At 67.2% G+C, this 56,231-nt stretch carries 54 protein-coding genes and 2 tRNA genes (1 of these 56 running past the window's edge); 15 read left to right on the top strand and 41 right to left on the bottom strand.

Going from position 1 to position 56,231, the window contains the following annotated elements:
- Together tsf and rpsB are read right to left on the bottom strand one after the other, a co-directional pair.
- A protein-coding gene (tsf, locus tag EV640_RS10685; RefSeq protein WP_133726412.1) for a translation elongation factor Ts crosses the window boundary here: on the bottom strand, nt 1–290 show its 5' end (the start). It extends 550 nt beyond the left edge of the window; only the first 290 of its 840 coding nucleotides appear in the window; the start codon lies at nt 288–290; its stop codon lies beyond the left edge, outside the window.
- 19 nt (nt 291–309) lie between these two features.
- Entirely contained in the window at nt 310–1,206 is an 897-nt protein-coding gene (gene rpsB, locus EV640_RS10680; protein ID WP_036474023.1) for a 30S ribosomal protein S2, read from the bottom strand.
- Between the two features lie 384 nt (nt 1,207–1,590).
- Between rpsB and EV640_RS10675 the strand changes: the two genes are divergently transcribed.
- Nucleotides 1,591–2,127 carry a murein hydrolase activator EnvC family protein gene (locus EV640_RS10675; RefSeq protein ID WP_084479369.1) on the top strand — a complete coding sequence of 179 codons (537 nt, stop codon included), beginning with the start codon at nt 1,591–1,593 and terminating at the stop codon, nt 2,125–2,127.
- 78 nt (nt 2,128–2,205) lie between these two features.
- Complete coding sequence (locus EV640_RS10670) at nt 2,206–3,402, top strand: FUSC family protein (protein ID WP_235180941.1); 1,197 nt, start codon at nt 2,206–2,208, stop codon at nt 3,400–3,402.
- Between the two features lie 31 nt (nt 3,403–3,433).
- On the opposite strand, the gene EV640_RS10665 is transcribed toward EV640_RS10670, so the two are convergent.
- Nucleotides 3,434–4,537: a glycosyltransferase gene (locus EV640_RS10665; protein ID WP_036474242.1), complete on the bottom strand. Its 1,104-nt coding sequence runs from the start codon at nt 4,535–4,537 to the stop codon at nt 3,434–3,436.
- 67 nt (nt 4,538–4,604) lie between these two features.
- On the opposite strand from EV640_RS10665, the gene EV640_RS10660 reads away from it, so the two are divergent.
- The 4 genes from EV640_RS10660 to EV640_RS10645 all read left to right on the top strand — a co-directional run bounded on the left by EV640_RS10660 (nt 4,605) and on the right by EV640_RS10645 (nt 7,636).
- The gene (locus EV640_RS10660; RefSeq protein ID WP_051500894.1) at nt 4,605–5,663 is read left to right on the top strand and encodes a zinc-dependent alcohol dehydrogenase; all 1,059 of its coding nucleotides are present in this window, start codon (nt 4,605–4,607) and stop codon (nt 5,661–5,663) included.
- A 46-nt stretch (nt 5,664–5,709) separates the two neighbouring features.
- Nucleotides 5,710–6,096 carry a 6-pyruvoyl trahydropterin synthase family protein gene (locus EV640_RS10655; protein WP_036474028.1) on the top strand — a complete coding sequence of 129 codons (387 nt, stop codon included), beginning with the start codon at nt 5,710–5,712 and terminating at the stop codon, nt 6,094–6,096.
- Between the two features lie 68 nt (nt 6,097–6,164).
- Nucleotides 6,165–6,238 (top strand) — tRNA-Ile (locus tag EV640_RS10650).
- 117 nt (nt 6,239–6,355) lie between these two features.
- Nucleotides 6,356–7,636, top strand: coding sequence for a PQQ-dependent sugar dehydrogenase (locus tag EV640_RS10645; protein ID WP_208292197.1), 1,281 nt, complete (start codon nt 6,356–6,358; stop codon nt 7,634–7,636).
- Nucleotides 7,637–7,670: 34 nt separating this feature from the next.
- Here EV640_RS10645 and EV640_RS10640 read toward each other — a convergent pair whose 3' ends face one another.
- From EV640_RS10640 to EV640_RS10630, 3 genes are read right to left on the bottom strand one after another with little or no spacing between them, the layout of a single operon-like run.
- Entirely contained in the window at nt 7,671–8,933 is a 1,263-nt protein-coding gene (locus EV640_RS10640) for a glycosyltransferase (protein ID WP_051500897.1), read from the bottom strand.
- Complete coding sequence (locus EV640_RS10635) at nt 8,933–9,574, bottom strand: CDP-alcohol phosphatidyltransferase family protein (protein ID WP_036474031.1); 642 nt, start codon at nt 9,572–9,574, stop codon at nt 8,933–8,935. The genes EV640_RS10640 and EV640_RS10635 overlap by 1 nt, the downstream gene beginning before the upstream one ends.
- Nucleotides 9,575–9,583: 9 nt before the next feature.
- Entirely contained in the window at nt 9,584–10,597 is a 1,014-nt protein-coding gene (locus tag EV640_RS10630) for a phage holin family protein (RefSeq protein WP_133726411.1), read from the bottom strand.
- Nucleotides 10,598–10,677: 80 nt separating this feature from the next.
- Between EV640_RS10630 and EV640_RS10625 the strand changes: the two genes are divergently transcribed.
- Complete coding sequence (locus EV640_RS10625) at nt 10,678–11,124, top strand: NINE protein (RefSeq protein WP_036474033.1); 447 nt, start codon at nt 10,678–10,680, stop codon at nt 11,122–11,124.
- Between the two features lie 21 nt (nt 11,125–11,145).
- Here the strand turns inward: EV640_RS10625 and EV640_RS10620 are convergent, their stop codons facing one another.
- From EV640_RS10620 to EV640_RS10610, 3 genes are all read right to left on the bottom strand, one after another.
- Nucleotides 11,146–12,012, bottom strand: a complete 867-nt coding sequence (locus EV640_RS10620; RefSeq protein WP_036474041.1) for a siderophore-interacting protein — start codon at nt 12,010–12,012, stop codon at nt 11,146–11,148.
- 332 nt (nt 12,013–12,344) lie between these two features.
- On the bottom strand, nt 12,345–13,220 hold the full coding sequence (gene purU / locus EV640_RS10615) for a formyltetrahydrofolate deformylase (protein WP_036474043.1): 876 nt from the start codon (nt 13,218–13,220) through the stop codon (nt 12,345–12,347).
- Nucleotides 13,221–13,326: 106 nt separating this feature from the next.
- Nucleotides 13,327–13,398: transfer RNA gene (locus tag EV640_RS10610), tRNA-Asn, on the bottom strand.
- A 65-nt stretch (nt 13,399–13,463) separates the two neighbouring features.
- On the opposite strand from EV640_RS10610, the gene EV640_RS10605 reads away from it, so the two are divergent.
- The gene (locus tag EV640_RS10605) at nt 13,464–14,069 is read left to right on the top strand and encodes an LOG family protein (protein WP_235180942.1); all 606 of its coding nucleotides are present in this window, start codon (nt 13,464–13,466) and stop codon (nt 14,067–14,069) included.
- 65 nt (nt 14,070–14,134) lie between these two features.
- On the opposite strand, the gene EV640_RS10600 is transcribed toward EV640_RS10605, so the two are convergent.
- The 3 genes from EV640_RS10600 to dapE all read right to left on the bottom strand — a co-directional run bounded on the left by EV640_RS10600 (nt 14,135) and on the right by dapE (nt 16,511).
- Nucleotides 14,135–14,569, bottom strand: a complete 435-nt coding sequence (locus tag EV640_RS10600; protein WP_341802713.1) for a GNAT family acetyltransferase — start codon at nt 14,567–14,569, stop codon at nt 14,135–14,137.
- 10 nt (nt 14,570–14,579) lie between these two features.
- Nucleotides 14,580–15,293 carry an SDR family oxidoreductase gene (locus tag EV640_RS10595; RefSeq protein ID WP_036474045.1) on the bottom strand — a complete coding sequence of 238 codons (714 nt, stop codon included), beginning with the start codon at nt 15,291–15,293 and terminating at the stop codon, nt 14,580–14,582.
- Between the two features lie 84 nt (nt 15,294–15,377).
- Nucleotides 15,378–16,511, bottom strand: coding sequence for a succinyl-diaminopimelate desuccinylase (dapE, locus tag EV640_RS10590; protein WP_036474048.1), 1,134 nt, complete (start codon nt 16,509–16,511; stop codon nt 15,378–15,380).
- Nucleotides 16,512–16,597: 86 nt separating this feature from the next.
- Between dapE and dapD the strand changes: the two genes are divergently transcribed.
- Nucleotides 16,598–17,551 (top strand): 2,3,4,5-tetrahydropyridine-2,6-dicarboxylate N-succinyltransferase, encoded by a 954-nt coding sequence (gene dapD / locus EV640_RS10585; RefSeq protein ID WP_036474050.1) that lies wholly within the window; start codon nt 16,598–16,600, stop codon nt 17,549–17,551.
- A gap of 84 nt (nt 17,552–17,635) precedes the next feature.
- Nucleotides 17,636–18,700 (top strand): hypothetical protein, encoded by a 1,065-nt coding sequence (locus EV640_RS10580; RefSeq protein ID WP_036474052.1) that lies wholly within the window; start codon nt 17,636–17,638, stop codon nt 18,698–18,700.
- Between the two features lie 105 nt (nt 18,701–18,805).
- Here EV640_RS10580 and EV640_RS10575 read toward each other — a convergent pair whose 3' ends face one another.
- From EV640_RS10575 to EV640_RS10465, 23 genes are all read right to left on the bottom strand, one after another.
- Entirely contained in the window at nt 18,806–20,089 is a 1,284-nt protein-coding gene (locus EV640_RS10575; RefSeq protein ID WP_036474054.1) for a citrate synthase, read from the bottom strand.
- 140 nt (nt 20,090–20,229) lie between these two features.
- Entirely contained in the window at nt 20,230–21,399 is a 1,170-nt protein-coding gene (dapC, locus tag EV640_RS10570) for a succinyldiaminopimelate transaminase (protein WP_036474055.1), read from the bottom strand.
- A gap of 24 nt (nt 21,400–21,423) precedes the next feature.
- On the bottom strand, nt 21,424–21,744 hold the full coding sequence (fdxA, locus tag EV640_RS10565; RefSeq protein ID WP_036474056.1) for a ferredoxin: 321 nt from the start codon (nt 21,742–21,744) through the stop codon (nt 21,424–21,426).
- A 38-nt stretch (nt 21,745–21,782) separates the two neighbouring features.
- Nucleotides 21,783–22,247 carry a hypothetical protein gene (locus tag EV640_RS10560; RefSeq protein WP_036474057.1) on the bottom strand — a complete coding sequence of 155 codons (465 nt, stop codon included), beginning with the start codon at nt 22,245–22,247 and terminating at the stop codon, nt 21,783–21,785.
- A complete protein-coding gene (gene typA, locus EV640_RS10555) occupies nt 22,247–24,193 on the bottom strand; it encodes a translational GTPase TypA (protein ID WP_036474061.1) in 1,947 nt (648 codons plus the stop codon). The genes EV640_RS10560 and typA overlap by 1 nt, the downstream gene beginning before the upstream one ends.
- Before the next feature lie 232 nt (nt 24,194–24,425).
- Nucleotides 24,426–25,478 carry an ABC transporter ATP-binding protein gene (locus tag EV640_RS10550; protein ID WP_051500900.1) on the bottom strand — a complete coding sequence of 351 codons (1,053 nt, stop codon included), beginning with the start codon at nt 25,476–25,478 and terminating at the stop codon, nt 24,426–24,428.
- Nucleotides 25,475–26,578: an ABC transporter ATP-binding protein gene (locus EV640_RS10545; RefSeq protein WP_051500915.1), complete on the bottom strand. Its 1,104-nt coding sequence runs from the start codon at nt 26,576–26,578 to the stop codon at nt 25,475–25,477. Before EV640_RS10545 ends, EV640_RS10550 begins: the two co-directional genes overlap by 4 nt.
- 13 nt (nt 26,579–26,591) lie before the next feature.
- A complete protein-coding gene (locus tag EV640_RS10540; protein WP_243832299.1) occupies nt 26,592–27,530 on the bottom strand; it encodes an ABC transporter permease in 939 nt (312 codons plus the stop codon).
- Nucleotides 27,523–28,449: an ABC transporter permease gene (locus tag EV640_RS10535; protein ID WP_036474065.1), complete on the bottom strand. Its 927-nt coding sequence runs from the start codon at nt 28,447–28,449 to the stop codon at nt 27,523–27,525. The genes EV640_RS10540 and EV640_RS10535 overlap by 8 nt, the downstream gene beginning before the upstream one ends.
- A 204-nt stretch (nt 28,450–28,653) precedes the next feature.
- Nucleotides 28,654–30,285: a peptide ABC transporter substrate-binding protein gene (locus EV640_RS10530; RefSeq protein ID WP_036474068.1), complete on the bottom strand. Its 1,632-nt coding sequence runs from the start codon at nt 30,283–30,285 to the stop codon at nt 28,654–28,656.
- Between the two features lie 177 nt (nt 30,286–30,462).
- Complete coding sequence (locus EV640_RS10525) at nt 30,463–32,196, bottom strand: ABC transporter ATP-binding protein (RefSeq protein ID WP_133726409.1); 1,734 nt, start codon at nt 32,194–32,196, stop codon at nt 30,463–30,465.
- Nucleotides 32,196–33,362, bottom strand: a complete 1,167-nt coding sequence (locus tag EV640_RS10520; RefSeq protein ID WP_084479371.1) for an ABC transporter permease — start codon at nt 33,360–33,362, stop codon at nt 32,196–32,198. The genes EV640_RS10525 and EV640_RS10520 overlap by 1 nt, the downstream gene beginning before the upstream one ends.
- The gene (locus tag EV640_RS10515) at nt 33,359–34,882 is read right to left on the bottom strand and encodes an ABC transporter permease (RefSeq protein ID WP_036474070.1); all 1,524 of its coding nucleotides are present in this window, start codon (nt 34,880–34,882) and stop codon (nt 33,359–33,361) included. Before EV640_RS10515 ends, EV640_RS10520 begins: the two co-directional genes overlap by 4 nt.
- 140 nt (nt 34,883–35,022) lie before the next feature.
- A complete protein-coding gene (locus EV640_RS10510; RefSeq protein ID WP_036474072.1) occupies nt 35,023–36,873 on the bottom strand; it encodes an ABC transporter substrate-binding protein in 1,851 nt (616 codons plus the stop codon).
- 456 nt (nt 36,874–37,329) lie between these two features.
- Nucleotides 37,330–38,601 carry a YihY/virulence factor BrkB family protein gene (locus EV640_RS10505; RefSeq protein ID WP_200869286.1) on the bottom strand — a complete coding sequence of 424 codons (1,272 nt, stop codon included), beginning with the start codon at nt 38,599–38,601 and terminating at the stop codon, nt 37,330–37,332.
- A gap of 39 nt (nt 38,602–38,640) precedes the next feature.
- Nucleotides 38,641–39,000 (bottom strand): cation:proton antiporter, encoded by a 360-nt coding sequence (locus tag EV640_RS10500; protein ID WP_036474075.1) that lies wholly within the window; start codon nt 38,998–39,000, stop codon nt 38,641–38,643.
- Entirely contained in the window at nt 39,000–39,266 is a 267-nt protein-coding gene (locus EV640_RS10495) for an MrpF/PhaF family protein (RefSeq protein ID WP_036474080.1), read from the bottom strand. Before EV640_RS10495 ends, EV640_RS10500 begins: the two co-directional genes overlap by 1 nt.
- A complete protein-coding gene (locus tag EV640_RS10490; protein WP_084479372.1) occupies nt 39,263–39,670 on the bottom strand; it encodes a Na+/H+ antiporter subunit E in 408 nt (135 codons plus the stop codon). Before EV640_RS10490 ends, EV640_RS10495 begins: the two co-directional genes overlap by 4 nt.
- Entirely contained in the window at nt 39,667–41,271 is a 1,605-nt protein-coding gene (locus EV640_RS10485; RefSeq protein ID WP_036474083.1) for a monovalent cation/H+ antiporter subunit D family protein, read from the bottom strand. The genes EV640_RS10490 and EV640_RS10485 overlap by 4 nt, the downstream gene beginning before the upstream one ends.
- A complete protein-coding gene (locus EV640_RS13740; protein ID WP_084479373.1) occupies nt 41,268–41,813 on the bottom strand; it encodes a sodium:proton antiporter in 546 nt (181 codons plus the stop codon). Before EV640_RS13740 ends, EV640_RS10485 begins: the two co-directional genes overlap by 4 nt.
- A complete protein-coding gene (locus EV640_RS10475) occupies nt 41,810–44,794 on the bottom strand; it encodes a DUF4040 family protein (protein ID WP_084479374.1) in 2,985 nt (994 codons plus the stop codon). The genes EV640_RS13740 and EV640_RS10475 overlap by 4 nt, the downstream gene beginning before the upstream one ends.
- Before the next feature lie 220 nt (nt 44,795–45,014).
- A complete protein-coding gene (locus tag EV640_RS10470) occupies nt 45,015–45,884 on the bottom strand; it encodes a superoxide dismutase family protein (protein WP_133726408.1) in 870 nt (289 codons plus the stop codon).
- Nucleotides 45,885–46,011: 127 nt separating this feature from the next.
- Nucleotides 46,012–46,950 (bottom strand): cation diffusion facilitator family transporter, encoded by a 939-nt coding sequence (locus EV640_RS10465; protein ID WP_036474085.1) that lies wholly within the window; start codon nt 46,948–46,950, stop codon nt 46,012–46,014.
- Nucleotides 46,951–47,045: 95 nt separating this feature from the next.
- Here EV640_RS10465 and EV640_RS10460 point away from each other — a divergent pair, with 95 nt between their 5' ends.
- Together EV640_RS10460 and EV640_RS10455 are read left to right on the top strand one after the other, a co-directional pair.
- A complete protein-coding gene (locus EV640_RS10460; protein WP_133726407.1) occupies nt 47,046–48,215 on the top strand; it encodes an amidohydrolase in 1,170 nt (389 codons plus the stop codon).
- A gap of 139 nt (nt 48,216–48,354) precedes the next feature.
- On the top strand, nt 48,355–48,696 hold the full coding sequence (locus tag EV640_RS10455) for an acylphosphatase (protein WP_084479375.1): 342 nt from the start codon (nt 48,355–48,357) through the stop codon (nt 48,694–48,696).
- Between the two features lie 233 nt (nt 48,697–48,929).
- On the opposite strand, the gene EV640_RS10450 is transcribed toward EV640_RS10455, so the two are convergent.
- Entirely contained in the window at nt 48,930–51,035 is a 2,106-nt protein-coding gene (locus EV640_RS10450) for a S9 family peptidase (protein ID WP_036474090.1), read from the bottom strand.
- 269 nt (nt 51,036–51,304) lie between these two features.
- Between EV640_RS10450 and EV640_RS10445 the strand changes: the two genes are divergently transcribed.
- The gene (locus EV640_RS10445) at nt 51,305–51,880 is read left to right on the top strand and encodes a DNA-3-methyladenine glycosylase I (protein WP_036474255.1); all 576 of its coding nucleotides are present in this window, start codon (nt 51,305–51,307) and stop codon (nt 51,878–51,880) included.
- A 22-nt stretch (nt 51,881–51,902) separates the two neighbouring features.
- Here EV640_RS10445 and EV640_RS10440 read toward each other — a convergent pair whose 3' ends face one another.
- The 5 genes from EV640_RS10440 to infC form a co-directional block, all read right to left on the bottom strand.
- Nucleotides 51,903–52,208, bottom strand: coding sequence for an RNHCP domain-containing protein (locus EV640_RS10440; protein WP_133726406.1), 306 nt, complete (start codon nt 52,206–52,208; stop codon nt 51,903–51,905).
- Entirely contained in the window at nt 52,205–53,179 is a 975-nt protein-coding gene (locus EV640_RS10435) for a TrmH family RNA methyltransferase (protein ID WP_133726405.1), read from the bottom strand. The genes EV640_RS10440 and EV640_RS10435 overlap by 4 nt, the downstream gene beginning before the upstream one ends.
- A 138-nt stretch (nt 53,180–53,317) precedes the next feature.
- Nucleotides 53,318–53,698, bottom strand: a complete 381-nt coding sequence (rplT, locus tag EV640_RS10430; RefSeq protein WP_036474094.1) for a 50S ribosomal protein L20 — start codon at nt 53,696–53,698, stop codon at nt 53,318–53,320.
- Nucleotides 53,699–53,747: 49 nt separating this feature from the next.
- On the bottom strand, nt 53,748–53,942 hold the full coding sequence (gene rpmI, locus EV640_RS10425; protein ID WP_036474096.1) for a 50S ribosomal protein L35: 195 nt from the start codon (nt 53,940–53,942) through the stop codon (nt 53,748–53,750).
- Between the two features lie 256 nt (nt 53,943–54,198).
- Nucleotides 54,199–54,882 (bottom strand): translation initiation factor IF-3, encoded by a 684-nt coding sequence (infC, locus tag EV640_RS10420; RefSeq protein WP_235180946.1) that lies wholly within the window; start codon nt 54,880–54,882, stop codon nt 54,199–54,201.
- Between the two features lie 163 nt (nt 54,883–55,045).
- Between infC and EV640_RS10415 the strand changes: the two genes are divergently transcribed.
- Both EV640_RS10415 and EV640_RS10410 read left to right on the top strand, forming a co-directional pair.
- Nucleotides 55,046–55,426, top strand: coding sequence for a DUF1844 domain-containing protein (locus EV640_RS10415; RefSeq protein ID WP_036474098.1), 381 nt, complete (start codon nt 55,046–55,048; stop codon nt 55,424–55,426).
- Between the two features lie 123 nt (nt 55,427–55,549).
- Nucleotides 55,550–56,140 carry a hypothetical protein gene (locus tag EV640_RS10410; protein ID WP_133726404.1) on the top strand — a complete coding sequence of 197 codons (591 nt, stop codon included), beginning with the start codon at nt 55,550–55,552 and terminating at the stop codon, nt 56,138–56,140.
- Nucleotides 56,141–56,231 lie beyond the last annotated feature (91 nt).

Genomic DNA, 56,231 nt, shown 5'->3' with positions numbered 1-56,231 from the left:
ACCTTGTCGGCCAGCGCGACGAACTTCGCGGACTTGGCCACGAAGTCGGTCTCGGCATTGATCTCGATCAGGAAGCCCTTGGTGCCGTTGACGACCTTGGCGGTGACCAGGCCCTCAGCGGCGGAGCGGCCTTCGCGCTTGGCAGCACCCTTGAGTCCGCGGATCCGGATGGCCTCGAGGGCCTTCTCGGTATCGCCGTCGGTCTCGTCGAGAGCCTTCTTCACGTCCATCATGCCGGCGCCGGTGCGCTCACGCAGGGCCTTGATGTCTGCAGCGGTGTAGTTCGCCATAGAAAAGCAGTTCCTCTCTCTACTTGGCTTCTTCAGCGGGAGCTTCGGTGGACTCTGCAGCGGGTGCCTCTGCGGCCTGCTCGGACTTGGCGGGCTCTTCGGCCTGCTCGGTCTTTGCGGACTTCTCAGCCTCGGCAGACTTCTCAGTGGCGTGCTGCTCGAGCAGCTCGCGCTCCCACTCGGCCATCGGCTCAGCAGCCGTGCCGGAGCCGCCGCCGCGCTTGTTCTCGCGAGCCATGAGGCCATCGGCCACGGCGTCGGCGATCACGCGGGTCAGCAGGTCCACGGACCGGATGGCGTCGTCGTTGCCCGGGATCGGGTAGTGGACGTCATCGGGATCGCAGTTGGTGTCGAGGATGGCGATCACGGGGATGCCCAGCTTCTTGGCCTCATCGACGGCCAGGTGCTCCTTGTTGGTATCGACGATCCAGACCGCGGAAGGGGTCTTGGTCAGGTTGCGGATACCACCGAGGTTCGACTGCAGCTTGGTGAGCTCGCGGCGCATCAGCAGCAGTTCCTTCTTGGTGTGACCGGAGCCTGCGACGTCGTCGAAGTCGATCTCCTCGAGCTCCTTCATGCGCTGGACGCGCTTGGAGACCGTCTGGAAGTTGGTCAGCATGCCGCCGAGCCAGCGGTGGTTGACGTAGGGCTGACCGACGCGGGTGGCCTGCTCGGCGATGGCTTCCTGGCCCTGCTTCTTGGTGCCGACGAAGAGGACGGAGCCGCCGTGGGCGACGGTCTGCTTGACGAACTCGTAAGCAGTGTCGATGTAGGTCAGGGACTGCTGGAGGTCAACGATGTAGATACCGTTGCGCTCGGTGAAGATGAAGCGCTTCATCTTCGGGTTCCAGCGGCGAGTCTGGTGACCGAAGTGGACACCGGAGTCGAGCAGCTGGCGCATGGTGACGACAGGCATGGTATTTCCTTTCAATGCCGGGCTTGGAACATGGAGGACATGCCTCATGCAGCTCCGGCTGGATTTCTCGGTTGGACAGTGGCCCGGTTCTCTCGGGCTCCTGGCAGAAGAAGGAGGGGTCTCGCGTTCTCGCCGCACGGCTGTTCCAAAGTGAGAGACAGCTGGATGTGGACCGATGAGAAACGCCCCGATCACTCGGGCAGCTCCTGCGCGTAGTCAGCTGATCCAGGCACGCCTAGGCACACACAGGTCAACTGCTGGGGTTCAGCTTAGCGGTTCGACGGCGTTTTCCCCAACCGCCTCGGGGATCCGGCAGCGGCCTGGATGCTCCACACATCGGCGGATTGGCGGGGATCCCGGATCGCAGTGGTCCAGGCTGGGTCCATGGGCGCGGGCGGGCGAGGGATCACCGGGGCAAAAGTCACCGCGCTGGGTGTTGTGCTGCTGCTTGGTCTGGGCGGTCTCCCGAGGGCGACACCGGAGGATTCTGCCTCCGCGCCGGCCCGGGCACTGTGGCAGCTGCCGGTGGTCGCCGACGAGCTGCGCCCCTTTGCCAGACCCCCCGCTCCCTGGGGCGCAGGCCACCGCGGAGTGGACCTGGGACCTCTCAACGTTGGAGCGAACATCAGAGCTCCCGCTGAGGGCGAGATCAGCTTCGCCGGCGTGGTGGTGGACCGCCCGGTGCTCTCCATCCGTCACGGCAACGGCTACCTCAGCTCCTTCGAACCGGTGGAGGCCGCCTTGGAGGTCGGGGATCGGGTCAGTGCCGGGGATCCCGTGGGTATCCTCGCGACCGGTGCGGGCCACTGCGAGGCACCCTGCGTGCACTGGGGAGTGCGGCTTGACGGGGAGTACATCAACCCGCTGCTGCTCACAGGTGACGCGGAGCCCTCGGTCCTGCTGCCGTTGGGTGGGGATTGAGGCCGCCGGTACAGTTGCCGCCGCGACAATGGCACAATATTGTCACCTCGCAGGCAGATCACTACCCGAGGAGGACCCGTGGCCCGACCGTCCGAGGACGCGAGGCAACAGAGCCAGCCCCAAGCTCGGAAGAACCGTGAGCGCGAACCCGCCGCGGAGGGCCGCACCAGAAAGCTCCGGAACCTGCTGCAGCGCCCCGAGTTTCTCACCGATGTGCTGCAGATCCTCAAGACCGTGATCGCGGGCACCGCCGCCTGGTGGGTCTCCATCTCGGTGCTGGAATCTGAGCTGGCGTTCCTCGCTCCCTGGACGGCGCTGCTGACGGTGCACGCCACGGTGCACCGTTCGCTCTCCCGAGGCGTGCAGACCACCATCGCCTCCACGATCGGCGTCGGACTCTCCTTCCTGATCGGGCATCTGCTAGGCGTCAGCCTGTGGACCTTCGCCCTGGCCCTGCTGGTAGGGGTGACCGCCGCCCGGATCTCCTGGATCCGAGACGAGGGGATCGCGATCGCCACCACCGCGATCTTCGTGCTGGCCAGCGGCTTCGATGATCAGGCACCACTGCTGGATGATCGCATCCTCGAAGTCGCCGTCGGCGTGGCCGCCGGGCTGCTGGTGAATCTGCTGATCGTTCCGCCGCTGCGTGACAAACAGGCCGGACGGTACGTGGACAGCATCAACGAGCGGATGGGCAGCGTACTGGTGAGCATCTCCCAGGAGTTCTCCGACTCCTGGGACACCGACAAGGCCGAGGCCTGGTTCGAGGAGACCGAGGCGATGACCCAGGAGCTGAATTCGGCCTGGACCGTGGTCCGCTTCGCTCGCGAGTCTCGCCGCGCCAACCCGCGGGCACGCCAGGGCATGCAGAGTCTGAAGGTGAGCAGCTGGAACGCCGAAGAGGCCAGCTACGAGGAGATCCTGGAACGCGCCGACGAGGGCATCTCGCACCTGCGTCACCTGGCGCGCACCCTGCGCGAGGCCACCCACACCGACGGCGAGTGGGACCACAGGTTCCGTGGACAGTGGGCGCAGATCGTCGGCGATACCGGCCGGGCGATCGCCGACCCGGATGCGGAGGTCGCCCCGCTGCACGAGAACCTGAGCTCGCTCTCCGCGGAGATGTCACAGGGGCAGGGGCTTCCGGGAGATTCCTGGCCGCTCTATGGGTCCTTGATCTCCAGCGTGCGCCATATCGTGGTCGTGGTCGACGATGTCGCCTCCGCGCGCGAGGCCCGCGAGGGAACCTCCGAGAACCCGATCGTCTCCCACTAGAGGGCCGTCGGCGCCCGGGGCTGGTCCTGAGTCAGCTCTTCCGGGCTGCCTGCCCGTGGGAGGCCAGCCGCTCGCCCAGGTCCACGAGCGCGGCGGCGGAGTCACTCCAGGCGAACTCGAGGCTTCGATCCCGGGCCGCACGGGAGGCGCGGGCGAAGGTGCCAGGCTCCTCCAGTCGGCGGACCGCCCGGGCAAACGCTTCAGGGTCGTTCCCGGGGACCACCTGGGCGCCTGCCTCCGCGACCGCCGCTCCGCCGATCTCGTGGAATATCGGCAGGTCAGAGAGCACCACGGGGGTGCCGTGGGCCATCGCCTCCACCACGGGCAGCCCATAGCCCTCCGCCGCCGAAAGCGTCACCAGAGCGCTGCCTCCCCGCAGGAGCGCGCGGTAGTCGGCATCGGAGATTCCGTGGTGGAAGACCAGCTGCTCCGGATCTCTCGCCAACGCCCGAAGCTGGGCCTCGCGGGGCGCCTGGATCGGGCTGCACAGATGCAACGTATAGCCGGGCAGCCGGTTCAGGCCCGCGATCACTGACTCGACGTTCTTATATCCCATGAAGGAGCCCATGTAGATGAGCTCCCTCCGCGGCGCCTCGGCGGGATCCCGGGGGCGCTGCACCGATGGCGGGGCGTTGGAGATCAGCTCCACCGGTCTGCGGGTCAGCCGGTGCTCACGGATCAGCCCACGGGTGGTCTCGGAGACGGTCGCGACGGCGTCGGCCTGGTTCAGCACAAGCCGCTGCGGCAGGTAGGAGAGGTGGTAGGCCCGCCAGCCCAGGCGCACCAGGGCAGGAAGATCCTGCGGCGGGGTCCGGTGGGCGTAGTAGATCAGGTCATGCAGGGTGAGGATCAACGGGTAGTTCCGGCCCCGGCCGCCCATGGTCTGCATCGGAGAGAACACCACATCGGGGCGGTGCGGATTGATCTGCCGGGCCACCCAGGGCTCCCGGGCCGAGGTGGGCGAGGAGATCTGCAGATGCGCAAGGTCCGGGAGCAGGTTCAGCTGCTCGGGGTCGCTGATCAGCATGGTGACATCGGCCTGTTCGGCGGCGGCCTCCACCAGAGAGGCCGTGAACCTGGAGATGCCGTCGTGGACCTGGGTCCGGGTGTACCGGCAGTCGAAGAAGAGCTTCAGCACATGCCGATTCTGGCACAGCCGTCTGCGGGGCACCGGAGTGGACACCTCTGGCATGATGAGGGTCATGAGCGAGTTGAGTTTCACAGGTGTCAGTGCGGATGTCCCGGGCCATGGCCCGGCACCGGAAACCTCCCGTCAGTACTGGACCGAGGCCGCCGAGACCGGAGAGCTGCGCGAGGTTCCACTCCCGGAGCCCCGCCCCGGCGAGCTGCTGATCGAGACCCTGCACAGCGGGATCTCACGCGGCACCGAATCGCTGGTGCACCGCGGCGAGGTGCCGAGCAACATCACCGAGATCATGCAGGCCCCCTTCCAGCTCGGCGAGCTGCCCTTCCCGGTCTCCCACGGTTACCTCAACGTCGGGGTGGTTCGGCAGGGCAGCGAGGCCCTGATCGGGCAGACGGTCTTCACCCTGGCCGGGCACCGCGAGCATGTCGTCGTCCCCGAGTCCGCCGCCCATGTGCTGCCCGAGGGCTGTCCTCCGCAGCGGGCGCTGCTCGCCGGAATCGGCGAGGTCGGACTGAACGGCCTCTGGGAGGGCCCCGTGATGGTCGGTGACCGGGTCGCCGTCGTCGGCGGTGGACTGATCGGGCTGACCACCGCGCTGCTGGCCTCGAAGCTGGCGCTGCAGCGGCTGCAGGTCGTGGAGATCGACGCCGAGCGGCGCGCCTTCATCGAATCCCTGGGGCTGGACGCAGTCACCCCGGATGCGGCTGGCCTGGACAACGATGTGGTGCTGCACAGCTCGGCCAGCTCCGCCGGGCTGGCGACCGCGCTGCGCCTGGCCGGCGAGGACGCCGTGGTGGTGGAACAGTCCTGGTACGGCACCGGAGACCAGCAGGTCCCGCTGGGAGCCGACTTCCACGCCCGTCGACTCCGGATCGTCGCGACCCAGGTCGGTCAGGTGCCCGGGCCTCGCCGGATGCGGCGGACCCGCGGCCAGCGACTCGCCACGGCGCTGGATCTGCTCGACTCCCGCTTCGACCTGCTGATCAGCGGGCACTCACCGCTGGCCGAGCTGCCGAGCGTGATGCAGGACGTCGCCGCCGGGGCCCCCTGGACCCGGGACCAGATCCTGCACGTGATCGATCACCCGCTCGCCGCGCATCACGCCGTCGGGTGATCCCCGCGCAGCGCCTACTCTCATCCACCACCCTCCAAGGAGAACCATGAGCCGCTTCCGCCTGACCGTCGATGACCACATCATGATCGCGCACAGCCTGCAGGACCCGTTCTTCGGACCGGCGCAGAACCTGCACGGGGCCACGCTGAGCATCCAGGCCAGCTTCTTCCGGGATGGTCTGAACGAGTACGGAGTGGTCCTGGACATCGGCGCCGCCACCGAGCTGCTGGCCGCCACTCTGGAGCCGCTGCGCTATAAGAACCTGGACGAGCTGGAGGCGCTGGCCGGGAAGTTCACCACCACCGAGGTGATCATCGAACACATCGCCGAGACGCTGGCCGCAGAGCTGCCCGCCGACCACGGGCTCACAGCACTGGAGGTGCAGGCCGAGGAGCACCCCCGGGCTCGTGCCTCCGTCTGGGTTCAGCTCTAGACCGGCAGGCTCGGTAGTATGTCCGAGTGTCCTGGCGAGTCGACCCGTCGTCGCCCGCGAGGACCCGAGGGGCGTTAGCTCAGTTGGTTAGAGCAGAGGACTCATAATCCTTTTGTCCTGGGTTCAAGTCCCAGACGCCCTACCCCCGCAGGCAGCACCCTGCACGTGCCGGACCGAGCAAGATCCGGTCCGGCCTGCAGGCCCTGGACGGCTCCGTCATACGCGCCGGCCGCACATCGGTGTGAATTAGGGTCAGGTCATGGGACGTCTACCAGCGATATCTGCCGGAATCCTCACCTCGATGCTGCTCATCGGCTGCGCCGAGCCCGCTGCAGAGCAGCCCGAGAGCGGCGGCGAGGCCGACACCGAGACCAGCCCCGAGACGGAGACGGACACCGGGACCGACGCGGCAGATCTGGACGACGCGGACGACGGCGCAGAGGCGGCCGACGCGGCCGCACCGGAGGCCGATGACCCCGACTCGGATGCGCCGCCGTTCGGCACCGAATCCCGGGGCAGCTATGACGCCCCCTGGGCGCTGGAGTTCCTGCCCGGTGGCGAGCAGATGCTGATCACCAGCCGCTCCGGCGAGCTCTTCCTGCGCGGCACAGCCGAGACAGACGCCTCCGAGGACCTCAGCGTGGCCGGCCTGCCGGAGGACATCGTCGTCGACGGCCAGGGCGGGCTGGGCGACGTCGTCGCGGCCCCCGACTTCGAAGAGAGCCAGCGAGTCTATCTGAGCTGGATAAACTCCTCCGAGGCCGGCACCGGCGCCGTGGTCGGACACGCAACGCTGGCGGACTCCGGAGACAGCGCGGAGCTTCAGGACCTCACGATCATCTGGGAACAGGACCCTAAGGCCTCCGGCTCGGGTCACTTCTCGCACCGGCTGGCGTTCAGCCCGGACGGCGAGCAGCTCTTCGTGACCTCCGGGGACCGCCAACAGCTGGACCCGGCGCAGGATCTGGACAGCGGCCTGGGCAAGGTGATGCGGCTGACCCCAGAGGGTGACCCGTTCCCGGAGAATCCCTTCGCCGAGGACGGTGAGGTCACCGAGGAGGTCTTCACCTACGGTCACCGCAATCCGCTGGGCATCGACTTCGACGCCGAGGAGCAGCTCTGGGTCTCCGAGATGGGACCCGAGGGCGGCGATGAGCTGAACCTGCTGGAGGCGGGCGAGAACTACGGCTGGCCCGAAGCCTCCAACGGCTCGCAATACGGCGGTGCCGAGATCCCCGACCACACCGAGGGTGACGGATTCGCACCCCCGGCCGCATGGTGGACCCCCTCCATCTCCCCCGGCAGCCTGATGATCTACCAGGGCGAGATGTTCCCGGACTGGGCCGGCAGCGCCTTCATGGGCGCCCTCTCCGGCGAAGCGCTGGTCCGCGTGGAGCTCGACGGGGATCAGGCCGGGGAGGAAGAGCTCTGGGAGATGGGTGCGCGGATCCGCGATGTGGAACAGGCACCGGACGGAAGCATCTGGATCATCGAAGACGGCGACGGCGCGGAGCTGCTGCGCCTGACCCCAGCAGAATAGCCTCAGAGGAATGACCCCAGAAGAATGACCGCAGCTAAGGCGTGTGCCGGCTCTCGATCCAGTCGGCACCGCGGTAGAGCTTCTCGAAGGCGTCCATCGTGGTGTTGAGACTGTGCCGGCCGGCCCGCTCGCGGCTGCGCTCCCCCATCGCGGTGCGCTGCTCGGGGCTGATCGCGAACAGCTGCTCCAGCCGGGCCGCCAGATGTGCGGAGTTGCCGGGCTCGAAGAGGTAGCCGTTGACGCCTTCCTCCACCAGGTGCGGCAGTGCCAGGGCGTCGGCGAGCACCACGGGAAGCCCGGAGGACATGGCTTCCAGGGAGACCAGCGACTGCAGCTCCGCGGTCCCGGGCTGGCAGAAGACATCGGCCTCGAGATAGGCCCGGCGCAGCGCATCCTCCCCCACATGGCCGCGCATCCGCACCCGGTCACCCAGACCCAGCTCCTGGATCTGGGCGGCGAGCAGGTCGCGCTGCTCGCCGTCACCGACGATGTCCAGCCCGATCCCCAGGGCCGGATCGGTCTTGCCGATCGCCTCGATGAGCACGTCCACGTTCTTCTCCACGGCGAGACGACCCACAAAGAGCACCGTTGGCCTCTCGGGCAGGCTCAGCACCTCCTCGGGCCGCAGACGGTAGTACTCGACGTCGATCCCGTTGGAGAGCGGGAGCACCTTCTCGAATCCGGCCCGCTCCATCATGGTCCGCGCCGCGAGCGGGGTCGGGGTGGTCACCACGGCCGCCTTGCCCATCAGCCGGCCCATGTCTCGCCAGGAGTTCTTCGCCACGATCCGGCGGAACCAGCCGGGGAACGGCAGGAACGGATCCAGGTTCTCGGGCATGAAGTGGTTGGTCGCGATGGTGCGCAGTCCGCGTTCGGCGGCGGCGTCGATCGCGGCCTTGCCGATCATGTAGTGGCACTGCACGTGGACGACGTCGGGCTGCAGCTCGTCCATCAGCCGTCCCATCGCGGGCTCCACCAGCCAGGGCAGGCAGAGCCGGATGTACTCATGGGTCGGGGCCTTGAAGGACCGGAACCGGTGCACGGTGGCCTCGTCGGTTTCTTCAACCAGGTCGGGGCCGCGACTGGTCCGGGCGGCGGCGATATGGACCTCGTGACCGCGTGCCGCCATGTTCTTCGCCAACCGGTGGCTGAACACCGCGGCACCGTTGACGTCGGGCGGGTAGGTGTCGGCGGCGATCAGGATTCGGAGCTTCGCCGGGGGCTGCTCTGCGGGCTCCCCTGGGGGGTTCTCGGCGACATCTTCTCGGGGAGCCTCAGGGGGCACAGCGTTCACCATCAGCCAGTCGAATCCTCCTCGATGCCCGGTCGGGCCTGTTCACGGCGCAGCCGCTCCGCCTCGCGGCGCGCTTTGATGAAGTAGTCGATGGACGCAACGATATGCATCCCCGCGCCGAGCGCCAGCAGCCCGAAGGCGATGTCGGGCACGAGGCTCTCGCGCAGCATCCCGGTGGAACCCAGCAGCGCCATCGGCAGCCCGATCAGCAGGCAGGCTGTCCGCAGCTTGCCCAGCACGGTGACCTTCAGCGGCGGGGGTCCCTTGAAGAGCAGGTAGGTGTTGACCGAGAGGACCAGGTCCGGGATGACCACGGCGAGCACCACCCAGATCGGCACGATGCCGAAGCTGGCCAGGGTGGAGCTGACGATGATCAGCGCGAGCCGGTCGGCCAACGGGTCCAGCCACTGCCCCACGGTGGACATCTGATCGAAGCGTCGAGCGATGTACCCGTCGATCCAATCAGTGCCGGAGAGGACGACCAGCACCCAGAAGGCCGCCATGTACTCGTCGCGCGCCACGAGCACCACGAACACCGGGATCAGCAGTGCGCGCAGCACCGTCACGATGTTCGGCGCGGTCCAGAACGTCTCGCGCATGGTGTACTCGAAACCATCCTGGGTCCCGGCACCGATCAGTCTCACCGGGGCAGTTTATTTCTTCACAAGCTCGCGGAGGAAGACTGCACCCGCGGCGGCAGAACCTGCCACGACGGCGAGCGGCTTCCACCGAGCGGCCACAAACTCACCGGCGACGTGCGCGCCGGACTCCTGGCCTGCGGAGCCGGTTCCCTTCGCGGCGGGGACGCCCTCGATCTTGGGCTCGGCGGCCGGGACGCTCACCGGTGCACCGGCGGCGCCGCGGGTCTTCGCCGAGGAGTCGGTCCGGGCTGTCTTGGGCTTGCTGCCGCCGCGGGTCTTCGCCGAGGAGTCGGTCTGGGCGGTCTTGGGCTTGTTGCCGCCGCGGACCTTTGAACCGATGTTCTCGGCCTTGTCCTGGAGGCTCTGCGCCCGACCCTTGGCACCCTCGGCGATGTTGCGGGTGCCGGAGGTGATCTGGTCCTGCAGCGAGGCCAGGTGGTCGCGGCGTAGACCGGTGCGGCGCAGCAGCTCGCTGTAGGTGGGAGGTGTCGGGGACCCGGCGCCGGGGGTCTTCGCGTCCTTCTTGGCCTGTTCGGCGGCCTGGCGCTTGGACTCTTCCTTCTGGCGGCGCTTCTCGGAGTCAGCTTGGTCCAGGCTCTGCGGATCGAAGCGGGTGCCTTCGCGGGCCACCCCGAGATCGAGCCGGAAGCCACGGATGGCGTCCTCGGGCAGCAGCGGGAACGTCTTCTTGAGCTTGAGCAGCCCGATGAGCGCGAAGATCAGCGCGATCACCAGGAAGACCCCGGCCACGATCAGCGCGGCGGCCCAGAGCTCGAAGATCAGTGAAAGCGCAGCGACGGCGGCGACGATGAGCGCGACCACGAGGAAGGTCAGGAAGACCACGCCCACCACCATGAGGGCCACGGCGATGCCTGCGGCCACGCCCTTGGTCTTCATCTGGGCGATGGCCAGCTGGATCTCGTCGTTGATCTGCTTGGGGCCGAGTCGCAGTGCGACCTTGATCACATCGAGCAACGACGTCCGGGGCGCCGTGCCCTTCGTGCGGCCGATTCCTGGCTGAGACAAGACTGCGCCTCCGTAGTGTTCATGGTGCTCAGGGGTGGGTGTTCAGTTCACTACAAACTACCACCTATACGATTGGAGACATGGCTGACCAGTACGATTTCGAAGAGCTCTATGCCAACACCTACACCGAGGCTGATCAGCGGGCGTACGAGACCCAGCCGACCTCGCAGAAACGTTTTGTGACCGCCTGGCTCCTGACACTTCTCCTCGGCCCCACGGGGGCGCATCGGTGGTATCTGAGCCGCCCGGGATCTGCCGTGATCATGGTCCTGGTGAGTGTCGCCGCCGTCGTGCTGATGGTCGCGGGGCAGGCGAACCTCGGCCTGCTCTGCATCACGATCGTCTTCGCCTGGACCCTGATCGACCTGATCATGATCCTCACCGGGTCGATGCGTGACCGTGATGACCTGCGACTGGCCGGGCATCGCGAGCGGGCCGGCCTGTGTTCGGCGATCACGATGCTGCTGCTGGCGATCGGGCTGGTCTTCGCCCTGGTGCTGGGCACCAGCTCCGGGGTGGCCGGCTGAGCTGAACCCGGCCCGCCGGGTTCAGTCCTCGATCTGTCCCACCGGGGTGCGCTTCTCGGCCTGGAACTGATCCTCGATCCGACCATGCGCCCAGTAGGCCGAAAGCGACATCGCCTTGCGATCCAACCCCTTCTGATCCACCAGCATCCGTCGGATCCGCTTCATCTGGGCACGTTCGCCGTGCACGAAGACCTGCACGTCACCGTCCGGGATGCTCAGCTCCTCCAGGTACTCCGTGAGCATCGTGGCCTCCGGGCTGAAGTCCGCCTCGCGGTGCAGCCACACCAGGTCCATCCCTGCGGGCACGTCCAAGGGCTGACGCTCCGCAGCGTCGCGGACCTCGACGACGGCGACGCCGCGCGCATCCTCAGCCATCGATTCCAGCGCGGAGGCGATCGCGGGCAGCGCGGCCTCATCTCCGGCCAGCAGGTGCCATGCGGCCTCCTCACGCGGGGCGTAGCCGCTGCCGGGTCCGAAGAAGCTGATCTGGTCCCCGATCTGCGCGTGCTTCGCCCAGACTCCGGCGCGACCCTCCTCGCCATGGACCACGAAGTCCACCCAGATCTGTGAGTTAGCATGGTCGACGTGCCGGATCGTATAGGTGCGGGTCGCCGGCATCTGCTCGGTGCTCAGCTGCTCGCGCAGCGCGTCCATGTCATAGGGACGACTGAGGTCGACGCCCTCGGGCAGGCGGGCCGCCTCGAGGTCCTGCGGCAGGAAGAGCAGCTTGATGTATTGATCGGTGGCGGGCGACTCCCCCACAGACTTGAACTCGATCGCCTCGAATCCGGGACCGCCCAGGATCAGCCGGATCATGTGCGGGCTGAGCTGCTTCTTCGCATCAACCGTGAGGACGTGCTGGACGCGCTTCTTCTTTGACTTAGACACCCCGGCACTCTAATCGAACCCGACGCTCCGGCGCAGGGGAACCTCAGTCAAGCGGCACTGTATTGCGACAGAAGTCCATGCCCAAATCCGACTCACAGCCCCTGGGAAAATTGAGTGCATCGCGCTCAATTTAGGCAGGTTTGATCCGGACAAGGACGTCGCCGTCGAGCTGACCGGACGCACGATCACCCTGCCGGGTGAGATCTCCGGTGACGCACTCCCCCCCTCCCCACGTTGAGGGGCGGATTCTCCGCGCAGTTTGAGCCGCCCGACCCATGAAATACCCGCGAAATCAGCCACTCAACGAGGACGGGGAATGGGGGTGGGTGGGATCAGAAGACGATCGTGGTGCTGCCGTTGCGGATGACCCGGTCCTCGCAGTGCCATTTGACCGCGCGGGAGAGCACGGCGCGTTCGACGTCGGCGCCGAAGCGGGTGAGCTGGGCGACGTCGTCGCTGTGTGAGACCCGGATGACGTCCTGTTCGATGATGGGGCCCTCGTCGAGGTCCTTGGTCACGTAGTGCGCGGTGGCGCCGATGAGCTTCACCCCGCGGTCCGCGGCCTTCTGGTAGGGGCCTGCCCCGATGAAGGCGGGCAGGAAGCTGTGGTGAATGTTGATCACCGGAGCCCCGACCTTTTCGAGGAAGTCCTCGGAGATGATCTGCATGTACCGGGCCAGCACGATCATGTCGACGTTGCCTCGCAGCAGCTCCAGATGCCGGGCCTCCGCCGCGGCCTTGTCCCCGTTGGCCACCGGCACGTGGAAGTACGGGATCCCGAAGGGCCGCACGTCCTCGGCGAGGTCGGCGTGGTTGGAGATGACCATGACGATGTCCATCGGGATCTCGCCGCGCCGGTGCCGCCAGAGCAGGTCCAGCAGGCAGTGGTCGGTCTTGGAGGCGAAGATCGCCACCCGCTTGGGCTGATCGGCTGCGGAGAGTGAGTAGTCCATGGAGAACCGGTCGGCCAGCTTGGTCTGGATCGCCTGCTCCACCGCGGGCTTGGCCGCGGCGAGGCCCGGCAGGTGGAACACCGTGCGCTGGAAGAACCGGCCGTCCTCCACGCCCGTGGAGTACTGGTCGAGGCTGATGATGTTGCCGCCGACCTCGGCGATGAGCTCCGAGACGGCCGCCACGATCCCTGGCTGATCCGGGCAGGAGATGATCAGCCGGGCAATGTCATGGGTCTTCGTCTCAGGGGCGCTCATCAAGTCTCCGAATCGGGTTCACCAGGTCAGTGCGGCGCAGCAGCGTCGCAGGAAAAACACTATGGCATGAAAAACGCCCCCGCCCGTGAGGGCGAGGGCGGATCTGCTCCCCCAGTTGGATTCGAACCAACAACCGCTCGATTAACAGTCGAGTGCTCTGCCGTTGAGCTATGGAGGATTGCGACTGGAAAAGTCTAACAGGGGTTCCCGGCCGCTGGGAAATCGCTGTGGAATCATGGATCCGTGACGCCTATCTCTCCCGACACCCCTGCGACGGCCCCTGCCCCGAGGTTCAATGCTCTCACGGTCTTCACCGGCTCCGCCTCGGGATCCGACCTGGACTATACCGAGGAGGTCCGCAGGCTCGGCACCGCGCTGGCCGGAGCCGGCATCGCCGTGGTCTACGGCGGAGGCAAGGTCGGTCTGATGGGGCAGATCGCCGATGCCGCCCTGGAGGCCGGCGGCGAGGTCCACGGAATCATCCCAGAGGTGCTGATCGGCCGCGAGGTGGGGCACCATGGGCTGACCTCGCTGGAGATCGTGCCTGACATGCATTCTCGGAAGTCCCGGATGGCGGACCTCGGTCACGGCTTCATCGCGCTGCCCGGCGGCATGGGCACGCTCGAGGAGTTCTTCGAGGTGTGGACCTGGCAGTACCTGGGGCTGCACGCCAAGCCCGTGGGGCTCTATAGCGTCAAGGGGTTCTGGGATCCGCTGCTGGACATGGTCGACCATATGGTCGACGAGGGCTTCATGTCTGCCTGGCGCCGCGAGGCCCTGGTGATCAGCAGCGACCCGCAGGACCTGATCTCCCAGCTGCGCGCCTGGACGCCTCCCGAAGGGCGCTGACGCCCGGCGTCAGCTTCAGCTCCGCGTCAGCTCAGCCCAGCCCAGCCGTCAGCTCAGCCCGGCCGTCAGTCGAGCTCGCGGTCCAGCCAGCGGCCCAGCACCACGGTGTCCTGGTCGGTGTAGCCCAACGCCCGGTAGAAGTCCTGCACGGCCGCGTTCTCCTGCCGCACCATGAGCATCAGCTTGGGCACCCCGCGCCGGCGCAGCCAGTCCTCCGCCCCGGCCAGGAGCTGCTTGCCGAGCCCCTGACCCTGGAGCCGTTCATCCACGGCGAGGTAGTAGATCCAGCCGCGGTGACCGTCCTGACCGACCATCACGGTGCCCACCAGCTCCCCCGCGGCGTCTTGAGTGACGAGCACCGTGGACTCCTCCCCGGTCAGGGCGCGCAGGCAGTCCTGGTGCGGGTCGTTCCAGGGTCGGGTGAGCCCGGCCTGCCGCCACAGGGCGACGGCGGCGTCCACCAGTTCCAGCGGCAGCTCGGTGAGGCGCAGGTCGGTCACCTCGCGGCGGCTACTTCTGCACCGGCCGGATGGAGATGCTCTCCACCATCGAGGCGTCCTCCATGTCCACCACGGTGCGCGCCGCCTCGGCGATCGCCTGCGGGGAGATGTAGATGCCGCCGTCGTAGTCCTTGTTGCCCATGGACTCCTGCAGGGCGACCTGCATGTCGGTGTCCACCCGGCCAGGGTGGATCGAGGTGACCTTGACCTGGCCGCGCTCCTCCTCGCGCAGCGCATCGGTGAGCGCGCGCAGTGCGAACTTGGTACCGGAGTACATCGAGCTTCCGGGGCCTGCGGTGAATCCTGCCCCGGAGTTGATGCTCAGCACCGCTCCGGCGGAGGCGCGCAGCAGCGGAAGCGCGGCGCGGGTCAGCTCGGCGACGGCGAAGACGTTGACGGTGAACATCCCCTGGAACTGGGCCGGGGTGGTCTCTGCGACCGGGTTCATCCAGGCCAGCCCGGCGGAGTGGACCAGCACGTCAAGCCGGGAAGGTTCGGCCGCCTGCAGCGCGGGGGCGATGGCGTCGAGGTCGGTCAGATCCACCAGAAAGGGTTCGGCGCTGGGCAGGGCCTTCACCACGGCATCCACGGTCTCCGGGTTCGTCCCGCCGACCAGGATGTGGTGATCGCGGCCGAGCTCGACGGCGATGGCCTTGCCGATCCCGCGGGAGGCGCCGGTGATCAGCGCGACGGGACGGGTGCTGGGGGTCTGCTCTTCGGTCATGAGTTCAGCCTAGAGGATTCCGCCCAGCGGCTCAGCCGTCCATCCGCCCAGCAGCCGGCAGCCAGCGGTCTCCCGCCCAGCGGCTCAGCCGTCCAGCAGCCAGCGATGCAGCGCGGTGTGGCAGTCCCGCAGCGCCTGCGCGGTGACGTGTTCGTCGTCGGAGTGCGCCAGCAGCGGGTCCCCGGGGCCGAAGTTCACCGCCGGGACTCCCCTGGCCGAGAACCGCGCCACATCGGTCCAGCCGTATTTGGGCATCGGCACTCCGCCCACCGCGTCGATGAACGCCTGGGCCGCGGGATGCTCCAGCCCGGGGCGCGCCGCAGCCGAGCTGTCGGTGACTCGCTGCTGGTCCTCGCTGATCCCGGCCTCGGCCAGGACCTCTCGGACATGGGCGTGGGCCTGCTCCACGGTCTTGTCCGGGGCGAAGCGGTAGTTGATCTCCACCACGGTGGAGTCGGGGATGACGTTGCCGGCCACCCCGCCGCGGATCCGCACCGCGTTGAGCCCCTCGCGGTAGTCCAGGCCCTCCACCGTGATGGTCTTCGGCGTGTAGTCGCTGAGCACCCGGAGCAGCCCAGCGGTGCCGTGGATCGCGTTCTCCCCCATCCAGGCCCGTCCGGAGTGTGCGGCGACCCCGGGGATCGTGACCTCGAACCGGCAGGTGCCGTTGCAGCCGCCCTCGACCACCCCGTGGGTGGGTTCCAGCAGCACCGCGAAGTCACCGTCGAGCAGCTCCGGGACTTTGGAGAGCACCCGGCCGAGCCCGGACTTGCTGGCCTCGACCTCTTCGTGGTCGTAGAAGACCCAGGTGATGTCACGATCCAGGGAACCGCCTGCGGAGAGGTGCGTCGCGACGTCCTCGGCCAGCTTCAGCTGCACCGCCACGCCGCCCTTCATATCGGTGGCGCCGCGGCCGTAGAGCACCTCGGCACCCTCGGCCTGCTCCCAGCGCGGCGGCACGGTGCCGCGGGATCCCGGGGTGCTCGGCAGCGGGACCGTGTCCAGGTGCCCGGCGAGGATGATCCGCTGCGCCGCACTGGTCTCGGTGCGCGCGATCACGGTGTCGCCGTCGCGGTGCAGGCTCAGTCCCGGCAGGTCCTGCAGCGCCGCTTCCACGGCGTCGGCCAGGGTCTTCTCGTTGCCGGAGACGGATTCGCAGCCGATGATCGCCTCGGTGAGCGCGGCGACGTCGCCGGAGAGCAGTGCACGGATATCCATCCGCTCAGCCTAGGCGAACGCCCCCGCGCGTGGGACCCGCGGGAGCAGCTGATGGGCTTGCACGCAGGAAAAAGTAGGATGGTGCCATGAGCACAGACATTCGAACCGCATCCGGCCATGGCCTCGCCACGGTGACCACCGACGGCACCGTCCTGGACACCTGGTTCCCGCGCCCCGTGATGGCCCCTCTGTCCGAGAACGACGACGCCGAGCTGATCGCCGCCCTGCAGACCGCCGCCGGCGAGGATCCTGACCGCGGGGTCACGATGAAGGTGGTCTCCGTGGAGTCCGATCTGGACGCCGAGGCGAGCTCCGCCTCCGACGTCTGGCTGCGTCTGCACCTGCTCTCCCACCGGCTGGTCAAGCCGCGCAGCATCAACCTCGACGGCATCTTCGGGCATCTGAGCAACGTGGTCTGGACCAACTTCGGGCCCTGCGCGGTGACCGACTTCGAGACCACCCGGCTGAAGCTGCGCTCCCGCGGGCATGTCAGCGTGCACTCGATCGATAAGTTCCCCCGCCTGGTGGACTACGTGACCCCCTCCGGCGTGCGGATCGGCGACGCGGACCGGGTCCGTCTGGGCGCGCACCTTGCCGAGGGCACCACCGTGATGCACGAGGGCTTCGTGAACTTCAACGCCGGCACCCTGGGCACCTCCATGGTGGAAGGTCGGATCTCGGCCGGGGTCGTGGTCGGCGACGGCACCGACATCGGCGGCGGCGCCTCCATCATGGGCACCCTCTCCGGCGGCGGCAAGGAGAAGATCACCCTGGGTGAGCGCGTGCTGCTGGGCGCGAACTCCGGTGTGGGCATCTCGGTCGGCGATGACTGTGTGATCGAGGCCGGGCTCTACGTGACCGCCGGAACCAAGGTCTCGGTGCTCGATGATGACCGCAGCGTGATGGACACCGTGAAGGCCTCGGCCCTCTCCGGCGTGCCGAACCTGCTCTTCCGGCGCGACTCCGTGACCGGTTCGGTCCAGGCAGTGCCGCGCAAGGGTGCGAAGGTCGAGCTCAACGCCGCCCTGCACCGCAACTGAGCGGCCGCTGCGAAGGCAGCCACCGAGCCGCTGCAGAGCAGCCCCCTGAGCCGAACCCGAGCCACCTGAGTCGAGAGGTCTTCGATGAGCCGTCGCGCTGATCGCCCCATCACCGTCACCCGCACCGTGCATCGGCGACGACGTCGAGTCAAGGCCGTCGCGGCCATCACCGTGGTCGCGGCCGCCGTGGGAGCCACCGGCTACGGGGCCTGGCAGCTCATCGAGGAGAACGAGTATCTCCTCGATGAGCGCTGCTCGGTGACGGTGGGCGAGGTGGAGCACCGGCTCACCCCGGCCCAGACCTATGCGGCCGCGCACCTGGCCGCCGCGGCGGCGGAGCGCGAGCTGCCGGTCCAGGCCGCCACCGACGCGATCGCGATCTCGTTGCAGGAGACCAACCTGGACGACCGGGCGGACCCCGTGGAGGAGGAGACCGAGGAGGTCGACGCCGAGGAGGCGGAGGCTGCTGATTCAGAAGAGGACTCGAGCGCGCCCGCGCCGGTGCTCTTCGCCGACGGGGGCCCGCAGTGGGACGCCGTGAAGGCGACCAGCTCCACCCCGACCACCGCCGAGGACTTCTACTCGCGGCTGATCCAGAGCCGCGAGGACGGAGGCGAGGACGCGTGGTCCCCCGAGCTGGGGCTCCAGGAGGCCGCCGAGACTCTGGGCCGGCCGCAGAACCCGACGTTCTACCCGCAGCACGAGGAGCTCGCCCGGGCCTTCGCCCGCCCCCTGGCCGGCCTGCAGCCCATGGTGATGACCTGTCAGCTCAGCCAGCTTGAGGTCCCCGGACCGGACTCCGAGGGTCTGGGCGATGAGCTTCAGTCCACGCTGTCCGGGATGCTCGGCGCCGAGGCGACCGAGGTGCAGGGCTCCGGAGATTCAGCCGTGGTGCGAGTCTCGGTGAGCGACGTGGCGGAGGAGGCCGGAGCCACCGAGGCGGAGGAGGATGACGCGACCGAGGACGACTCGACCGAGCGCAGCGAGCCGGAGTGGCTGGTGGCGCAGTGGGCGGTGGCCGCCGCAGAGACCTACGGGGTCCAGTCGGTCCACGCCGGAGCCTATGAGTGGCACCGGGATTCGGGCCGCTGGGAGCGGGTGGAGACGGTCAGCGAGGACGTCGTGGTGATCGGCTTCTCCCGCCGCTGACCCCTCCCCCCAAACACGTTGAGCGGCGGATTCTCCGAGCATCTATGGGCCTTTTCGGCCTCAGATAGTCGCAGAATCCGCCGCTCAACGGAAGGAGGGAGAGGGTCAGACTCCGGGGTAGTTGCGCTCGGGCTCGCCGATGTAGATCTGGCGGGGCCGACCGATCTTGGTGGAGGGGTCCTCGATCATCTCGCGCCACTGCGCGATCCAGCCGGGAAGCCGGCCCAGCGCGAAGAGCACGGTGAACATCTTCTCCGGGAAGCCCATCGCCTTGTAGATCAGGCCGGTGTAGAAGTCCACGTTCGGGTAGAGCTTGCGCTCGATGAAGTAGTCGTCCTCCAGCGCCTTCTGCTCCAGGCGCTGGGCGATGTCGAAGAGCTCGTCGTCGCCGCCGAGCTTGGCCAGCAGGTCATCGGCCAGGCCCTTGACCACGCGGGCGCGCGGGTCGTAGTTCTTGTAGACCCGGTGTCCGAAGCCCATGAGCCGGACCCCGGCCTCCTTGTTCTTGACCTTCTCCATGAAGGTCTCCGGGCTGACGTCGCCGGACTGGATCTGGCGCAGCATGCCCAGCACTGCCTCGTTGGCGCCGCCGTGGGCGGGGCCGTAGAGCGCGTTGATGCCCGCGGAGACCGAGGCGAAGAGGTTCGCCTGAGAGGAGCCGACCAGGCGCACGGTGGAGGTGGAGCAGTTCTGCTCGTGGTCCGCGTGCAGGATCAGCAGCGTGTCCAGGGCCTTGACGATGTCCGGGTCCAGCTCGTACTGCTCGGCGGGCACGCCGAAGCAGCCGCGGAGCAGGTTCTCGACCAGGGTCAGGTTGTTGTCCGGGTAGAGCATCGGCTGGCCGATGGACTTCTTATACGCGTAGGCCGCGATGGTGGGGACCTTCGCGAGCATCCGGTAGGTGGAGCGCTCCACGTGGTCCTTGTTGAAGGGATCCAGCGAGTCGGGATAGTAGGTGGAGAGCGCCGAGACCGCGGAGGAGAGCACCGGCATCGGGTGCGCGTCACGCGGGAACCCGCCGAAGAAGTCGCGCAGCTCCTCGTGGAGCAGGGTGTGCCGACGGGTGACGGTGTCGAAGTCGCTCAGCTGCTGCTGGGTGGGCAGCTCGCCGTAGATCAGCAGGTAGGAGACCTCGAGGAAGCTGGACTTCTCCGCGAGCTGCTCGATGGGGTAGCCGCGGTAGCGCAGGATGCCTTCATCGCCGTCGATGTAGGTGATCGCCGACTGCGCATTGGCGGTGTTCATGAAGCCGGGGTCATAGGTGACCGCGCCGGTCGTCTTCAGCAGGGGTGCGATGCCGAGACCGACATTGCCCTCCACGGAGGGCTGCACGGGTAGTTCGAGATCTCCCCCCTGATAGTTCAGGCGGGCAGAAGACTGCTCAGTCATGGGTCTCCTTATCAGACACACTAGGGGGACATCATGACAAACCTACCGCTTGGTCACAGGTGGTTGCCAGTTGTGTCATGGTTCACCGCATCGGGTGTAACCTGCGCCGAATCGCATCGGATCCCGCAGAAGCACCCAGCTCAGCTGGTGAGTCGCGCAGCCGCGGCGGCGATCCGCTCATCCGTGGCGGTCAGCGCCACCCGGATGTAGCCGTTGCCCTGCTCCCCATAGAACACCCCGGGACCCACCAGGATCCCGCGCCGGGCCATCTGATCCACCAGCGCCCAGGTGTCCTCCGCGGTGCTGGCGGAAGGGTCAGCCTCGGCGGCGCGGCACCACAGGTACAGTCCGGCGACCGAGTCTTCGATCTGCAGACCGGCGGCCTGCAGGGCCGGCACCATCAGCGCCCGACGCCGGCGGTAGAGCTCGCGCTGAGCGGCCACGTGGGCGTCATCGTTCAGCGCCGCGGCCAGCGCGGCCTGGACCGGGGCCGGAACGATCATGCCGGCGTGTTTGCGGGTGTTGATCAGTCCGCTGATCAGCTCCGGGCAGCCCGCGGCGAACGCGGCCCGGTAGCCGGCGATATTGGACTGTTTCGACGCCGAGTACACCGCGAGGAGTCCGCGGTGGTCGGGTGCGCCGGTCTCCGGGTGGGTTCCGCAGACCCGGGGGTCCAGGACCGAGGGGACGTCGTCCTCGGCGACCTCCCAGGGCAGCTCGGCGTAGCACTCGTCGGAGGCGACCACGGCGCCGATGCGGCGGGCGAGCTTGACCACCTCGGACATCCACTCAGCCCCGGCCACCGCGCCGGTGGGGTTCGAGGGTGAGTTGATCCAGATCAACCTGACCCGCTGCAGCGTCTCCTCGTCGAGGCTGAACGGATCGTCGGTGGCCAGCGGGGTCGCGCCGGCGATCTGTGCGCCGATGTCATAGGTCGGGTAGGCCACCAGTGGGCGCAGCACGACGTCGGAGGTGCCGGCCCCGGCGCGAGCGCCGAGTCCCAGCAGGGTCGGCAGCCAGGCGACGAGCTCCTTGGAGCCCACCGTGGGCAGGATGTTCTCCGGGTCCAGGCCGGTGACCCCGCGCCGTCGGGCGAACCAGCCGGCGATGGCTTCGCGCAGCGCGAGCGTGCCGTGGGTGGTCGGGTACCCGGGAGCGTCGGCGGCGGCGGTGAGCGCCGCCTGGATCACCTCAGGGGTGGGGTCCACCGGGGTGCCGATGGAGAGATTGACGATTCCCTCCGGGTGCTGCCGCGCCTTCTGAAGGTAGGGAGCCAGCGCGTCCCAGGGGTACTCAGGAAGAGTGAGCATGGAGGCCTCCGCTGAGCTGGGTGGTCACTGCTGCTGCGGGGGCAGGGCCGCGACGATCTCGTGGTCCTTCGGGATCAGCCCGACCTTGGCCGCGCCGCCGGGGGAACCGACCTCGTCGAAGAACTCGACGTTGGCGCGGTAGTACTCGGACCACTGCGAGGGGGTGTCGTCCTCGTAGTAGATGGCCTCCACCGGGCAGACCGGCTCGCAGGCGCCGCAGTCGACGCATTCGTCGGGGTGGATGTAGAGCATCCGATCACCCTCGTAGATGCAGTCCACCGGACATTCATCGATGCAGGCCTTGTCCTTCAGATCCACGCAAGGAAGGGCAATGATGTACGTCATGGACTCCTCTTATCTTTCTTCGAGTGCGTAAGTCGAGTCTACCGAGATGCGGCGCGGTCCCGCACCAGGATCCACTTGACCAGGACCATCGCGATCAAGGTCACCGCTGCGGTGCCCAGCCACCAGATCGCCGAGGCCAGCGTGGGCCCCGGCAGCAGCGCCATGGCCTCGGGGCTGTAAGGCACCACCAGCTGATCCGGTCCGGGCCAGAGGTAGGCGATCGAGGCCACGGTGAAGGTGGTCATGCCCATGACCATCGGTTCCAGCAACGAGCCGCTCTTGAGCCCGGCCCAGAGCTGCGCCATCAGGCACATCAGCAGGGCCAGCACCGCGCCCCAGGGCAGCACGGTCCCGGTCTCGGTGGGACCGAGCATCACGATGTTGCCGTGCAACACGGTGCCCAGGATCCCGAGGACCACCCCTGCGGAGAAGCAGACGCCCAGCAGAGCTGGTCGCAGCGAGCTTCTCCGCGAGGGTGCCTCGGTGTCCTGCGGGCTGGTCATTACTGTGAAGCGCTCTTCTTCTTGCGTGTGTCACGCATGCGCTCGGAGGAGTTCAGGATGACCTTGCGGATGCGGATCGAGTGCGGGGTGACCTCCACGCACTCATCCTCATTCGCGAATTCGAGGGACTCCTCGAGGGTCAGCTTGGTCGGCGGGGTCAGGCCTTCGAAGGAGTCGGCAGCCGCTGCACGCATATTGGTGAGCTTCTTCTCCTTCGTGATGTTGACCTCCATGTCGTCGTGGCGAGCGTTCTCGCCCACGACCATGCCCTCGTAGACCTCTTCCTGCGGGTCCACGAAGAAGTTGCCGCGCTCCTGCAGGTTGATCATGGCGAACGGGGTCGCGGTGCCGGTGCGGTCGGAGATCAGCGAACCGGAGGTGCGGTACTCGATCAGGCCCTTCCACGGCTCGTAGCCTGCCGCGTAGGAGGAGGCGATTCCGGCGCCGCGGGTGTCGGTGAGGAACTTGGTGCGGAAGCCGATGAGACCGCGAGCGGGCACCATGAACTCCATACGGATCCAGCCGGTGCCGTTGTTGGTCATCGTGGTCATGGTTCCCTTGCGGGCCGCCATCAGCTGGGTGATCGCACCCATGAACTCCTCGGGGGAGTCCACGATCATGTTCTCCATCGGCTCGTGCAGCTTGCCGTCAATCTCGCGGGTGACCACCTGGGGCTTGCCCACGGTCAGCTCGAAGCCTTCGCGGCGCATCTGCTCGACCAGGATCGCCAGTGCGAGCTCGCCTCGGCCCTGGACCTCCCAGGTGTCGGGGCGTTCGGTCGGGAAGACCTTGAGCGAGACGTTGCCGACCAGCTCCTTGTCCAGGCGGTCCTTGACCTGGCGGGCCGTGACCTTCGCGCCCTTGACCCGGCCGGCCATCGGCGAGGTGTTGATGCCGATGGTCATGGAGATCGCGGGATCATCCACGGTGATGGTCGGCAGCGGCTTGGGGTTCTCCAGGTCGGTGAGGGTCTCACCGATCATGATGTCGGAGATGCCGGCGACGGCGACGATCTCGCCGGGTCCGGCGGAGTCTGCCGAGACTCGCTCCAGGCCCTTGGTGGCGAGGAGCTCGGTGATCTTCACCGTCTTCATGGTCCCGTCCTTGCGGGCCCAGGCGACCTGCTGGTTCTTCTTCAGCGTGCCGTTGAAGATGCGCAGCAGGGCCAGGCGGCCGAGGAACGGGGAGGCGTCGAGGTTGGTGACGTGCGCCTGAAGGACCTCGCCGGAGTCGTACTTCGGCGCCGGAACATGCTCGAGGATGGTGTCGAAGAGCGGCTCGAGGTCGTCGCTGTCCGGCATTCCGCCGTCCTCTGGCTGGTTCTTCGAGGCGCGGCCTTCTCGGCCGGAGGCGAAGACCACCGGAACGTCGAGCACCGAGTCCAGATTCAGCTCGGGGTTCTCCTCGGCGACGTCGGAGGCCAGGCCGAGCAGCAGGTCCATGGTGTCGGAGACGACGCCGTCGATGCGCGCATCGGGGCGGTCGGTCTTGTTCACGACCAGGATCACGGGAAGCTGAGCATTCAGTGCCTTGCGCAGCACGAAACGGGTCTGGGGCAGCGGGCCCTCAGAGGCGTCCACGAGCAGCACGACGCCGTCGACCATGGAGAGGCCGCGCTCGACCTCACCGCCGAAGTCAGCGTGTCCGGGGGTGTCGATCACGTTGATGGTGACGTTGTCCATGCCGGCGTGCTTGGTGGCGGCCGGACCGGAGTAGAACACGGTGGTGTTCTTGGCCAGGATCGTGATGCCCTTTTCCTTCTCGAGCTCACCGGAGTCCATGACCCGTTCCTCGAGGGCGCCGTGCGCACCGGCCTCTCTCGTCTGGGTGAGCATGGCATCGACCAGAGTGGTCTTGCCGTGGTCGACGTGGGCGACGATGGCGACGTTGCGCAGATCCTGGCGCTCGTCAGTACCTGCAAGTGTCCGAGCGGCAGCAGTGGTCATAAGTGGGGCAACGCCTTCCATAGAGGAGAGTGACGTGTCTGGTCGGTCGATGTCGTTTCTTGACTCGTCCATGTCACGTCGTGGTTCTACATGTGGTTCAACAGTGTGGTTTGGGGTGGGTCAGAGCGCACAGCAACACGGCCGTGTCGCGACCACACCATTCCAGTGTACGGCCTCGAGCGGCGAGTGCGGCAATGCCGGTGGTCACCAGGGGTTGGGGGCAGCCCCGGACCTAGCTGTGGGCCGGGATGATCTTCTCGTTCTGCTGCGCATGGTGGCAGGCGCTGAGCTGGGTGATCTGACCTCGGGAGATCAGCTCCGGCTCCTGGGTGGCGCAGATCTCGGTGGCCTTCCAGCAGCGGGTCCGAAAGCGGCAGCCCGAGGGCGGGTTCGCCGGGTTCGGCGGATCCCCCTGGAGCACGATCTGCTCGCGCGCCCCGCGCAGGGTGGGGTCCGGCAGCGGCACCGCGGAGAGCAGCGCCTGGGTGTAGGGGTGCGAGGGACCGGTGTAGATCTCCTCCTGAGTGCCCAGCTCGGCGAGCTTGCCCAGGTACATCACCCCGACCCGGTCGGAGATGTGCCGGACCACCGAGAGGTCGTGGGCGATGAAGATGTAGCTGAGCCCGAACTCCTTCTGCAGGTCATCAAGCAGATTCATCACCTGGGCCTGGACCGAGACGTCCAGCGCCGAGACCGGCTCGTCGCAGATGATGACGTCGGGGTTCAGCGCGAGGCCGCGGGCGATGCCGATCCGCTGGCGCTGCCCGCCGGAGAACTGGTGCGGATAGCGGTTGATGTGCTCCGGGTTCAGCCCGACCAGGTCCAGCAGCTCCTTGACCCGGTTGCGGATCCCCTGCTTCGGCTTCTCCTCCGGGTGCAGCTTGAACGGCTCGGCGATGATGTCGCCCACCGACATGCGCGGATTCAAAGAGGTGTAGGGGTCCTGGAAGATGATCTGAATCTTGCGCCGCAGCCGGCGCAGCTCGTCGCCCTTGACCGAGAGGAAGTCCTCACCGCGGAACTTCACGGTGCCGGCGTCGGGCTCCTCCAGGCGCATCAGCAGCTTCGCCAGGGTGGACTTGCCGCAGCCGGACTCCCCCACGATGCCCAGGGTCTCGCCCTCACGCAGGTTGAAGCTCACCCCGTCCACGGCCTTCACAGCACCGACCTTGCGCTGGAAGACGATGCCCTGGGTGATCGGGAAATGTTTGACCAGGCCCTCGACCTCGAGCACCGAGGGCTTGTCGGCGAAGGGATCTGCGGCGGCGGGAACTGACAGGCTCATTGTGGTGCCTCCTCGGAGACGTCGATCATTCCGGCGCCGGTGGGTGACGGGCGCCGGGTGCGGGTGGCGGTGCCGGCGTAGACGTCCTCGGCGTAGTGACACGCCGAGAGGTGTCCCTCCGCGACCGGGCGCAGCTCCGGGCGTTCGGTCCGGCAGCGGTCGGTGGCGAACTCGCAGCGCGGGTTGAACGGGCAGCCCGGCGGCATATCGGTCAGCGACGGCGGCAGCCCCGAGATCGCGCGCAGCCGTCCACCCTCGTCGTCGATCCGCGGGATCGAGTTCAGCAGGCCCTGGGTGTAGGGGTGCCCGGGCCTGCCGTAGATCTCGTAGACATCGGCGGCCTCCATGACACGTCCGGAGTACATCACCGCGATCTTGTCCGCGACATCGGCGACCACGCCGAGGTCATGGGTGATCAGGATCAGACCCATGTTGAACTCGGTCTGCAGATCCTTCAGCAGCCGCATCACCTGGGCCTGGACGGTGACGTCCAGTGCGGTGGTGGGCTCATCGGCGATCAGCACGTCGGGGTCCAGGGCGATGGCCATCGCGATCATGATGCGCTGGCGCATGCCTCCGGAGAACTGGTGCGGGAAGTCCCCCGCCCGCTCTTCGGCGCCGGGGATGCCTACGCGCTGCATCATCTCCACCGCCTTGACCTTGGCCTCTTTGCGCTTGAGTCCGCGGTGGACGCGGAACATCTCAGCGATCTGCCAGCCGACCGGCAGCACCGGGTTCAACGAGGACAGCGCGTCCTGGAAGATCATGGCGATCTTGACCCCGCGCAGCTTGCGCCGGGACTCCTCGTCCATGCTCAGCAGGTCCTCGCCGCGGTAGCGGATCTCACCGCCGGCGATCTTGCCCGGGGGCATGTCCAGGATGCCCATGATGGTCTGCGCGGTCACGGACTTGCCCGAGCCGGACTCGCCCAGGATCGCGAGGGTCTCCCCCGCGTGCAGGCTGAAGTTCAGCCCGTTGATCGCTTTGGCCACGCCGGCCTTGGTGCGGAACTCCACCTGGAGGTCCTTGACCTCCAGCAGCGGAACCTCACCGGGGCGGGTTCCGGGGGTGAAACCGGCGGGGGTCTGGGATTGCGTCATCAGATCCAACCCTTCACTTCTTGGATTTGGGATCAAGGGCGTCGCGGATCGCGTCACCCATGGTCATGAACGCGAACACGGTGAGGCCCACAAAGATCACCGGGAACAGCAGCAGGTGCGGCACGGTCTGCAGGAACGGCTGCGCGTCGGAGAGCTGCAGTCCCCAGGAGATGGCCGGCAGCTGCAGGCCCACCCCGAGGAAGGTCAGCGTCGCCTCGGCGCCGATGATGATGCCGGTGAACACCGTGGCGTAGCCGATCACCGGTCCCAGCGAGTTCGGCAGGATATGACGGCGCATGATGGTGATCGGTCCGGCACCCAGGGCGCGGGCGGCGAGGACGAACTCGGAGTTGACCACCGAGATCACCGAGCCGCGCATCAGACGCGTCATGGTCGGCCACATGAAGATGATCAGCACGAAGGCGACCTCGCGGACTCCGCGGGACTCCAGCACGTTGAGGAACACCAGGGCGCCCAGGATGTAGGGCACGGCGAAGACCATGTCGGTGAACCGGGAGATCACGGCGTCGACCCAGGAGCCGAAGTAGCCGGCGACCAGGCCGAGGAGCACGGCGATGATGAAGGTGCCGATCGCGACGATGAATCCGACCGCGATCGAGTTCCGGGCACCGTAGATCACCCGGCTGTAGTAGTCGCAGCCCTGGACATCGGTGCCGAACCAGTGCTCGGCCGAGGGCGACTGCCGGCTGCGCCCGAGCAGGCACTCGCGCGGATCGTTGTTGGTGAAGAGCTGCGGGAAGATCGCCATGGACAGAAAGAGCACCAGCAGGACCGCGGAGATGATGAACCAGGGGTTCCTCCGCAGCGAGCGCCAGGCATCGGCGAGCAGGCTCGCCTCCTCGACCTTCTTGTTCTTGGCGGGCTCCCCTGCGGGCTCGATCGTCGAGTCGATCGGCTCCACGCGCGCTTCGGGGCGGTGTATCTCACTCATAACGGATCCTTGGGTCGAGAAGGCCATAGAGGAGATCAACGATCAGGTTGATCACCACGAAGAAGAGCACGAAGAGGGTCACGATGCCGACGACGACGGTGCCCTCTTGCCCCTGGATGGAGGCGAAGACCTGCTGGCCCAGTCCGGGGAGGTTGAAGATCGTCTCCACGATGATGGAGCCGCCGAGCATGCTCGCCAGGTCGGCGCCGATGAAGGTGACCGCCGGGATCAGCGAGTTGCGCAGACCGTGGCGGGTGATCACGCGGCTGCGCTTCATGCCCTTGGCGGTGGCGGTGCGGACGTAGTCGGACTTCAGCGAGTCCAGCAGCTCGCTGCGCACCAGACGGGCCAGGATGCCGGTGGAGACCGCAGCCATGGTCAGCGCCGGAAGGATATAGCTGGAGACCCCGTTGTTCACGCCGGCGATCGGGAACCAGCCCAGATTCAGCCCGAAGATCAGCTGCAGCAGGAAGCCGATCACCAGGGTGGGCAGCGCCACCATGGCCACGGTGGAGACCTGGACGAAGCGGTCGAAGAACCGGTCGCGGTAGAGCGCGGCCAGGATGCCGGCGATGATGCCCATCAGCGTCTGGATCACCAGGGTCACCAGGGCCAGGGTCGCGGTGACCGGCAGGCGCTGCTGGATGATGTCGGTGACCGGGCGGCCGTTGAAGGTCGAGCCGAAGTCCAGTGCGGTGACGATGCCCCAGATGTATTTGAAGTACTGGATCAGGAACGGGTCATCCAGGTTGTACTGCTCGCGCAGGGTCTCCCTGACGGCGTCGCTCATCGGGCGGTCCCCGGCGAGGGCTCGGATGGGATCGCCCGGAATGGCGAAGACCAGTGCATAGACGATCAACGTGGAGATCAGGATGACCGGGATGAACTGGAGCAGACGCCGAATGATATAGCGGGTCATTGCTGTCCTTGTGGGTGCGTGTGGTGGCGCGGGTGCGCCCAGCGTCTGTCTCGGCGGAGAGGTCTTCTCCTGAGCCGGGGGCGACGCCGCGATCAATGATATGGACTCGGACTGCATTTCCGAGAATCCTTGGATGCCGACACGGCAGAGGCGCGACCTGCGAAGACTTCGCGCAGGCCGCGCCTCTGCCGTGGACTGTGAGGATTACTCCTCGGTCACCACCACCTGCTCCAGGCGGGTGAAGGTGGCCTGATCCATGAAGATGGACTCGCCATCGATCCGGTCGCTGTGCACCACCTGGAAGTTGGTGAACCACATCGGGATCACCGGCATGTCCTCCAGCAGGATCGCCTCGGCGTCGGTGTAGAGCTCGGCCGCAGCATCGGGATCGGTCTCGGCGTTGGCCTGGCCGATCAGATCGTCGAACTCCTCGGAGGAGTAGTCGGCGTAGTTCGAGGAGACACCCGTGGTGTAGATCGGCTCCATCGCGTACTGCGCGCTGGGGTAGGACAGCGTCCAGCCCAGACGGTAGGGCCCGGTGATCTCCTGCTCGTCATGCAGACCCAGGTACTGGGCGAATTCCAGGGACTCGAAGGTGATGTCCTCGATGCCCAGGTTGTCGCGCCACTGGTTGGCCACGGCCTCGACCCAGTCCTCGTGGCTCGCGCCCGAGTTGAAGTAGACGGTCAGCTCGTCAGGGCCACCGGCTTCCTCGTAGAGCTCTGCGGCAGCCTCGGGATCGTACTGGCAGAACTCACAGGTGTTCTCGTTGCCCTCGATCAGATCCGGGGGAATGATGTTCTCCGCCGGGGTCTGTGCGCCGTCGAAGATGTTGTCGATGATCAGTTCACGATCGATGGCCATCGAGAGCGCGTGGCGCACATCGACGTCCTGGAACTCTTCCTGGTACAGCGGGAAGCCCAGGTAGGTGAAGGAGGAGGTGTCGAAGTCCTGCGCGTTCTCGCCGAAGTCGGCTTCCACCGTGGTGCGGCGGTTCGCCGGTGCGGCGTCGAGGATGTCGAGGTTGCCGGCCTGGACGTCCAGGTAGGCGGTGTCGACGTCGGAGTAGATGCGCCATTCGATGCGCTCGGGAAGACCCGGGTTCTCCCCGGCCCAATCCTCGTAGCGGTTCACCGCGATCTGCTGGTCGCGCTCCCACTCGCCGTCCATCTGGTAGCGACCGTTGCCGACCGGGGCCTGCTCGAAGGCTTCGATGTCCTCATAGGCCACCGCGGGCATCGGGTAGAAGGCCGTGTAGGTCAGCATGTCGGGCAGCGGGGAGAAGGGCTCGGTGAGCTCGATCTCGAGGGTGTACTCGTCGAGCGCGCGGACGCCTTCCATCTCCTCGGCGTCGCCGTCGACGACCTCCTGGTAGCCCAGGAAGTTGTCGAAGAAGTTGGCGCTCTGCTGGGCGTTGTCAGGATCCACGGCCCAGTTGTAGGTGTCCACGAAGGTCTGTGCGGTGATCGCTTCGCCGTCGTGGAAGGTCCAGTCCTCACCCAGGGTGAAGGTCCAGGTCACGTTGTCCTCGGTGTCCCAGGACTCGGCCACGCCCGCGGTGGGCTCGTAGGTGTCGAAGTCGGTCTGGGTCAGACCGGTGAACAGGGAGCCGAGGACCCAGGAGCCGCAGACCTCGGTGGAGTTCGCGGGGACCAGGAACTGCGGTTCGCAGTTATAGGCCGAGACGGTGCCGCCGCCTTCGACGCCTTCGGCGGCTTCGCCGTTGTCCCCGCCGTTGTCGCCGCCGCCGCAGGCCGACAGCACCAGGGCTGCGGCGGCGGTCACGGCGAGCGCACCCGTCGCGCGAGAGCGACGAGAGGTCTTGTTGACGTGCATATTCGGTTACTCCTCGAGAAGATGCGAGCTTTATGGGCAGACGATGACCCTCGCGCGAGTGTTGCGTGGGTCACCTGTGGGAGTGAGTTTAGCAGGGCAATTTTTCAGCTGTGTTTCAGGTTCTGTTCATGTGACCGTGTTTCTTCTGCTGCTAGAGGTTGGCCTTGGGCCGCCGCCTCAGCCCAGAGCGGCGAGCAGCCGCTGCCGTTCGGTGCGGCGTCGAGCCTGGGTCTCAGGATTGGGCACCGGGGCCGCTGCAAGCAGCTGCTGGGTGTAGGACTCCTTCGCATGGCGCAGCACCTGATCGGTGGTCCCCTGCTCCACGGTGCGGCCGTTCTGCATGACCAGCACCTTATGCGCGAGCGAGTCGACCACCGCGAGGTCGTGGCTGACGAAGAGGCAGGCGAAGCCATAGTGCTGCTGCAGCTCGGAGAACAGCTCCAGCACCGCGGCCTGCACCGAGACGTCCAGGGCCGAGGTGGGTTCGTCGGCGATCAGCAGCGTGGGGTTCAGGGTCAGCGCGCGGGCGATGGAGATGCGCTGCCGCTGGCCTCCGGAGAGCTCATGCGGGTAGCGGTTGAGCACGCTGGAGGGGAGCCGGACGGCATCGAGCAGCTCCCGGGCCCGTGCCATGCGTGAGTCCTTGTCCCCTTCTTTATGCACCACCATGGGTTCGGTGATGATGTCACCGATCGGGAACCGCGGGTCCAGCGAGGCCGCCGGGTCCTGGAAGACCACGCCGATCTCCCGCTTGAGCGCCTTCTTCTGCTTCGACGGCAGCGCGGGCATGTTCTCGCCGCGCACCCGCAGCTCACCCTCGGCCACATCCAGCAGGCCCAGAACCGCCTTGGCCACCGTGGACTTGCCCGAACCGGACTCCCCCACCAGGCCCATGATCTCGCCGGGCTGGACGGTGAAGTTCAGGTCATGCACCACTCGGGTGGCCTTGCGGCGGAACTTGTACTCCAGCGCGACGTCCTTGGCCTCGAGTGCCGCAGGCGCGGGTGAGGCTGCACCTGAACTCATGCCTGCGGCAGCCCGGTGGCTGGTCTCACGCGCGGCACGTTCGGTGACGCGCACACGCTCCTGCTCCTGCTCACGCTCCAGCGAGGGGTCCCCCGCCTCGCGCAGCAGCGGCATCGCCGCGAGCAGGCGCCGGGTATAGGGGTGTTCCGGGTGACCGAGGATCTTCGCCACCGGACCGGTCTCCACCACCTCGCCGTTGAGCATCACCACCACGCGGTCCGCCATGTCTGCGACCACGCCCATGTTGTGGGTGATCAGCAGGATCCCGGTGTTCAGCTCCTGCTTGAGCTCGCGCAGCAGATCGAGGATCTCGGCCTGGACCGTGACGTCCAGAGCGGTGGTGGGCTCATCGGCGATGATCACCTTCGGTCCGCAGGCGATGGCCATGGCGATCACGATGCGCTGCCGCTGCCCCCCGGAGAACTGGTGCGGGTACTGCCGAATCTTGGTCCGGGCCTCGGGGATGCCGACGCGTTCGAGCAGCTCGATGGACTTCTCCAGCGCCTTACCCCCGAAGGCGACCTCGTGGACCTGCAGCGCCTCCACCAGCTGGTCCGAGACGCGCAGCACCGGGTTCAGCGCCGTCATCGGCTCCTGGAAGACCATGCTGATGTCGGAGCCGCGCAGCCTGCGCAGCTCGGCGGTGGACATCTTGAGCACATTACGGCCCTCGAGCAGGACCTCGCCCTGCACGCTTGCGCTCTCGGGCAGCAGTCCCATCGCGGTGGAGGAGGTGACGGACTTCCCGGATCCGGATTCGCCGACGACCGCGACCACCTCACCGGGCATGACCTCGAAAGAGACGCCCTTGACGGCGTCGACATCGCCGAACTCGGTGGCGAAGCTGACGCGGATGTCCTTATAGCTCAGCACTGGTGCGGGCATCAGGAGTCCCTCTTCTCGTCGGTGGGATCGTGGCCGAAGTCTGGACCGTGGTCGGTCATGCCGGCGGGTGGCTGCATCTGGGTGGGACCTCCGGAGAGCTCCGAGACCTGCTTGCCGGACCGCTCCTCGGCGGTGGCGCGGCCCAACAGGCCGAAGGCTGTCCGCCAGCCGGGCCGGTTGGCGCCGGAGCGCTTCTGCCGCGGGTCGATGGCATCACGCAGACCGTCGCCGATGAAGTTCACGCTCAGCGCGATGGCGATGATGAACAGGCCGGGGAACCAGAACAGCCAGGGCCTGGTGGTGAAGGCGTTCTGGTTGTCCTGGATCAGGGCACCCAGCGAGGTCTCCGGAGGCTGGACACCGAATCCGAGGTAGGACAGCGTGGTCTCGAGCAGGATCGCCGCGGCGATGGCGAAGGTGGCATTGACCACGATCACCCCGATGCTGTTGGGCAGCATGTGCTTGAGGATGATCCGCGCCGGATGCGCACCCATGGCGATGGCCGCCGCGACATACTCCTTCTCGCGCAGCGAGAGGATCTCGGCGCGCACCAGTCGAGCGGTGCCGGTCCAGGTGGCCAGGCCGATGAACAGCGCCAGCGTGAGGGTCCCTCCCGGAAGGCCCTGCGCGTAGGCGCCGAAGACCGCCGCCAGAGCCAGAAGCGGGACCACGATCACCACGTCGGTGATGCGCATCAACACCGCCTCGATCCAGCCGCGGAAATATCCGGCCAGGGCACCGACGAGCACGCCGAGGAAGGTGGAGGAGAGCGCCACGCCCAGGGCCACCAGCAGCGACTGCTGGGTGCCGCGCATGACCATGGCGAAGTAGTCCCGACCGATGCTGTCCTGGCCGAAAGGGTGCTCGCCCAGGAAGGCGGCGTTGAACATGGTGGGGCGGCCGCCGTCGACCGTGAGTCCGGTGGCGGAGAAGCTCTTCGACCACCAGCCGGTGCCCTGCCCGGAGAAGCCGATGGAGCTGACCGAGAGCAGGATGATGAAGACCAGCACCGCCATGGAGACCACGGCCGGCTTGTGCGCAAAGAACCTCTTGCGCACCAGCTGGCCCTGGGAATAGGACCGCTGCGCACTGGCGAGCTTGGCATCCTCGACCTCCGCGGCGCTGCGCACGTCCTCCGGCGGGATGGGGGGTGTTGGCTGGCTCATACTCTAATCCTCGGATCCAGGACCGCATACATGAGGTCCGCAATCAGGTTGAACAGCACCGCGGCGGCGCCGGTGATAAGGGTGAACGCCATGACGGGCGCGGGGTCTGAGTTGCTCAGGCCGGTGACGAACATGTTGCCCATGCCGGACCAGCCGAAGACCTGCTCGACGACCACGGCCCCGCCGATCAGCCCGGCGAAGTCGAAGGCCACGATCGTGGTCAGCGGGATCATCGAGTTTCGGAAGGCGTGCTTGAAGACGACCGTGCGCTCGTTGACGCCCTTGGCTCGTGCCGTGCGGATGTAGTCCTGGTTCACGGCCTCCAGCATGGAGCTGCGGGTGTACCGGGTGTAGGTGGCCACCGAGACCAGCATCAGGATCGTGGTGGGCAGCACAAGCTGAGTGCCCTGATCCAGAGCGACCTCCCAGAAGTCCCCACTGAAGTTGGGCGAGGAGGAGCCGATGGTGGCGATCGGGCGCGGCTTCATGCCCAGGAATCCGGGCCAGGCCCGCATGAAGTGATCCAGCAGCACCATCACCGCGAACAGCGCGGCGGTGATCACGCTGACGGCCACGGCCTGACCCTTGGCGTGACCGCCCATGGTCCGGCCGACCAGCACCGCGACGGCGATGGTGACCAGGAACAGGCCGATCACAGTCAGCCAGCCGCCGGGCGGCTCGATCAGCAGCCAGAAGGTGGCGTAGTAGGAGACCAGACCGATGCCGACCACCGTCAGTGCCGAATACAGCACCCTGCGGTTCTTCAGCCCGGAGAGCAGCGCGGTGAGTCCGAAGGCCAGACCGATGCCGAGCAGCGTGATGACCGCGGGGCCCAGACGAGGTTCGAGGGCGTAGTTCAGCGAGTCCATCAGCGGCATCACCACCAGGACGAAGCCGAACATGGCCGCACCGGTGAGCAGGCGTCGCCGGGTGGAGCCACCGATGATCAGCGGCACCAGGATCGCGGCGACCACGGCCACGATGATGATCTGCGTCCAGCTGAACTGTGGTTCTCGCAGCCAGTTGTTGTACGTGATGCCCATCCAGTCCTTGGCCAGCACCGCGGCCCAGAAGACCGGGAGCGAGAAGAAGAGGAAGACGAAGAAGGAGACGGCGTAGTCCAGTGAGGAGTACTGCCGGATGGCGGTGACGATGCCGGTGAGGATGCCGATGATGATCGAGAGGATGGTCGCGATGAAGACCAGGCGCAGCGTGGAGGACGCGGAGTTCGCGACCATCGCACCGACGTCCTGACCGCTCATATTGGTGCCGAAGTCACAGGCGCCGACGGCGCAGCCGGCGATTCCGGTGAGCCAGATCCAGTACCGGGAATACCAGGGTTCGTCGAGATTCATGAACGCGATGCGCTGCTGGATCAGGAATTCGACATTTTCCGCATTGGACTCGCGCAGCTCCTGGAGCGGATCGCCGGAGTTGATCACCAGGACGAAGACCAGAAGAGAGGCGCCGAAGAGCACCGCGATGGCGCTGAGGAGACGTTTCAGAACATAGCTGTACACGGGGTGGTTGTACCTTCCACGAGCTGCAGGGGAAGCATCGGTGGGGTTCGATCCGAAGTTCTTTCGGATCGAACCCCACCGATGTCATCGGTCCTACTGGGCTGAATTAGTCAGCCGCGGGGACCTGGGAACTGCTGAGATCACTCAGCGCGCTGCCACTGCTCGGCGTTCCACACGATCTGGTCCTGCGAGGCGGTGTCGCGGACATTGCTGATCGAGATGTCGGAGCCGGAGAGCTGCGGGTGCACGTAGAGCGGGATCCCGAACAGGTCGCCCCAGAGCTCCTGCTCGATTCCGATGATGATCTCCTGCTGCTCGTCTGCGTCCTCGGTCGTGGCGAGCTGGTTGAACAGGTCATCCACGGTCTCGTTGGAGTAGCCGCCGTAGTTCTGCGGGCGATCCGTGGAGTAGATGTTCTGTCCTGAGACGACCTGACCGGAACCGGCCCAGGCGAAGAGTGCGACCTCGTAGTCACCGGTCTCCTGGGCGCCGCCCGGACCGAAGAAGTCCTCGGAGCCGGAATCCACGATGTCGAATCCTGCCTCATCACAGGAGGCCTTGATCTCGGCCACCGTGTCGGTGCGGCGCGGGTTCGGGCCGGCGTAGCCGATCCGAACCTCGGTGCCCACTGCATCCTCGGCCTCGAGGATCTCAGCCGCGCCCTCGACGTCGACCTCGTCGTAGGTGCCCTCATAGCTCTCGGAGACGATGTCCTCGTAGTTCTCCTCGAAGGTCAGCGACTCACGGGCGTTGAGCACCGTGGCCTCGGGGTTGACCGGCTCGATCAGGTTGGAGACGATCTGCTGGCGCGGCACGCACATGGCGAAGGCCTCGCGCAGCTCCAGGCTGTCGGCGAAGGCTCCACCTTCGATGAAGTTGAAGTCCAGGTGCTCCCAGGTGGCAGCCTCGCCCTCGTGCAGCACGATCTGATCCTCGAGACGCTCGAGCTGGCCGCGAGTGTCCACGGTGGCCTGCGGGCGGGCGATGTTGAGGTCGCCGTTCTCCAGGGCCTGGACGTGCTGGCCGTCGTTGACGAAGCGGAAGACGATCCGCTCGGTGCCCGGTGCGTTGCCCCAGTACTCCTCGTTGGCGGTGATGGTCAGTGACTCACCGGCCTGCCAGTTGTCCAGCGTGTAGGGACCGGTGACCGGGATCAGCTCCTCATCGGGCAGCGTTCCGGGATCGGTCAGCCAGCCCTCGTTCCAGAACTCGGCCACCGGCTCCAGCGCCTCGGTGTCGGCCTCGCGGACCGCGGTGACCAGCTCGTCGAGCTCCATGTCGCTCTGCTCGGCGACCACATGCGCCGGAAGCGTGGAGTTCACCATGATCTCCCAGTCGGCGAAGGGCTCGGAGTATTCGATGGTGAAGGTCTTGCCCTCGGGATCGCCCTGCGGGCCCTCCAGGACACGCTCCCCGTAGGTCTGGGAGATGCCGTTGAACAGCGGCTCATCATCAGAGTTGGTCAGCGAGGCGTTCTGGTAGGCCCAGTCCAGCACGTAGTCCGCCACAGTCACCGGGGTGCCGTCGGACCAGGAGACGTCTTCACCGATGGTGTACTCCACGGTGAAGGGATCCTCGCTGGTCACCTCGTAGGAGCCGAAGTCCTCATTGGCGTACCAGACGTTGTCTGTGCCCCAGTAGCCGAAGCCCTCGAAGATCCGGTTCACCACGGTGGAGTTGTAGACGCTGTAGCTCTCCGGCGTGCTGCCGTTGTAGCCCACAAACTCGATCTCTCCCATGGAGACCGAGATCTCGTCCTCCATGGTCTCCAGGTCGCTGCTGTCGGCCTTGCCGGTGTCCTCCGGCTCGGTGGTGAACTGCTGGCCCTCCGCGTTGAACGCGTCGGTGGTGCCGCCGTTTTCGCCGTTCTCGCCGTTGGATGTGTCCTCGGCCTCGGCGTCGCCGTTATCGCCTCCGGGGGTGCAGCCGGAGAGCACGAGTGCGCCCGTGGCCAGAATGGCCGTCGCCGCAGAGAGTTTCCTCAGTTTCACAGTTGCTCCTCATCCTTCAATGCGATGTGACCGGTGTTTCGTCGGCCCCTCATCCCTCGAGAAGGTGACCTATCTAACACCGGTTCAATGTGCGAACCAGACTACGGTCGGCACGCCTGATCAGATCGCCAAATCGGCTCGCGTGATGAAATCGTTACCCAGATCAACCGGCTGGACCGTGACCCAGGTCACCGCGTTGCCGAGCCCCAATCCGGCCTCGAAAACATGTGTGAAACATGCAACAACCACCCCCAGACAGCAGAACTCCCGTGCCATTCCGCCCAGGGAATCGCACGGGAGTTACCAGGCGGTCATATGTCCGCGAGTTTAGTGAGCGGCGCCACTCTGCTACGTGAAACATGTCGGCAATATTCAATCCAGACTCGAACTACCGATCGGTAACCCACCTCTGCGCCGAATAAGTCACAGTGTTACGCACTTGGGCAGGTGCTTCGCTCAGCGCCGCCAGGAGGTCTCGGGATCGGAGGTCTCACCCTCGCTCAGGCGCAGCGCCTGACCCTGCGCCACGAGGTCCTCGTACTTCTTGGACTTCTTCTCTGCCGTGCCCATGTCGCGCGGGGGAAGCATGATGGTGCGTTCGGCCTCGATGCCGCTCTGGAGCTGACGTCCACGCTCCAGCTCAGAGTCGAATTCGGCGCCGAGCAGCAGCACCAGGTTCATGAGGTAGATCCAGATCAGGAAGATGATGACGCCTGCCAGCGCACCGTAGGTGGCCTCATAGTTGCTGAAGTTCGACACGTAGAAGATGACGGCGGTGGTGGCGAGCACCATGACCAGGATCGCCAGCAGGGCGCCGGCGGAGATCCAGCGGATTCCGGGCTGACGCAGGTTCGGCGTCACGTGGTACAGCATGGCGATGCAGATCGCCGCGACCAGCAGCAGCGCCGGGTAGGTGGCCCAGTTGAAGATCGTCACCGCGGTCTCGCCGAGCCCGACGGTGTCCCCCACCGCCCGCGCGATCGGCCCGGAAATCAGCAGCAGGAACACCGCTGTGGCCACCAGCACCAGGAGCCCGGCAGTGACCAGGTAGAAGATCGGGCGCAGCTTCAACATCGAGCGACCCTCCTCCACCTCATAGATCCGGTTCATCGACCGGGAGAAGGCGTTGACGTAGTTCGAGGCGGTCCACAGCGCGGTGAGCAGGCCGAGCGCGAGTCCGATCCCGGCCCCTTCCACGCTGGTGATGGCTTCGATGGCCGGCCGCACCTGCTCCATGGTGTCTGACTCGAGCGTCTGGGCGGCGGTGGAGAGCAGGAACTCCTGGGTCCGTTCCCCCTCGCCGACGAAGGACATCAGCGAGACCAGCGCGATCAGCGCCGGGAAGACCGAGAGCACCGCGTAGTAGGTCAGACCCGCGGCGAGATCCGTGCAGCTGTCGCGGCCGAACTCGGTCAGAGTGCGTTTGGCGCTGTACTTCCAGGTGGTGCCGGTCAGCTTCACAGGTGAGGAGGTCTTATGGTCCTCGCTGTCCCCGGAGACGGACTCCTCGAAGTCCTCACGCTGGCGGTTCTTGACCATATAGGGCTGGTCCGCTGCGGCCGAGAGCGTGCCCACGCGCAGCTTGTCGCCTTGGTGCACGCTCGCGCCGGAGCGGCCGGTGTCCTCGATCTGGTGCCGCGGGACGCGGTGCGGCTTCAGGGCACCAGCGGCCCGACTGGCCGGGCTGGTGTTCTCGGAGTGACCCTGCGGGTCGGAATGAGTGCTCATGGACTCAAACTATCCGCATGTGTTCTCAGGACCAACTGTTCAGCGGCCTCCTGACACCTCGCGTCTGGTCAGGGCCAGCTCGTCGATATGGGTGATCGGTGCGGGCAGCGCGTTGTTGAGGTAGCCCGCCCGAGCGATGGCCATGGATCCCACCGCTGAGGTGAGCAGCTGAGCGATGATCGCGATGACCGCCTTGATCAGATTCAACCCGCTGAAGTCCATCAGCAGAGCACCCAGGACGATCGACGCCACCCCGAGCCCTGCCGAGGTGCCCACGGCCGAGGCGCGCAGGTACAGATCGGGAAGCTTGAAGAGGCCGATCGCCGAGATGATGATCGTGGCGATGCCCAGGAAGATGAACACCAGGCCGAGGATGTCTGCAATGTCAGCGAGTGCCATCAGCGGCGACCTCCGGATCCGAGTCGCGCCATGGACAGCGCGGCCATGAAGCCCAGCAGCGTGGCGATGAGGATGATGTCGAAGAGCGCCTCGATATTGGTGCGCAGTCCGATCAGGGCGACGAAGCCGATGGTGGCGAAGAAGATCAGGTCTGCGGCCACGGCCCGGTCCATGGTGCGTGGGCCGAGCAGCCCGCGCACCGCGGCGATGACCATGCCGATGGCCAGCAGGATCAGCGCGACCTCAAGCGTCCATTCGGAGATCATCGGCTCTCACCTGCCTCGTCCATCGGACGGACCACCGGCAGCTCGGTCGGGCGGGTGAGATCTCCGGGCGCTCGTCGCATCGCGCGCAGCATCCGGTCCTCCATCTCTTGGATCTCGGCCACCAGCTGCCCGCGGTTCTCCACGAACATGCCGTGCACGTAGAGGATCTTGTGCTCCTTGGAGATCGTGATGGTCAGCGTGCCCGGGGTCAGCGTGATCAGCGCGGAGATCAGCGTCCATTCGCTGTCGCTGCGCGAGGCGGCCGGCACTGCGACGATCGCGGGTCGCATCCTGGAACGCCCGCTCAGACGCAGCACCTCGGCGGTCACCGTGTAGTTCGAGGTGATGAACTCCTTGGCATACCAGAAGAGGAATCCGATGATCCGAAATGGCCAGCTCATCATGCTCCGCTCACCGCCCTCACATAGTCCATTGGGTTGAGCAGGTTCTCGGCCGCGGTCTCCGACCAGCCCATCAGCAGCTCCGCCCCGAGTCCGAAGAACAGGGTGATCGCGGCCAGCAGGATCGCCGGGAAGATCAGCTTGAACGGCACCTTGACCGCCTGCTTGCCGGCGAGCACCGCGGAGGTGGTCGCCGTCGGCGGTCCGATGGTCAGCGTGGGGGTCTCCGCCTGGGCCTGAACCCGCAGGTAGCGTTTGCCGTGCATCCGTTGCTGGTAGGTCAGCGCGCGCTCCTGAAGATCATCGGGCTCGGATCCCATGAAGACCCCGGTCCAGATCTTGAGCATCGAGAGCAGCGTGAAGATCGAGACCACCACCGCGACGGCGGCCACCCAGTAGTGGGATTCGGCCAGGGTGGCCTGGATGATCGCGAACTTCGCGACGAACCCGGAGAAGGGCGGCAGCCCGGCGAGTGAGAGGGCGGCCACCATGAAGGTGACCGCGATCAGCGGCTCGCGTTTGAGCATCCCACCGAGCTTGTCGATCTCTCCGGTGCCATAGGTCTCCTCGATCGCACCGGTGGAGAGGAACAGCGAGGCCTTCACGATCATGTGATGGAGCAGGTAGAAGATCGCGGCGGTGAGGCCCAGCAGGGTGAACAGGCCGACGCCGATTAGGATGTAGCCGATCTGGCTGATCATGTGGAAGACCAGGATGGATCGGGTGGTCTTCTCCCCCACCGCGCCAAGGACACCGATGAGCATCGTGGCTGAGGTGATCACCAGCGCCACCCAGAGGAAGCGCTCGTCGCCGTCGAAGAGCAGCGAGTAGATCCGGTAGATCACATAGATCGCGACCTTGGTGTGGATCCCGGAGAACAGCGCGGTGACCGCCGGAGAGGTCATCGCGTAGGTGCGGGTCAGCCAGCCATGCACCGGCACCACCGCGGCCTTGATCGCGACGGCGGTCAGCACGACGCCGCCGGCCAGCGCGACGGCGGGGTCGTCCTTGCCCGCCCCGTGCAGCTCCGCGAGGTTCACGGTGCCCGCGGTGGCGTAGACCAGGGCGATGCCCACCAGCAGCAGCGTGGAGGCCAGCAGGTTCACCGAGACGTAGATCCGCGCACCGTGGGCGCCGAGCTTGGCCCCCATCATGGCCAGCAGGCCGTAGGAGGGCAGCAGCATCACCTCGATGAACACGAAGAGGTTGAAGATGTCACCGGTCATCAGCGCGCCGGAGACCCCGGCCATGAGCACCAGCACGAAGGGGTGGAAGAACCGTGCCCGCGCCTCGTGGGTGGCCATGGCGAAGAGCACGCTGGCGATGGCGAGCACCGACATGATCATCAGCACCAGCGCGGAGAGCGCGTCGACCACGAACGGGATCGACACGCCGTAGTCCCAGAGCCCGACCTGATGGACCAGGACGGTGCCGTCGCCGGTGGCGATCACCAGCAGCACCGCGAAGACGAAGAGCGCGGCAAGGGTGCCGAGGCTGATCATGTGGCGGGCCAGGCGCTTCTTGCGCAGCGCCACGCCGAGCGCGGCGAGCAGCAGCGGGATGCCGACCGCCAGCGGAAGCAGCGGAGGAAGGATCTCGGTCATCGGGCGTCTCCCTCCTGGGTCTCGGCGGAGGTCTCGGTCTTGGTGGAAGTCCCCGGCTCGGCGGACGCCCCCGGCTCGGGCGCTGTGGCCCCCGGGGTCTTCTCCGGCCAGGGGTCTCCGGTCTCGTCCTCGCCGCGCTCCACCACGATGTCGCCGGACTCGGTGGTCAGACCGAAGAAGCCGGCGTCGTTGGTGTCGCCGCGGTCCGCGGCGAGCAGCAGCGCCGGGGAGACCTCGACGTCCTCGGTGTCGTCGTCGGTGGTGGTGGTGATCGCCAGGGTCACCATGAACATGGTGATGGAGAAGGCGATCACGATGGCGGTCAGCACGAAGGCCTGCGGGAGCGGGTCGGCCTGTTCGCCGAGCTCCCCGGAGCCGATATAGGGCACGCCTCGGTAGGCGGTGTTGCCCGCCGCGAAGAACACCAGGTTTGCTGCGTGGCTGGCCAGGACGAAGCCCAGCACGATCCGCACCATGCCTCGCTGCATGAACAGGTAGACGGCCGCTGCGGTGAGCAGCCCGACGGCGATGGCGATGCTCATCGGTCGTTCACCCCTCCCGGCTCGATCTGGTCATGGCCCCCTGGTCGGGGCTCCCCCGACTGCACCTCGAAGGGCAGGTCCCCGGGGTCGGCGTGATAACCGGCCGGGACCTTCAGCGTGGAGAGCTCGGCCTCGCTGGTGCCGTGGGCGCGGCGGTGCGCCTTGAGCAGCTCCGCCGGGTAGCGCTGCGCCTGACCGAGGCGGTCCAGCGCGACGAGCACCGCACCGATCACGGCGAGGTAGATGCCGACGTCGAAGATCAGCGCCGTGGTGAGTGAGAACCCGGCGTCGGAGCCCCAGGGCATCGGGAGTCCCTCGGCGATCACGATCGGGCGAAGGTAGGAGCCCTCGAGGAAGCCGACCAGGCCGATGGCCGCGCCGGTGATGATGCCGCCGACGATGACCAGCGCGTAGTCGAAGCGCAGCTTCACCGCGGTGTCCGAGGGTGCGACCAGGTAGCGCAGCGCGAAGAAGCCGCCGGCGACCAGTGCGGCGATGAACCCGCCGCCGGACTCGTAGTGCCCGCGCAGCAGCAGGATCAGCGAGAGCAGCACGATGAACGGCGCCATCCAGTTGAAGACGCTGCGCATCGCGGTGGTGTTGTCCCCTGCGTGGTCCAGCGGGGTCCCCGACCACTGCCGTGAGGCGGGCGGCTCGTTGTCCGAGGTGGCGAAGGAGGAGTTCAGCAGCGCCAGGATCGCGAAGCCCGCGACGCCGAGCACCGTGAGCTCTCCGAAGGTGTCCAGCGCGCGGAAGTCCACCAGGATCGAGTTCACCACATTCAGCGCACCGGTCTCCTCGTAGGTGTTGAGCAGGTACCACTCGGCGATCGGAGTCTGTCCGCGCCGGCCGGTGAGCGCGAAGGTGGCGGCGAAGGCCATCACGCCGAAGGCCAGGGCCACGGCGATGGAGATGCCGCGTCGGGTACGGGTGACCTTGTGGAAGCGTTTGGGCAGCTTGCGCAGCACCAGGACCAGCACCACCACGGTGAGGATCTCCACGAGCAGCTGGGTCATGCCCACGTCCACCGCGCCCAGCGCGAAGTACCAGGCGGCGACCACGAACCCGGCGCCGCCGGCCAGGACGACGGCGGCCGCGCGGTTCTCCGCGATCACGGTGCCGGCCAGGAAGCAGACCAACAGCCCGATCAGCACCCAGTCGGTCATCCGGGTGTTGCCGGGCTCGAACTCCCCGACCACCGGTGCCGCGATCATGCCGGCGATGAACAGGCCGGCCAGCAGGATGCCCGGTGGGGCGAGGTGGACCCCGTGCACGTCGCTGCGGGTGATGTCTCCGACCCGGCGGCCGAAGTTGATGGTCCCCAGGCGCATCGACTCGACCACTTCCACGCCGGTGAACGGCAGGATCCGCCGTGGGATCAGATTGTCGATCCGGGCGCGCACCACCACGGCGAGCACGCCGCCGCCGACGATCACCCCGGAGAGCATCAGCTCGGTGTTGAAGCCGTGCCACAGCGCGAACTCCGCCGCATAGGTCCCGGTCTGCGCGTCCTCACCGGCTCGAGTGATCAGCCCGTCGAAGACGAACGGGATGAAGCCCAGCACCAGGCCTGCGGCGGCAGGCAGCAGCGCTGGCAGGTAGAAGCTCGCCGGGGCCTCGTGCGGAGTGCTGGGATCGATCGGCTCGTGGTATTCGTCCTTGGACCCGGCGCCGGAGTAGCTGGTGAACGCGCCGAGCACGATACGGCCGCAGTAGGCGAAGGTGCCGATGGCGGCGAGCACCGCCATGGACGTCAGCGTCCAGGTCAGCGCGGCGGGCATGTCCGCGGAGAGGAACCCGGCGAGCAGGTGCTCCTTGGAGACGAAGCCCAGCAGCGGCGGGACCCCGGCCATGGAGAGCGAGGAGATCAGCGTGATCACCAGCGAGATGCGCATGGTCTTGCTCAGCCCGTTGAGCCGACGGATGTCTCGCGAATGCGCCTCATGTTCGATGATGCCGACCATCATGAACAGCGCGGATTTGAACAGTGCGTGGGCGACCACGTGGATCGTGGCGGCGACCAGCGCGGTGGGGGTGCCGATGCCGATGACGGCGACCAGGAAGCCCAGCTGGGAGACCGTGGAGTAGGCCATGATCTCTTTGATGTCATGGCGCTGCAGCGCAAAGAGCGCACCCATCAGCGCGGTGGTCAGACCGGAGCTGATCAGGAGCACCTGCCAGAGCGTGGATGCTTCGAAGACCGGGGAGAAGCGCAGCAGCAGGTAGATGCCGGCCTTGACCATGGCCGCGGCATGCAGGTATGCCGAGACCGGCGCAGGGGCCACCATGGCGTCGGGCAGCCACAGGTGGAACGGGAACTGCGCGGACTTGGTGAACGCGGCGAAGGCGATGAGCACCGCGACCACGGAGGTGAAGGTGGTGTTGTCCTGCCAGGCGCTGTGCGTCAGCGCCTCGGACATCGAGGTGGTGCCGGTCTCCACGATGATCAGCAGCACCGCGGTCAGCAGGCCCAGCCCGCCCGCGGCGGTGATCAGCAGCGTGCGCTGAGCCGGGGCCGGCGCCTTGTCTCCGGAGCGGTTGATCAGGAAGAAGGAGCACAGCGTGGTGAACTCCCAGAACACGAAGAGCAGGATCAGGTCATCGGCGATGACCATCCCGCTCATCGCGAAGACGAACATCAGCATCCACAGGTAGTAGTCGCCAGTCTTCTTCTTGACCGAGAAGTAGCGGGCCGAATAGGCCATCACCAGGGCGCCGATGAAGAGGATCAGCAGCAGGAAGACCATCCCGAGCCCGTCCAGGCGCAGGCTGATGCCGACGTCGACGGTGGGGATCCAGGGCAGGTGCTCTTGAATCACTCCCCCGTCCAGCAGGGTGTTCAGCCACGGAAGCGTGGCGACGCCGATGCCGGTCAGGGCCACGGCCGCGAAGAAGCCGGTGTCGCGACCCACAGCGCGGTGGACCAGCACGGCGAGCGGGACCAGGGCCAGGGTCAGCATCAGGAGCACCATGAGCGTCATGGGCGGACCACCGCCGGCGCCCAGGGCATGGAAGGTCTTCGCGAGTGCATGGTGCCTCCAGTCGGTGCGGGTGAAACGGCGCGGTGAAGCTCATCGCCGACCAGTCTTCCCGGCACACCAGTGATCGACTATATCCATCGGGCTGATCTCTCAGCAATTGCGTACTGCTCATGGGGGGCGGACCATGCTCCGGTGGGATCCGTGCTACGGCAAGTGTGTCCTACTGCTCCTCGACGACCCCGCAGGCCACGCGGCTGCCTGAGTCTCCGCTGGTCAGAGTCTCGGCGTCGGGGCCGAAGTAGCGTTCCGGGACGTTGCCGTGGTTGTCCGGCTGGGCGTGGATGATCACCGAGCTGCCCTGGTCACCGAGCAGATCCTCGGTCTCCAGACGGTCGCTGATCAGGCTCAGCCAGCCGGTGCGGTCCTGGTTGACCAGCAGGTTCGGCAGATCTCCGGCATGGTCCGGGTGAGTCACAGCCTCGGGCTCTGTGGGCGGGACCGCCTCGTTGAGATCATCGAGGTCGTTCTCGGGGTCCTCCTCCTGTGGAGCCTCCTCGCCGTCCACGAGGCCCATGTCCTCCTCCATGCTGCCGACCAGATGTCCGCCGGAGGACTCGAAGTCCCCCACGACGCCGGACTCGGAGCTGGACTGGATCTCGCACAGGCCGCGTTCGTGCAGCGTGATGCCTCGGAAGCCTGCGTCGAGGTCGTGTACCTCGGCCTCGATGAGCACTCCGTTGGCGACCTCGGAGAACTGCACGGTGCCGATGTCGTTGCCTGCCACGTCGGCGAGCGCCGCGGAGGCGAAGGGCTCCTCGGAGCCGTCAGGACCGCCCTGGAGCTCGGCGCCCTGCCCGTCGTCCCCGGCCTCAGCGCCAGCTTCCGTGCCGCCTTCGGCGTCCGCATCGGCCTGGTCGTCCGAGGGTTCCGCGGCGGTGTTCTGCTCGGCGCCCGGTTCAGCGTCCGGGTCGGCGTCGCTCGCGTCTCCGCCGCCGCAGCCCGCCAGGGCCAGCGCGGCGACGAGCGCGATCCCGCTCAGCGGGAGGCCGCGCAATCTGCGCGCGGAGGATCGGTGAGGTCGAATGCTCATGAGCGCACAGCCTACCGGGCCCCCTGCGCCGCCACGAGCTCCGGGGCCGCCGGTCATGGAGACTCCCCCGGGCCGGTGTGGCTGCTGGTTCAGCTGCAGCAGGCGCAGCAACATGGACGCTGGGCGCTCAGGCGTGGGTGTGGGTCTCCTCGGCCGCGATGCTGCGCGGCTCGAGCTGGAAGGTGGAGTGTTCCACCGCGACGTCGAAATGCTCGGCCACGCAGGTCTTGAGCCGGTTCAGGGTCTCCGGGACGCAGCCCTCGCTGAAACAGGCGTCGTCGAGCACCACATGGGCTGAGATCACGGGCAGCCCGGTGGCGACGGTGGAGGCATGCAGGTCATGGACCTCTTGGACATGGTCCAGGGCCAGCATGTGCGCCCGGACCTGCTCCAGGTCCAGCCCGCGCGGGGTGAACTCCAGCAGCACCCGGGCGGTCTCGCGCAGCAGCAGCAGCGCACGCGGGATGATCAGTGCGGCGATGGCCAGCGCCGCGACCGCGTCGGCCTGCTGCCAGCCGGTGGTCCAGATGACGACGGCGGCCAGCATCACCGCCAGCGAGCCCAGCGCGTCCGCGCTGACCTCCAGGAACGCCGCGCGCATGTTGAAGTTGGCCTTGCGGCCCGAGGCGAGCACCAGCAGCGAGATCACATTGCCGGCCAGGCCCAGCGCGCCGAAGATCAGCAGCTCGAGGTGCAGGATCACCGGCGGGGCGCTGAGCCGGCCGATCCCCTCCACCGCGGCATAGATGCCCACGCCCAGCAGCAGCGTCGCCTGAAGCAGCCCGGCCAGGATCTCCACCCGGCGGAAGCCCCAGGTGCGCTGCGCCGTGGCGGCCCGGTGCATCAGGCCCGCCGCGACCAGGGCGACGCCGAGGCCGATGCTGTCGGTGAGCGAATGCACCGCATCGGTGAGCAGCGCGAGGGAACCGGTCATCCAGGCGCCGAGGGCCTGGGCCAGCACGATGCCGACCGTGATCGCGCAGGCGATCGCGAGCCGGCGACGGTGCGAGAGCGCGCGCTCCGGGGTCTCGGCCGAGGTGGAGGCGCCGTGATCGTGGTGGTGCATGATGCCTCTATTGTCCTGCGTCCGCGGGGGATCACCTAAGCTGCGAGCCGGACGCAGAAGCGTTCTCAGCAAGGCCGGTGCGCTAGAGTCCCAGCATGGTTGCTCAGAGAAACTATGTCATCAGCAATGCACACATCCTGCCGATCAGCGGTGAGCCCTTTGACGGCTCCGTGGTGATCACCGAGGGCAAGATCGCGGCGCTCGGAGTCGAGGTGGACCACCCTGCCGGGTACGAGGTGATCGACGCGGCCGGCGGCTGGGTGCTGCCCGGTCTGATCGACGCCCATGTCCACCTGGGCGTCCATGAGGAGGGCGAGGGCTGGGCCGGCGCCGATGTCAACGAGACCACCGACCCCGTGACCGCTGCGGTGCGCGCACTGGACGCGATCAACCCGGCGGAGCTCGGCTTCGCCGACGCCCGCGCGGCCGGGATCACCACGGTGAACGTGAACCCCGGGTCCGCGAATCCGATCGGCGGGCTCGCCGTGGCGCTGAAGACCCAGGGCCGGATCGTCGACAAGATGGTGCTGCGCTCCCCCTCCGGGCTGAAGTCCGCGCTGGGCGAGAACCCCAAGCGGGTCTATGGAGAGCGCAAGCAGACCCCGAACACCCGGCTCGGGGTCGCGATGACCATCCGCAAGGCCTTCACCGAGGCGAAGAACTGGCAGGCCAAGGACCCGGCGGACCGGCCCGGAGATCTGGTCTCCGAGGCGCTGGCTCTGGTGCTGGACCGCAAGATCCCCTGGCGCCAGCACTGCCACCGCGCAGATGACATCGCCACCGCCCTGCGCCTGGCCGACGAGTTCGGCTACCAGCTGGTCCTGGATCACGGGACCGAGTCCTATAAGCTCGCCGACGTCATCGCCGAGCGCGGCATTCCGGTGCTCTACGGGCCGATGATCGTCTCCCGCTCCAAGGTGGAGGTCCGCGACCGCAGCCCCAAGGCCCCGGGCATCCTCGCCCGCGCCGGGGTGAAGGTCTCGATCATCACCGATCACCCGGTGGTGCCCATCGAGTTCCTGATCCATCAGGCAGCCCTGGCGGTGCGCGAGGGGATGGACCCGGTGGAGGCGCTGCGCGCGATCACGATCAACCCGGCCGAGGTGCTCGGAGTGGCGGATCGGGTGGGGACCCTGGAACCGGGCAAGGACGCCGACCTGGCGCTGTGGTCCGGGGATCCGCTGGACACCCGGAACCGGGTGCAGCGGACCTGGATCGACGGGGAGCTGGTGTTCTCCCAGGAGCCCGCCGAGGCGCAGGCCTGATCCTCGCCGTCGGGTCCCTCACTCCGGCGCTCGGTCCACGAGGTGGGCCGGTCCGCTGGGCCGGTCGGCTGGGCCGGTCCGCCCCACCAGCACAGACCAGTGCCTGGTGGCTGACCCCTGAGGATGTTTGACTGGGCGTATGACTGAACCGCTCTCACCGCCCGACGCCGATCAGCCCCTCTCCCCCTCGGGCTGCACCACCGGCACCCATCTGTGGATCACCGGCCGAGTCCAGGGCGTGTCCTATCGCGCAGCGGCAAAGGCCGAGGCCGATGACCTGGGTCTGATCGGCTGGGTCAGGAACACCGCCGAGGGCGCGGTGGAGCTGCTGGTCGGTGGCGACGGGCCCGCGGTGGACGCGCTGCTGCGCTGGGCCGGCAAGGGGCCCGAGTCGGCCGAGGTCACGGAGGTCGAAGAGCGCGAGGCCACCGAGCCGGACCTCGCTTCGCTGCCACAGGCCGGCTTCGAGATCCGCCGCTGACCCAGCCGTTCCCCGCCGCAGGGATTCCGGCTCTGGTCACTCAACCAGACCTGGAATCCCGTGACCCGAGACCGGCCCGCCGAGAACGTCGCATCGCTATGCCATGTCCCACCGTTTTGAACGGAAATAGCGATGGGACATGGCATAGGCATGCGACGGATCGCCGAAGCGGTTCAAAGCCATGCGACAGATCACCGAAAAGGCGAGATGTGCCCTCGGAGGGGCCGCCAGCGCTAGTCCGCAGCCGGGGCGGTGAGTCCCAGCTCTTCCGGCGGCACGGCCGGCTCTCCCAGCAGGTGCTCGGAGAGGAAGCCGGAGACCACCTGGTACCAGATCTTGGCGTGGGCGGGGCTGAGCACCCAGTGGTTCTCGTCCGGAAAGTACAGGAACCGATGCGCGCTCTGCCCGTCCTGATCAGCCGGCAGTCCGGACTTCGCCAGCAGCTCGTACCAGAGCCGCAGGCCCTCCCCGATCGGCACCCGGTAGTCCTTATCGCCGTGGATGACCAGCATCGGAGTCACGATCTTCTCCACGTGAAGGTGTGGCGAGTGCTCCGCGGCCATCCGCTCGTCGAGCTCGTTGCGCCAGTAGGAGGCCATGTCTGTGGTCGGTCCGAACTGATCCAGCGCCCACAGCGAGGCGTGGGTGACGATCGCGGAGAACCGGTCGGTCTGCCCGGCGATCCAGTTCGCCATGTAGCCGCCGAAGGATCCGCCCATCGCTGCGGTGCGCGTGGGGTCGATGTCCTCGCGCGCCTCGGTGACGTCGGTGATCGCCATCAGGTCGGTGAAGGGATGCCCGCCCCAGGAGTTCCAGCCGCGCTGGACGAAGTCCTGTCCGTAGCCGGTGGACAGCGCCGGGTCCGGAAGCAGCACCGCGTAGCCCTGCTCCACCATCAGCCAGGGGTTCCAGCGCCAGGTCCAGGCGTTCCAGGAGTTCAGCGGACCGCCATGGATCCAGAGCAGCAGCGGTGCCGGGTGCGCGGCGGAGGCCTGCTCAGGAAGTGCCAGCCAGGCACGCACCGGTGCGCCGTCGGTCCCGACGGCAGTGACCTCGCTCAGGCTGCCCGGGAGCTCCGGGCGCTGATGGGGGTTCTGCAGTCGCGTGGCCTCACCGGTGGTGAGGTCGATCGAGACCACCTCCTCGGGGAAGGCGTAGCTCGAGCGCACCCCGTAGCCCGTGTGACCCTCGGGGTCCACGACGACGGCGGAGTAGGTCGCATCCTCGGTGGTCACCTGGTGCACCGCGCCGGAAGAGGCATCCACCCGGAACACCGGACCGCGTCCGCCCTGATCGGCCAGCGCGAGCAGAGCAGAGCCATCCGGGAGCCAGGCCGCGGGGCTCAGCCACAGGTCCGCGTCCTCGGCGAGCCGCGTCAGCTCGCCGGTGTCCAGGTCCAGCAGGTGCAGCTGCGGCTGCGGGGCCCGCTGCGGCGTCGGCTGGGCCGAGCGCAGGACGGCGGCGCTCCGACCGTCCGGGCTGATCACCCCGGCGCTGAACGTGTAGCCGGGCTCATCGGCGATCATCCGGCGTTCAGCGGTGGCGATGTCCACCACGGCCAGGGCGGTGCGCTGACCTGCCCGCGGTTCCGGCACGATGACGCTGATCAGCGCGAGCCTGCCATCCGGGCTGAGCTGCACCTCGCCGCCGAAGCGCGCGCCCAGCCCCTCGGTGAGGTGGCGCAGGCTGTTCGGTTCGGAATCCTGCAGCTCGGATCCGGCGTCGTCCTCAGGCCGGGGGCCGGCAGCCGCCGAGGGCTCCAGCGCGAACAGGCTCGGGCGGGCCGGACCGAGATCGTGGTCCCAGAACCGGACCGGGTAGCCGGTGTGCAGGATCGCCTTGACCGAGGCTTCCTCGCGCCGGGTGTGCAGCTGCTCCTGGTCCTCCTCGCTGCGCGCTCCCGGCAGCAGCGGCGCGGTGAGCAGGATGGCGGACCCCTGCTGAGCGCAGTGCGGCTGGCTCACCCCGCCGGCCCTGCGGCTGACCAGCACCGATTCACCCCCGGCGGCCGGGAGCTTGTACAGCGCGGCACCCTTGGGCTCCGGCTTCTCCCCCGGGCGGGCCGAGGTGAAGTAGAGGTCACCGTCGGCGGAGAACACCGGAGCCGCCTCACCCTTGGCGCTGCGGGTGAGTCGCCGCGCGGCGCGGCTGCCCTGCGGGTCGATCTCCCACAGCGCTCCGGTGTAGCCGTCTCCTGCGGTGTTGACGGTGGAGACCGTGGTGACCAGCCGCGACCCGTCGGGGCTCAGCGTGAGGCCGCTGAGCCGAGAGTGGGTGACGTACTGGTCCAGGTCGGCGAAGATGCTCGGACCGGGCTGTGTCGGGGTGCTGTTCGTCATGATGCTGTTCTACCAGCGCGGAGCAACATCTGGTTGCATGATGCAACTACCGGCGTGGTGGGTCGGGATACCCTGGTGCCGTGGCTTCTGATCAGACCCCCGCGCCGACCTCTTCACTGACCGCTGCACCGACTCCTGCACCGGCTCCTGAATCGGCCTCCGCGCCGGGGACCGACTCCGGCACGGAACCCACCACCAGGCCTGGCACCGGACACACCACCGCGCCTGGCAGCGGGCCTGGCACTGGACCGGCACCCGGTCCCGATGGGCTGGCCCGCACGCCCTGGGCGCTGGGCAGCGAGATGATGCTGCGCTATTACGACACCGAATGGGGCATGCCGATCCGCGACGAGCCGGGCCTGTTTGAGCGACTGAGCCTGGAGGGCTTCCAGGCAGGTCTCTCCTGGTCCACGATCCTGGCCAAGCGGGAGAACTTCCGCGCCGCCTTCGCCGGATTCGATCCCGAGGCCGTCGCGGAGTTCACCGAGGCAGACGTGCTGCGGCTGCTCGAGGACGCCGGGATCATTCGGCACCGCGGGAAGATCACCGCGACCATCGGCAATGCCCGCGCCACCCTGGAACTGCGGGATCGCGGCGGTCTGTCCGCGCTGATCTGGTCCTTCAAGCCGGAACAGACCCCTGTGCCGGAGACCATGGAGCAGGTGCCCACGCGATCCGCGGAGTCCGAGGCCCTGGCGAAGCGGCTCAAGGCCGAGGGGTTCCGATTCGTCGGTCCCACCACGGCCTTCGCGCTGATGGAGGCCATCGGGATGGTCGACACCCACCTTGTGGGCTCGCATCGCCGAGGCGCCTCGGGGGTGCAGTTCAGCAACCAGGCCGGCTGAGTCACGACGCCACAGCCTGGGCTCAGTGCGGGCGCTGGAGCTCGATGACGCGGTCCATATCGTCATCCGGTGCGAGCCGGTTCCGGTCCACCTGCCCGCACCGGGTGCAGCGGTGCAGCAGCAGGAAGCCCTTCTTGCCGGTGTGGTCCACGCCCACCGGTTCCATCGCCGCCCCACAGTTCGCGGCGCGGTCCCCCGGGGTGATGTCCACATGCCGGGAGTACAGGCAGCGGGGGCAGTGATTGCGATAGCTGCCGCCGAGCTGTCTGGGGATCGGCTGCCCGCAGTGGATGCAGTCGAAGCCGGTGTTCTCGGCCTCCCGGCTCATGCCGTGGGTGCGCTCTCTCCGGCGTCGGACGCTGGCGCCTCGGCTGAGAGCGCGTGCTGAGCCATCGCGGTGGAATACATGCACACCGTGGCCGCGGTGGCCACGTTCAGGGACTCGGCGGCCCCGAAGAGCGGGATCGCCACACGCTGATCGGCGAGTTCACGCTCGACATGGGTCAGTCCGTGGGCCTCATGGCCGAGCAGCCACAGCGTGGGGGCCGCAGGGGTCGCCAGCTCGGCGAGCTGGACCTCACCGCGGCCGTCGGCGGCGAGCACCTGGAAGCCCTTGGCGCGAGCGGTCTCGGTCAGCTCGGCGGCGTCGATGCCGGTGAAGATCGGCACGTGGAAATGTGAGCCCGCCGCAGAACGCACGACCTTGGGGCTCCAGGGATCCACGGTCCCTGCGGAGAGCACCACGGCGCCGGCGCCGGCCGCATCCGCAGTGCGGATGATCGTGCCGGCATTGCCCGGGTCCTGCAGGCGCAGCATCGCCGCGACCTGTCCGGTGCCCTGGGCGACCTTCTCGAGCTGGGCGTCCAGCGCTTCGCGTGCTGTGCTCACCGAGGGGATGCGGCAGACGGCGAGCATGCCCTGGGAGGTCTCGGCGTCGCCCATGGCGCGCAGCGCCTCGGGGGTGGCCTCGCGCAGGAACGGCCGGGCGTTCGAGGGCAGCTGGGTCTCCGGGTTGAACAGCACCCCGCGCATCCGGTCCAGCAGCGCCAGCACATCGGGGTGCCGCTCCAGGGCTGCGGGATCGAAGAAGAGCGCGTCCAGCTCAGGGAAGGGCTGCGGGCCCAGCTCCTGCTCCCACTGGCGCAGCCAGATCGTGAGTGCTTCGCGGACCGGCTGGGGCCCCTCCGCCAGGAAGAGTCCCTGCTTCTGCCGCGCGGAGCGCCCGGCCAGAGCCGCCACGCGACGGACGCGGTCAGACTTCGGGTTGTCGACGAGCTCGGGGTCGATGTGCTGGGACATGATTCTCTCTTCTCCTGCTTCGGGGCTGCTCATACTTCTCGGGGTGCTGCCGAGCGGCGCGCTCTTGCGAGCGGCCGCGCACATGCAGAAGGCGCCGCCCCCGATGAGGAGACGGCGCCTTCAGCCACGCTGATCGAGTCAGACTCGAGCGGCGTTGACGTCCTGCGGGAGCGCCTTGCGGGCGGTCTCGACCAGAACGCCGAATGAGTTGGCGTCGTAGACGGCCAGCTCAGCCAGCATGCGGCGATCAACCTCGACTCCAGCGGCCTTCAGGCCCTGGATGAAGCGGTTGTAGGTCATGCCGTGCGAGCGGGAGGCAGCGTTGATGCGCTGGATCCACAGGCGGCGGAAGTCACCCTTGCGCTTCTTGCGGTGCTGGTAGTTATAGACGTACGAGTGCAGCAGCTGCTCTTTTGCCTTGCGGTAAAGGCGTGAGCGCTGACCGCGGTAGCCGGAGGCCCTGTCTAGGACCTTGCGGCGCTTCTTATGGCCATTGACGGCCCTCTTCACACGTGCCACGTGATATCTCCTTGAGTCTTAAAGTCTTCGGTGATGAACGTGCTGAGGCTCAGATGCCCAGCATCCGCTTGATGCGCTTCTCGTCGGCCTTGGTGACCAGGTGGTCTCCGGCCAGGCGGCGCTTCAGGCGTGAAGACTTGTGCTCCAGGTAGTGGCGACGGTTGGCCTGCTGGCGCTTGAGCTTGCCAGAACCGGTCAGCTTGAACCGCTTCTTGGCCCCGCTGTGGGTCTTCATCTTCGGCATGGTGCCGTTCTCCTTATGTCGTTCGGACCTGCAGCGCCTGTGCTCTCCAACCGTGAGCCGAGGCTCATCAGCCGGTGCGGCGGCGCAGAGGTGGGTCGGCCAGCGTGTCCGGTGCTGCTTGCGCAGCACAGCGGATCCACGCCTCGGACCCCTTTTGGGTGGTGGTGACGGCCCCCTGCGGGGCTGTCACGCAAACCAGCGCACCAGTCTACGTCATGAGAATGGTGCGCGGGTTCACCGTGAGGAGAGAAGGCCTCTAGAGGTTCTTCAGCTCATCCGGCAGATAATCGGCCATGGAGTTCGAGAGCGGCGTCGCATCCTTCTTCTCCGTAGGCAGCCGCTCGGCGTTCTTCCGCGAGCGGCGCTCGTTCTTGACCTTGGGAGCCTCGGCCTCGGCGTCAGCCTCGACGGGATCCTCTTTCTTGGCCTGGTTCTTCGCCATGGCCTTGGCCTCGGCCTTGGTCTTGAGCGGACCGACGACCATCACCATGTGGCGACCGTCCTGGCGCGGGGAGGACTCCACGGCGCCGAGATCAGCGACGTCCTGCGAGAAGCGCTGCAGGAGCCGCACGCCCATCTCCGGGCGCTGCTGCTCGCGACCGCGGAACTGGATCATGGCCTTGACCTTGTCACCGGCATCCAGGAAGCGGCGAGCGTGACCGACCTTGGTGTTGTAGTCATGGTCATCGATCTTCAGCCGGAAGCGGACCTCCTTGAGCACCGTGGTGCTCTGGTTCTTCCGCGACTCACGGGCCTTGACCGCCGCCTCGTACTTGTACTTGCCGAAATCCATCAGCTTGCAGACGGGAGGTTTGGCCTGGGGCGCAACCTCTACCAGATCCAGATCCGACTCAGTGGCAAGACGAAGGGCGTCTTCAATCCGAACGACACCCACCTGCTCCCCCTGGGGGCCGACAAGGCGGACTTCTGGTACGCGGATGCGTTCGTTGATGCGTGGTTCGCTGATCTGTCTAGCTCCTGTTGTGAGGAATTCGGTGGATGGGGAGACATCGGCTGGAGCGCTTCGTTGAGCTCAACTGGGCGCATTCCGCGGTGTTGAGCGCGTTTAGCGCGGCCGATGAGACTGTGACAAGCTTACCAGCATGCAGAGTGAGCAGAACAACCACGCCGAAGAATCCGATCTCGCCCAGGCGGTCAACCAGCGGTCCCGCGACATCTCCGAGGTGCCCGCGGTGGAGCTGATCAACACCGTCGCCGTGCACCTGATGAGTGCCGCCGCGGTCAAGACCGGCCTCGCCGATGATCCCAAGGCCGAGGAGCTCAAGGACCTCGATGAGGCCCGCAAGCTGATCACCGCACTCGCCGGACTGATCACCGCCGCCGCTCCCGAGGTCGGCTCCACCCACGCCGCGCCGCTGCGTGACGGACTGCGCTCGCTGCAGCTCGCCTTCCGCGAGGAGTCCACCGTCCCGGACGCGCCCGGCAAGGGCCCCGGAGAGAAGTGGACCGGACCGGTCAACTGAACACCCCCTCAAGGCACTGAGCCCTTTTATGAGAACCAGATGAGATCAGGATGAGAGAACTCGGAAGAGACTCTCATGCTGGTCTCATCGTTGCTTCACCTGCGGTGACCAAAGTGGTCTTCCATGAGCATCACCGTAGTTCTCTACTCACACGACTCGGTCGGCCTGGGCCACGCCCGCCGCAATCGGGCCCTCGCCCACGCCCTCGCCGCAGACCTGCCGCGACTCACCGGTCAGCCGGTGCGCGGCCTGCTCATCGCCGGGCACCCCGACGCGACCGCCGACTCGCTGCCCCCGGGCTGGGACTGGCTGGTCCTGCCCGGGTTCACCCGGACCGCTGAGGGCTACGCCTCCCGGAACCTCGACGTGAGCAACGGGCGGCTCACCGCGCTGCGCAGCTCCACCGCGGCCGCCGCCATCAAGGCCATGTCCCCCGACCTCTTCATCGCGGACCGGCACCCGTTCGGGGTCGACGAGGAGCTGCTGGATTCACTGAAGTGGCTGCGCTCGCAGGGCACACGCTGCGTACTGGGCATGCGTGAGGTATTGGACTCCCCCGCCGCCGCCCGCGCGGAATGGGACCGGATCGGCGGGGCGTCGGCCGCCGCGGAGTTCTATCACGCCGTCTGGGTCTACGGAGATCCCTCGGTCTACAACCCGATCACCAGCGGCGAGATCCCGGCGCCGCTGGCCACTCGGACCCGGTTCACCTGAGCCGCCCCCTCTGTTAGGTCCACACGTTGTGGGAGTCGTCGTTCTCCGTTTGGTAGGTGCATTGCCGAGCGTACTCGGCGGGCGTGAGGTA

The organism is Nesterenkonia aurantiaca (assembly GCF_004364585.1).
GTDB classification, from domain to species: Bacteria; Actinomycetota; Actinomycetes; order Actinomycetales; family Micrococcaceae; genus Nesterenkonia; species Nesterenkonia aurantiaca.
This window is presented reverse-complemented; position numbering and strand designations above follow the sequence as displayed.

Bases quoted from the DNA above. Each gene is read 5' to 3' on its own strand.
- rpsB (WP_036474023.1), bottom strand. From the start codon at position 1,206: ATGCCTGTCGTCACCATGCGCCAGCTGCTCGACTCCGGTGTCCACTTC.
- EV640_RS10675 (WP_084479369.1), top strand. From the start codon at position 1,591: ATGGGCGCGGGCGGGCGAGGGATCACCGGGGCAAAAGTCACCGCGCTG.
- EV640_RS10660 (WP_051500894.1), top strand. From the start codon at position 4,605: ATGAGCGAGTTGAGTTTCACAGGTGTCAGTGCGGATGTCCCGGGCCAT.
- EV640_RS10655 (WP_036474028.1), top strand. From the start codon at position 5,710: ATGAGCCGCTTCCGCCTGACCGTCGATGACCACATCATGATCGCGCAC.
- EV640_RS10645 (WP_208292197.1), top strand. From the start codon at position 6,356: ATGGGACGTCTACCAGCGATATCTGCCGGAATCCTCACCTCGATGCTG.
- EV640_RS10640 (WP_051500897.1), bottom strand. From the start codon at position 8,933: ATGGTGAACGCTGTGCCCCCTGAGGCTCCCCGAGAAGATGTCGCCGAG.
- EV640_RS10625 (WP_036474033.1), top strand. From the start codon at position 10,678: ATGGCTGACCAGTACGATTTCGAAGAGCTCTATGCCAACACCTACACC.
- purU (WP_036474043.1), bottom strand. From the start codon at position 13,220: ATGAGCGCCCCTGAGACGAAGACCCATGACATTGCCCGGCTGATCATC.
- EV640_RS10595 (WP_036474045.1), bottom strand. From the start codon at position 15,293: ATGACCGAAGAGCAGACCCCCAGCACCCGTCCCGTCGCGCTGATCACC.
- dapE (WP_036474048.1), bottom strand. From the start codon at position 16,511: ATGGATATCCGTGCACTGCTCTCCGGCGACGTCGCCGCGCTCACCGAG.
- dapD (WP_036474050.1), top strand. From the start codon at position 16,598: ATGAGCACAGACATTCGAACCGCATCCGGCCATGGCCTCGCCACGGTG.
- EV640_RS10580 (WP_036474052.1), top strand. From the start codon at position 17,636: ATGAGCCGTCGCGCTGATCGCCCCATCACCGTCACCCGCACCGTGCAT.
- EV640_RS10575 (WP_036474054.1), bottom strand. From the start codon at position 20,089: ATGACTGAGCAGTCTTCTGCCCGCCTGAACTATCAGGGGGGAGATCTC.
- dapC (WP_036474055.1), bottom strand. From the start codon at position 21,399: ATGCTCACTCTTCCTGAGTACCCCTGGGACGCGCTGGCTCCCTACCTT.
- fdxA (WP_036474056.1), bottom strand. From the start codon at position 21,744: ATGACGTACATCATTGCCCTTCCTTGCGTGGATCTGAAGGACAAGGCC.
- EV640_RS10560 (WP_036474057.1), bottom strand. From the start codon at position 22,247: ATGACCAGCCCGCAGGACACCGAGGCACCCTCGCGGAGAAGCTCGCTG.
- typA (WP_036474061.1), bottom strand. From the start codon at position 24,193: ATGACCACTGCTGCCGCTCGGACACTTGCAGGTACTGACGAGCGCCAG.
- EV640_RS10550 (WP_051500900.1), bottom strand. From the start codon at position 25,478: ATGAGCCTGTCAGTTCCCGCCGCCGCAGATCCCTTCGCCGACAAGCCC.
- EV640_RS10545 (WP_051500915.1), bottom strand. From the start codon at position 26,578: ATGACGCAATCCCAGACCCCCGCCGGTTTCACCCCCGGAACCCGCCCC.
- EV640_RS10540 (WP_243832299.1), bottom strand. From the start codon at position 27,530: ATGAGTGAGATACACCGCCCCGAAGCGCGCGTGGAGCCGATCGACTCG.
- EV640_RS10535 (WP_036474065.1), bottom strand. From the start codon at position 28,449: ATGACCCGCTATATCATTCGGCGTCTGCTCCAGTTCATCCCGGTCATC.
- EV640_RS10530 (WP_036474068.1), bottom strand. From the start codon at position 30,285: ATGCACGTCAACAAGACCTCTCGTCGCTCTCGCGCGACGGGTGCGCTC.
- EV640_RS10525 (WP_133726409.1), bottom strand. From the start codon at position 32,196: ATGCCCGCACCAGTGCTGAGCTATAAGGACATCCGCGTCAGCTTCGCC.
- EV640_RS10520 (WP_084479371.1), bottom strand. From the start codon at position 33,362: ATGAGCCAGCCAACACCCCCCATCCCGCCGGAGGACGTGCGCAGCGCC.
- EV640_RS10505 (WP_200869286.1), bottom strand. From the start codon at position 38,601: ATGAGCACTCATTCCGACCCGCAGGGTCACTCCGAGAACACCAGCCCG.
- EV640_RS10500 (WP_036474075.1), bottom strand. From the start codon at position 39,000: ATGGCACTCGCTGACATTGCAGACATCCTCGGCCTGGTGTTCATCTTC.
- EV640_RS10495 (WP_036474080.1), bottom strand. From the start codon at position 39,266: ATGATCTCCGAATGGACGCTTGAGGTCGCGCTGATCCTGCTGGCCATC.
- EV640_RS10490 (WP_084479372.1), bottom strand. From the start codon at position 39,670: ATGATGAGCTGGCCATTTCGGATCATCGGATTCCTCTTCTGGTATGCC.
- EV640_RS10485 (WP_036474083.1), bottom strand. From the start codon at position 41,271: ATGACCGAGATCCTTCCTCCGCTGCTTCCGCTGGCGGTCGGCATCCCG.
- EV640_RS13740 (WP_084479373.1), bottom strand. From the start codon at position 41,813: ATGAGCATCGCCATCGCCGTCGGGCTGCTCACCGCAGCGGCCGTCTAC.
- EV640_RS10475 (WP_084479374.1), bottom strand. From the start codon at position 44,794: ATGACGCTCATGGTGCTCCTGATGCTGACCCTGGCCCTGGTCCCGCTC.
- EV640_RS10470 (WP_133726408.1), bottom strand. From the start codon at position 45,884: ATGAGCATTCGACCTCACCGATCCTCCGCGCGCAGATTGCGCGGCCTC.
- EV640_RS10465 (WP_036474085.1), bottom strand. From the start codon at position 46,950: ATGCACCACCACGATCACGGCGCCTCCACCTCGGCCGAGACCCCGGAG.
- EV640_RS10460 (WP_133726407.1), top strand. From the start codon at position 47,046: ATGGTTGCTCAGAGAAACTATGTCATCAGCAATGCACACATCCTGCCG.
- EV640_RS10455 (WP_084479375.1), top strand. From the start codon at position 48,355: ATGACTGAACCGCTCTCACCGCCCGACGCCGATCAGCCCCTCTCCCCC.
- EV640_RS10450 (WP_036474090.1), bottom strand. From the start codon at position 51,035: ATGACGAACAGCACCCCGACACAGCCCGGTCCGAGCATCTTCGCCGAC.
- EV640_RS10440 (WP_133726406.1), bottom strand. From the start codon at position 52,208: ATGAGCCGGGAGGCCGAGAACACCGGCTTCGACTGCATCCACTGCGGG.
- EV640_RS10435 (WP_133726405.1), bottom strand. From the start codon at position 53,179: ATGTCCCAGCACATCGACCCCGAGCTCGTCGACAACCCGAAGTCTGAC.
- rpmI (WP_036474096.1), bottom strand. From the start codon at position 53,942: ATGCCGAAGATGAAGACCCACAGCGGGGCCAAGAAGCGGTTCAAGCTG.
- EV640_RS10415 (WP_036474098.1), top strand. From the start codon at position 55,046: ATGCAGAGTGAGCAGAACAACCACGCCGAAGAATCCGATCTCGCCCAG.
- EV640_RS10410 (WP_133726404.1), top strand. From the start codon at position 55,550: ATGAGCATCACCGTAGTTCTCTACTCACACGACTCGGTCGGCCTGGGC.